Origin of the sequence: Limimaricola litoreus (genome assembly GCF_024159025.1) — a bacterium.
GTDB classification, from domain to species: domain Bacteria; phylum Pseudomonadota; class Alphaproteobacteria; order Rhodobacterales; family Rhodobacteraceae; genus Limimaricola; species Limimaricola litoreus.
Genome location: NZ_JAMYXC010000215.1, coordinates 1 through 47,316, shown reverse-complemented (window position 1 = coordinate 47,316; position 47,316 = coordinate 1). Strand labels below are relative to the sequence as shown.

Annotated in this window: 40 protein-coding genes and 1 pseudogene; 12 read left to right on the top strand and 29 right to left on the bottom strand. The window is 67.6% G+C overall.

From position 1 onward, the window contains the following. From NHG85_RS14330 to NHG85_RS14320, 3 genes are all read right to left on the bottom strand, one after another. Positions 1–737, bottom strand: a 737-nt coding sequence (locus NHG85_RS14330; protein WP_253333520.1) for an NAD(P)/FAD-dependent oxidoreductase, incomplete at its 3' end; no start/stop codon positions are given. Next, on the bottom strand, positions 727–1,416 hold the full coding sequence (locus NHG85_RS14325) for a methyltransferase domain-containing protein (RefSeq protein ID WP_253333518.1): 690 nt from the start codon (positions 1,414–1,416) through the stop codon (positions 727–729). The genes NHG85_RS14325 and NHG85_RS14330, both read right to left, overlap by 11 nt. Positions 1,417–1,427: 11 nt before the next feature. Next, positions 1,428–2,498, bottom strand: coding sequence for a type III polyketide synthase (locus NHG85_RS14320; protein WP_253333516.1), 1,071 nt, complete (start codon positions 2,496–2,498; stop codon positions 1,428–1,430). Between the two features lie 302 nt (positions 2,499–2,800). Between NHG85_RS14320 and NHG85_RS14315 the strand changes: the two genes are divergently transcribed. After that, positions 2,801–5,593: an AMP-binding protein gene (locus NHG85_RS14315; RefSeq protein ID WP_253333514.1), complete on the top strand. Its 2,793-nt coding sequence runs from the start codon at positions 2,801–2,803 to the stop codon at positions 5,591–5,593. Here the strand turns inward: NHG85_RS14315 and NHG85_RS14310 are convergent. Continuing rightward, positions 5,566–6,339, bottom strand: coding sequence for an SDR family NAD(P)-dependent oxidoreductase (locus tag NHG85_RS14310; protein ID WP_253333512.1), 774 nt, complete (start codon positions 6,337–6,339; stop codon positions 5,566–5,568). The two genes, NHG85_RS14315 and NHG85_RS14310, sit on opposite strands and share 28 nt — an antisense overlap. A 200-nt stretch (positions 6,340–6,539) precedes the next feature. Between NHG85_RS14310 and NHG85_RS14305 the strand changes: the two are divergent. Then, positions 6,540–6,659 (top strand): annotated as a pseudogene (locus tag NHG85_RS14305) (glyoxalase); the annotation flags it as partial. 40 nt (positions 6,660–6,699) lie between these two features. Here the strand turns inward: NHG85_RS14305 and NHG85_RS14300 are convergent. Then, positions 6,700–7,530 (bottom strand): NAD-dependent epimerase/dehydratase family protein, encoded by an 831-nt coding sequence (locus NHG85_RS14300; RefSeq protein ID WP_253333510.1) that lies wholly within the window; start codon positions 7,528–7,530, stop codon positions 6,700–6,702. Positions 7,531–7,824: 294 nt separating this feature from the next. Between NHG85_RS14300 and NHG85_RS14295 the strand changes: the two genes are divergently transcribed. After that, on the top strand, positions 7,825–8,559 hold the full coding sequence (locus NHG85_RS14295) for a FadR/GntR family transcriptional regulator (RefSeq protein WP_253333508.1): 735 nt from the start codon (positions 7,825–7,827) through the stop codon (positions 8,557–8,559). Between the two features lie 4 nt (positions 8,560–8,563). Here the strand turns inward: NHG85_RS14295 and NHG85_RS14290 are convergent, their stop codons facing one another. The 10 genes from NHG85_RS14290 to NHG85_RS14245 form a co-directional block, all read right to left on the bottom strand. Continuing rightward, positions 8,564–9,697: a mandelate racemase/muconate lactonizing enzyme family protein gene (locus tag NHG85_RS14290; protein ID WP_253333507.1), complete on the bottom strand. Its 1,134-nt coding sequence runs from the start codon at positions 9,695–9,697 to the stop codon at positions 8,564–8,566. Between the two features lie 8 nt (positions 9,698–9,705). Then, positions 9,706–10,611, bottom strand: a complete 906-nt coding sequence (gene kdgD / locus NHG85_RS14285; RefSeq protein WP_253333505.1) for a 5-dehydro-4-deoxyglucarate dehydratase — start codon at positions 10,609–10,611, stop codon at positions 9,706–9,708. 157 nt (positions 10,612–10,768) lie between these two features. Further along, a complete protein-coding gene (locus tag NHG85_RS14280) occupies positions 10,769–12,151 on the bottom strand; it encodes an aspartate aminotransferase family protein (protein WP_253333503.1) in 1,383 nt (460 codons plus the stop codon). A gap of 91 nt (positions 12,152–12,242) precedes the next feature. Continuing rightward, entirely contained in the window at positions 12,243–13,208 is a 966-nt protein-coding gene (gene speB / locus NHG85_RS14275) for an agmatinase (protein WP_253333501.1), read from the bottom strand. Continuing rightward, complete coding sequence (locus tag NHG85_RS14270; protein ID WP_253333499.1) at positions 13,195–14,004, bottom strand: ABC transporter permease subunit; 810 nt, start codon at positions 14,002–14,004, stop codon at positions 13,195–13,197. Before NHG85_RS14270 ends, speB begins: the two co-directional genes overlap by 14 nt. Then, positions 14,004–14,903 (bottom strand): ABC transporter permease subunit, encoded by a 900-nt coding sequence (locus tag NHG85_RS14265; RefSeq protein ID WP_253333497.1) that lies wholly within the window; start codon positions 14,901–14,903, stop codon positions 14,004–14,006. The genes NHG85_RS14270 and NHG85_RS14265 overlap by 1 nt, the downstream gene beginning before the upstream one ends. Beyond that, complete coding sequence (locus NHG85_RS14260; RefSeq protein ID WP_253333495.1) at positions 14,900–16,045, bottom strand: ABC transporter ATP-binding protein; 1,146 nt, start codon at positions 16,043–16,045, stop codon at positions 14,900–14,902. Before NHG85_RS14260 ends, NHG85_RS14265 begins: the two co-directional genes overlap by 4 nt. 62 nt (positions 16,046–16,107) lie before the next feature. Beyond that, the gene (locus NHG85_RS14255) at positions 16,108–17,190 is read right to left on the bottom strand and encodes a polyamine ABC transporter substrate-binding protein (RefSeq protein WP_253333493.1); all 1,083 of its coding nucleotides are present in this window, start codon (positions 17,188–17,190) and stop codon (positions 16,108–16,110) included. 35 nt (positions 17,191–17,225) lie between these two features. Next, positions 17,226–18,527 (bottom strand): NAD(P)/FAD-dependent oxidoreductase, encoded by a 1,302-nt coding sequence (locus tag NHG85_RS14250; RefSeq protein WP_253333492.1) that lies wholly within the window; start codon positions 18,525–18,527, stop codon positions 17,226–17,228. Then, positions 18,527–19,873: a glutamine synthetase family protein gene (locus NHG85_RS14245; protein ID WP_253333490.1), complete on the bottom strand. Its 1,347-nt coding sequence runs from the start codon at positions 19,871–19,873 to the stop codon at positions 18,527–18,529. Before NHG85_RS14245 ends, NHG85_RS14250 begins: the two co-directional genes overlap by 1 nt. Positions 19,874–19,986: 113 nt before the next feature. On the opposite strand from NHG85_RS14245, the gene NHG85_RS14240 reads away from it, so the two are divergent. Next, positions 19,987–20,697, top strand: coding sequence for a GntR family transcriptional regulator (locus tag NHG85_RS14240; RefSeq protein ID WP_253333488.1), 711 nt, complete (start codon positions 19,987–19,989; stop codon positions 20,695–20,697). 39 nt (positions 20,698–20,736) lie between these two features. On the opposite strand, the gene NHG85_RS14235 is transcribed toward NHG85_RS14240, so the two are convergent. Beyond that, positions 20,737–21,408, bottom strand: a complete 672-nt coding sequence (locus NHG85_RS14235; RefSeq protein WP_253333486.1) for a Crp/Fnr family transcriptional regulator — start codon at positions 21,406–21,408, stop codon at positions 20,737–20,739. 171 nt (positions 21,409–21,579) lie between these two features. Here NHG85_RS14235 and NHG85_RS14230 point away from each other — a divergent pair, with 171 nt between their 5' ends. Further along, positions 21,580–21,879: a hypothetical protein gene (locus tag NHG85_RS14230; RefSeq protein WP_253333524.1), complete on the top strand. Its 300-nt coding sequence runs from the start codon at positions 21,580–21,582 to the stop codon at positions 21,877–21,879. Here the strand turns inward: NHG85_RS14230 and NHG85_RS14225 are convergent. The 6 genes from NHG85_RS14225 to NHG85_RS14200 form a co-directional block, all read right to left on the bottom strand. Then, the gene (locus NHG85_RS14225; protein WP_253333484.1) at positions 21,816–24,872 is read right to left on the bottom strand and encodes an efflux RND transporter permease subunit; all 3,057 of its coding nucleotides are present in this window, start codon (positions 24,870–24,872) and stop codon (positions 21,816–21,818) included. The two genes, NHG85_RS14230 and NHG85_RS14225, sit on opposite strands and share 64 nt — an antisense overlap. A 12-nt stretch (positions 24,873–24,884) precedes the next feature. Further along, positions 24,885–25,925, bottom strand: coding sequence for an efflux RND transporter periplasmic adaptor subunit (locus NHG85_RS14220; protein WP_256500426.1), 1,041 nt, complete (start codon positions 25,923–25,925; stop codon positions 24,885–24,887). Next, positions 25,922–26,377 (bottom strand): MarR family winged helix-turn-helix transcriptional regulator, encoded by a 456-nt coding sequence (locus NHG85_RS14215; RefSeq protein ID WP_253333482.1) that lies wholly within the window; start codon positions 26,375–26,377, stop codon positions 25,922–25,924. Before NHG85_RS14215 ends, NHG85_RS14220 begins: the two co-directional genes overlap by 4 nt. Before the next feature lie 245 nt (positions 26,378–26,622). Further along, complete coding sequence (locus tag NHG85_RS14210; protein ID WP_253333480.1) at positions 26,623–27,402, bottom strand: ATP-binding cassette domain-containing protein; 780 nt, start codon at positions 27,400–27,402, stop codon at positions 26,623–26,625. Between the two features lies 1 nt (position 27,403). Then, the gene (locus NHG85_RS14205) at positions 27,404–28,522 is read right to left on the bottom strand and encodes an ABC transporter permease (RefSeq protein WP_253333478.1); all 1,119 of its coding nucleotides are present in this window, start codon (positions 28,520–28,522) and stop codon (positions 27,404–27,406) included. A gap of 70 nt (positions 28,523–28,592) precedes the next feature. Continuing rightward, the gene (locus tag NHG85_RS14200; protein WP_253333475.1) at positions 28,593–29,540 is read right to left on the bottom strand and encodes a sugar ABC transporter substrate-binding protein; all 948 of its coding nucleotides are present in this window, start codon (positions 29,538–29,540) and stop codon (positions 28,593–28,595) included. Positions 29,541–29,730: 190 nt separating this feature from the next. Between NHG85_RS14200 and NHG85_RS14195 the strand changes: the two genes are divergently transcribed. After that, complete coding sequence (locus NHG85_RS14195) at positions 29,731–30,738, top strand: LacI family DNA-binding transcriptional regulator (protein WP_253333473.1); 1,008 nt, start codon at positions 29,731–29,733, stop codon at positions 30,736–30,738. A 15-nt stretch (positions 30,739–30,753) separates the two neighbouring features. Here NHG85_RS14195 and NHG85_RS14190 read toward each other — a convergent pair whose 3' ends face one another. From NHG85_RS14190 to NHG85_RS14175, 4 genes are all read right to left on the bottom strand, one after another. Further along, entirely contained in the window at positions 30,754–31,938 is a 1,185-nt protein-coding gene (locus NHG85_RS14190) for a phytanoyl-CoA dioxygenase family protein (protein ID WP_253333471.1), read from the bottom strand. A gap of 160 nt (positions 31,939–32,098) precedes the next feature. Beyond that, positions 32,099–33,232 carry a Gfo/Idh/MocA family protein gene (locus NHG85_RS14185; RefSeq protein ID WP_253333469.1) on the bottom strand — a complete coding sequence of 378 codons (1,134 nt, stop codon included), beginning with the start codon at positions 33,230–33,232 and terminating at the stop codon, positions 32,099–32,101. Positions 33,233–33,243: 11 nt separating this feature from the next. Then, entirely contained in the window at positions 33,244–34,137 is an 894-nt protein-coding gene (locus NHG85_RS14180; RefSeq protein WP_253333467.1) for a TIM barrel protein, read from the bottom strand. Between the two features lie 19 nt (positions 34,138–34,156). Beyond that, on the bottom strand, positions 34,157–35,260 hold the full coding sequence (locus NHG85_RS14175; RefSeq protein ID WP_253333465.1) for a Gfo/Idh/MocA family protein: 1,104 nt from the start codon (positions 35,258–35,260) through the stop codon (positions 34,157–34,159). Positions 35,261–35,396: 136 nt separating this feature from the next. On the opposite strand from NHG85_RS14175, the gene iolD reads away from it, so the two are divergent. The 5 genes from iolD to iolG are packed head-to-tail and all read left to right on the top strand — an operon-like array spanning position 35,397 to position 40,923. Then, positions 35,397–37,265 carry a 3D-(3,5/4)-trihydroxycyclohexane-1,2-dione acylhydrolase (decyclizing) gene (iolD, locus tag NHG85_RS14170; RefSeq protein WP_253333463.1) on the top strand — a complete coding sequence of 623 codons (1,869 nt, stop codon included), beginning with the start codon at positions 35,397–35,399 and terminating at the stop codon, positions 37,263–37,265. Continuing rightward, positions 37,265–38,236: a 5-dehydro-2-deoxygluconokinase gene (iolC, locus tag NHG85_RS14165; protein WP_253333461.1), complete on the top strand. Its 972-nt coding sequence runs from the start codon at positions 37,265–37,267 to the stop codon at positions 38,234–38,236. Before iolD ends, iolC begins: the two co-directional genes overlap by 1 nt. Before the next feature lie 11 nt (positions 38,237–38,247). Then, a complete protein-coding gene (locus NHG85_RS14160) occupies positions 38,248–39,105 on the top strand; it encodes a 5-deoxy-glucuronate isomerase (RefSeq protein ID WP_253333460.1) in 858 nt (285 codons plus the stop codon). After that, positions 39,102–39,932 (top strand): class II fructose-bisphosphate aldolase, encoded by an 831-nt coding sequence (locus NHG85_RS14155; protein ID WP_253333458.1) that lies wholly within the window; start codon positions 39,102–39,104, stop codon positions 39,930–39,932. Before NHG85_RS14160 ends, NHG85_RS14155 begins: the two co-directional genes overlap by 4 nt. A 1-nt stretch (position 39,933) precedes the next feature. Next, positions 39,934–40,923 carry an inositol 2-dehydrogenase gene (gene iolG, locus NHG85_RS14150; RefSeq protein ID WP_253333457.1) on the top strand — a complete coding sequence of 330 codons (990 nt, stop codon included), beginning with the start codon at positions 39,934–39,936 and terminating at the stop codon, positions 40,921–40,923. 32 nt (positions 40,924–40,955) lie between these two features. Here iolG and scpA read toward each other — a convergent pair whose 3' ends face one another. The 3 genes from scpA to NHG85_RS14135 are packed head-to-tail and all read right to left on the bottom strand — an operon-like array spanning position 40,956 to position 46,671. After that, positions 40,956–43,109, bottom strand: coding sequence for a methylmalonyl-CoA mutase (gene scpA / locus NHG85_RS14145; RefSeq protein WP_253333455.1), 2,154 nt, complete (start codon positions 43,107–43,109; stop codon positions 40,956–40,958). An 18-nt stretch (positions 43,110–43,127) separates the two neighbouring features. Continuing rightward, positions 43,128–45,158: an acetyl-CoA carboxylase biotin carboxylase subunit gene (locus NHG85_RS14140; RefSeq protein WP_253333453.1), complete on the bottom strand. Its 2,031-nt coding sequence runs from the start codon at positions 45,156–45,158 to the stop codon at positions 43,128–43,130. Beyond that, on the bottom strand, positions 45,139–46,671 hold the full coding sequence (locus NHG85_RS14135; RefSeq protein ID WP_253333451.1) for an acyl-CoA carboxylase subunit beta: 1,533 nt from the start codon (positions 46,669–46,671) through the stop codon (positions 45,139–45,141). The genes NHG85_RS14140 and NHG85_RS14135 overlap by 20 nt, the downstream gene beginning before the upstream one ends. 124 nt (positions 46,672–46,795) lie before the next feature. Here NHG85_RS14135 and NHG85_RS14130 point away from each other — a divergent pair. Beyond that, a partial coding sequence (locus NHG85_RS14130; RefSeq protein WP_253333449.1) for an XRE family transcriptional regulator occupies positions 46,796–47,316 on the top strand: 521 nt, incomplete at its 3' end.

The window sequence follows — 47,316 nt, the reverse complement described above, 5'->3', positions numbered from 1 at the left end:
CAGGAGCGCGCCAAATGCGTCTCGAGCGCATCGCCCGCAGCCTGGCCCGGTTGCCGCAGGCCCTGCAACGCGTCGCGCCGGATGCAGCAGGAGATCGAGACGCGCCCGCCGTCGACCCGCACCATGCCGCCATAACCGCCCGGAAAGGACAGAAGCGGCATCAGCTCCGCATCGAGACCGCTGTTCAGGAAATGCGCCTTGAAGCCGAGCAGGTCATGGGGGGCGTGGCTTTTGGTGGCCTGGGTGAGGAGGGGGCCACGATCCCACGAGCCATGCGCCGCGACCAGCACCGGGGCGGCGAGCGTCCTGTCCCCCTGCGGCGTGTCCAGCGCGACCGCGTGGCCCGCCCCAACCCGGTCGAAGCCCGTGGCGCGGCAGGGCTGAAAGACCTCGACGCCACAGCGTCGGGCCTGATCGAGCAGCAACCCGTCGAGCACGTCGCGCCCCAGGCCGCGGCCCGGCCCGCCGGAGGCGGGCATCGGTGCCGTCACCACACGTTCGCCCATGAACAGGGCCAGTCGCCGGATCTCGGGACCCGCGGCGGCGTCCCAGCTTTCGGCGACGCCGAGGGCGTCGAGAACGGGACGGCTGGCCGAGGAGATGAACTCGCCGCAGACCTTGCGCCGGGGAAACGCGGCGCGCTCGATCAGAGCCACGCGCCGCCCCGCGCGCGCCAGCCCGATCGCGGTCGAGGCACCGCCCGGACCGCCGCCGATGATGACGGCGTCATGCGTCATGCCGCACTCCCCGCGCCGCGAAACCATGGGTGAACGGCCCGCGCCGCCCCTCGAAGCCGACCTCGCCGGGCCAGAGCGGCGACAGTTCCATCCCGTGAAACCCCGCGCGCACGCTCGCCGGGGCATCGTGACGTGTCACCGCATTCGCGCCGATCGCGCCCACCGCCCGCGCGGCAAGGTAGGAGGCGGGCGTGCGCAGCGGCTCGGTCGCCACGACATGGCGGGCACGATCCGCGAGCGTATTGAGAAGCCCGCGCAGTTCGGCACCCTCGAAGTGATGGAGAAACAGGTTGGTCACGACGAGATCGACCCGGTCGGCCTGCGCTGCCCACCACCGCTGCGCATCGCTGGTCGCCAGTTCAACACGCCAGCCGAGCGCGCCGAGCGCTTGCCGCGTCGGCTCCGTCACCACGGGCTGCATGTCAAGCAGCACGAGGCGCGGCGCGCCCTCCACCGGGCCGAGCGCGCGGGCGAGGCGCAGCGCCCCGATGCCATCGCCGCAGCCCAGATCGACAAGATCGCGGGGCGGCCATGAGGCATGGGCGCGGATCAGGGATGCGGCGATGCGGGTGTTGAACATCAGCGCGTTGATGCGCCGCAGATCGGCGCGCGAGGCGCGCGCGCGCGGATCGTCGGCGGGCAGCGTATCGAGCATTTCGGGCACCAGCTGTCGCCGCATCGCCGAAAGCCTCACGCCGCCACGCCGAAGCTCATGGTCTCGGCAGTGAGACCAGGGCCGAAGGCCATGCCGATGCCCTGTTGGCCAGGCTGGCCGTGGGCCAGCATCTTCTCGAGCACGAACATCACCGTGGCCGAGGACATGTTGCCGTTGTCGCGCAACACCTCGCGCGATGGGGCCAGCGCCTCGGGGGCGAGATCCAGCGTCTTCTGAATCGCATCGAGCACCGAGCGCCCGCCGGGATGCACCGCCCACAGGTCGATCTCCGCAACGTCGCGGTTGCCCAGGATCTCTGCCCGATGCGCGCCGAGCACCGATTGGATCGTCGCGGGCACCCGGCCCGACAGCACCATGTCGAAGCCGTCATCGCGCACGTTCCAGGTCATCAGCTCGTCCGCCTCGCCCGCGAGCAGCGCCTTGAACCCGTCGAGCCGAAGGCCCGTGGGCTCGGCGGTGACCAGTGCGGCCGAGGCACCGTCGCCCCAGATCGAGAAGGTCAGCAGCTGTTCGAGATCGGTCGTCTCCTTGAGATGCAGCGTGCACAGCTCGCAATTGACGACCAGCACCTTGGCATCCGGCTCGGATCGCACGATGTGGCGCGCGGATTTGAGCGCGCTGATCGCGGCGTAACAGCCCATGAAACCGATCAGTGTCCTCTCGATCGAAGGGGCAAGGCCGAGCCGCCGCAGGATCTGCAGGTCGAGCCCGGGCGCCGACATGCCGGTGCAGCTGGCGACCACGAGATGGGTGATCTCGCGCGGATCTTCCAGCTTCAGCCCCTCGATCGCCCGCATGGCGAGATCGGCGGCGTGGGTCTCGTAGAAACCCATCCGCTCGCCCGTCCCGGGAAAGGCGCCGCGCCGGAACATGCCGGCCCGGTCCACCACCGGACCCGTCGCGTCTTCGGCGGTCTCGATGCAGGAATGACGCCGCTCGATCCCCGACTTCTCGCTCATCTTGAGAAACAGCTTCTGCTCGCGCGGCTTGTCACGCAGGCTGGCGGCCGCGAACTGCCGAAAGTAGCCGTGGATCTCATTGCCGGGAACGGATGTCGCGATGCGATTTACATGGGCTTGGGACAAGGCGATCTCCGGCAGCGGCCGCCTCGACACGGGCAGCATCCAATCGACAACCCCCCGCCTTCCCGGTCTGTTCCGGTCACCATTTCGGCACCGGTGGTGAGGTCTGCGCCGAAAGCCGCCGGTCGCCCGGGCCTTCATGGGCCGCTTGGCGATCCGTGTGCAGGCATTGGTTGTAGTCGCGTCCGATCTTGGCCACATATCCGCCTGTCGCCCTCCGGCGCGCGGTCGCGCCGGCACGGGGCGCGATGCGACCCCCATAAGGCCGGCCCTGCGCCCGGCCCGCGCCCCGAGGAACCGATGCCATGTCCCTGACCCAGACCGTTGCCGCCGATCTGGTGCGCGCCATCGAGACGCATGCCGCGCGCCCCGCCATGGCGCAGGATGGCGCGCGCCTCACCTATGGCGAACTCGGAGGCTTCGTCCGCCTCGTTGCGCCGTTTCTGCAAGGCGCGGGCGCGGTCGCCCTGTTCGGGTCGCCGGGCCTCGCCATGGCCGCGAGCGCCGTGGCCTGCGTGATCGAAGGGCGGCCCTTCGTGCATCTCGACCCGGCCATGCCGCGCGCGGTGCTGCGCAATATCCTGTCGGAGCTTGAGGTGGGGCTGGTGATCCTGTCGCAGGACGCAGCCCCCGGGCAGCTCCCCGAGGACTGCCGAACGCTGGACGCGCGCGCCCTGCTGGAGCGGATTGACATTGCACCCGCCGCCGAGCTGCGCCCCGCGCCGGTCGCGGCAAAGGATCCGATCTACCTCGTGGCCACCTCGGGCACGACCGGAAAGCCCAAGTGCATCCCCGTCACGCAGGACGCGGCGCGCCTCTCCTATGAATGGCGCGATGCCTTCACCCCCTACGCCCCCGGCCAGCGGGTGGGCATCTATATCTTCGCGATCTGGGAGATGTTCCGCCCGCTGCGCCACGGCGCGGAGCTGTGGTTTCCCGATCCCAACGTGCTGATGGCGCCGCGCGGGCTGGCCGACTTCCTGATCCGCAACGACATCGACGAGATGCTGTTCACGCCGTCCTTCTACGACACCTTCCTCGGCGCGATCGACCGCGACACCGCCGCCGCCCTGCCGCTGCGCCGGGTGGTGCTCAACGGCGAGGTGGTGGGCGACGCGCTGATCGCCCGCTCGCTCGACCGGGTGCCGGATGCCGCGCTCTGGAACCTCTACAGCATCTGCGAAACCCACGACATCTGCATCTCCCGGCTCACCGCGCCCGCAGGCGACGGGCCGGTCTCGGTCGGGGTGCCGATGGAGCATCTGCGCGCGGTGATCCTCGACGAGAACGACAGGCCCTGCCCGCCGGGCACGCCCGGCCAGCTGCATTTCGAAGGACCGCGCATGCTGGGGCCGGGCTATGTGAACCGCCCTGAGGAAACGGCGCTGCGGTTTCGCGAGCTTACCCTCGGCGGGCGGTCTGCGCGGCTTTACGATACCGGTGATCAGGCCTGGGTCGACGAGGCGGGCGCGCTGCACATCATCGGGCGCGTGGCCCATATGCTCAAGCTGCGCGGCTTCTCGATCCAGACCCGCGAGCTGACCGAGAGCCTGCAGGACCGGCTGGAGTTTGCCCAGGGCGTGCCCTGGGTGGGCGAGGTCGGCACGCGCGGGCAGGCGCTGGTCTTCTACTTCTCGGCCGATGCGGAGCAGGCGCGCGCCAATGCGGCACGCTGGGGGATCGGGGCGGGCAGCAACCGGATGCCCGCCGCGCTTACCGCCAAGTTGCGCGCGGTGTTGCCCGCCTATTGCGTGCCCTCCTTTCTCGTGCAGCTCGACGCGATCCCGCTGCACCCGGTTTCGGGCAAGGCCGACCTGCGCGCCCTGCCGCCGGTGACGGAACCTGCCGGGGAGGAGGGCGGCGCCGAACGCCCACCCGAAAGCCCGGTGATCGCGGCCGCCGCTCGCGCGATGAACTGCCCGCCCGAGCGGATCGACCCCGAGCTGAGCTTTCACGACCAGGGCGGGGATTCCCTGATGGGCGTGGCCCTGATCCTTGAGCTGGAGCGGATCCATGACGGCCCGGTCGATTTCGATCTGGCGATGAGCGTGCCCTTGGCCCGGCTCGAGCGGCTTCTGGCAGGGGAAGGGCGCTCGGCGGCGCCCAGCGAGGGCTTCGAGCGGCCCGGCCTGCTTCTGACCGGGGCGACCGGCTTTCTGGGCGGGCACGTGCTGGCACGCGCCGCGCGCGATCTGCCGCCCGGACATGTCGTCTATTGCCTCGTGCGCGACAAGCGCCGCGATGCGCGCGAGCGGCTCGATGCCGCGGCTCGGGCGCATGGCGTCGCCGCCAACCGCTATGTCATGGTGCCCGGTGCGCTCGACGCGCCGCGCTTTGGGCTGGACGAGGCGGCGCATGACGCGCTGGCGGCATCGGTCGGCGCAGTGGTGCATTGCGCGGCCATGGTCAACATGGCGGTGGGCCGGGCCGAAATGCTGGAATGGTCGGCGCGCGGCATCGAGACAGTGCTCGCCTTTTGCCGCGCCGCCGGGGCCGATCTGCGCTTCACCTCGTCGAGCGCGGTGTTCCCCGACCGGGGCGGCCCATGGCCCGAGGCCCCGGCTCAGGCGTGGGAGGGCTGCACCGGTTACGGCGCGGCCAAGATCGCGGCCGAGGCGGCGATCACCGCTTCGGGCGTGCCCGCCGCGATCCTGCGGCTGCCCTCGCTCTACGATCTGGACGCGCCGAACCCGCGCGACATCTGCGAAACCATCCTCGCCGCCTCCTACCGCGCGGATGCTTTTCCGAAGGGGCTGTGCTTTCCCATGACGGATGTAAAAGCCGCCGCGGCTCTGCTGCTCGGCCCGGTCACCGGGCCGGGTGCGCCGGTCTACAACCTGATCGCGCAAGCGCGCATCGCGCCGGAAGGAACGATGCCGACCAAGGGTTGGCTGGAAACGGTCGAGCTGCCCAGCGGCATTGCCGCCGTGATCGCGCAGCATCCCGACACGCTGCGCGCCGACGCGGTCTTCGAGGCGGATGCGGCGCGCGCGGCCTGGGCGCGGGTTTCCGATGCCCCGTTCGAGACGATCAGCGATCCCGCCGCCCTACTCGCGCGCCGCCGTGCCGCCTACCAGAGCGAACCGGCGTTGACCTGAACGTCTTCCATAGTGATCGCCCGCCCGGCACCGCTGACGAGAAACGCGGCCAGCTCGGCAATCTCCTCGGGCTGGACCAGCTGGCTTTGCGGGTTCGAGGCCGCGTAATCGGCGCGGACCTCCTCGCGCGATTTGCCACTGGCCGCGATATCCGCGTCGATGAAGGATTTCAGCATCTCGGTCTCGACCCATGTCGGGCTGATCGAGACGCAGGTGATGCCATGCGCAGCCCCTTCGAGGCTGACGCAGCGGCCCAGACCCAGAAGCCCCGCTTTGGAGGCGCAATAGGCCGCGTTGTCGGCCAGCCCCTGATGCGCCGCGACCGAGGCCATGTTGACGATCCGCCCGAAACCGGCGGATTTCATATGCGGCATCACGGCGCGGATCATGCGAAAGGTGCCAGAGAGGTTGGTGTCGATCTGGTCGTCCCAGACATCGTCCGGATGGCCGATGACCGGAGCCTCTGAATAGACCCCGGCGGCGTTGACGAGGATGTCGACCCCGCCGCGCCGCGCGACGACGTCGGAGACGAAGCCGTCGACGCTCTGGTTGGAGCGCACGTCGAGCGCCGCGACATGCGCGCCGATCCCCTCGGGGCCGAGGATCTCGCGGACGGCCCCGGCATCGCCGCCCCGGCGCGCGCCGATGCTCACATCCACCCCGTCGCGGATCAGCCGCCGGGCGATCGCCAGCCCCATCCCCGAAAGCCCGCCCGTCACGATCGCCGTTCTGCTGCCCTTGGTCATGCCGTTCCTCACTCCTGTCTGCGTTGCGGCCCCTGCTACGCCGGATTCGGTGCGGCTGCACCGCGAAACATTCAATTCGCGTCGAGCCGGGCGGTCACGGCGCGGATGTCCTGGGCGATGCTTGCGACGCGGGCGGGCAGGTCGCGCCCCCGCCGCCCGACCAACCACAGCTCGTGGTGGCATCGCGGGGGCAGGGGGGCGAGTATTTCCCAGACGACAAGCCCTACCGCATGGTCTATGTCGAGGACCCCTTCGGCATCGTGTTCGAGATCTACAGCCACAGCTACGAACTGACCTACTCCGCGGGCGCCTACAGCTGAGGCCCGGCCCGCCGCGACGGGCCCCGAAGCGGCGGACGGATCAGTCCCGATCGCCCGCCCGCTTTGCGGCGCGCTGGTCCCATGCGCCATGGATCGGCTCATCGGTGAACACCCCGCCCTGGTAGCGGGCGACGGAGGCGTCTGCCTCGGGGCGGGGCACGGTGCGATGGACATGCGCGGCATGAGCGGCGGAATTGTCCTTCGGACGCCAGCCCAGATGGCCGGCCGTGTTCTCCCACCAGCCCGCATCGTTGTCGGAGGCGCCCCAGATCACCGGGCAGCCCAGATGCGGCGCGCGAAACACAGCCTCGATCAGCGCCACGAAATCATCCTCGCTGAGCCAAGTCGACAGCATCCGCCAATCCGCCGGCGCGGGCGTGCAGGAGCCGATCCGCACGATGGCCGTCTCCTGGCCGAACTTGTCGTGGTAGAGATGCGCCATCGCCTCGCCGTAGGCCTTGGAGACGCCATAGAGCGAGTCCGGGCGCAGCGGGCAGTCGGGGCCGAGCCGGGCGGTCTGGGGGTGATAGCCGACCACGTGGTTCGAGCTGGCAAAGAGGATGCGCGGGTGCCCATGCGCCCGCGCGGCCTCGTAGAGATTGTAGACGCCGCGCAGGTTGGCGGCTTCGATCAGGTCGAACTCGCGTTCGACCGAGATCCCGCCCAGATGCACGATCCCGTCGCAACCCGCGACCAGATCGCGTACCGCCGCGCCATCTGCCAGATCACAGGTGACCACCTCCTCGCCCAGGGCGGCAGGCGCCATCGGCGCGATGTCCGACAGGCGCAAGACCTCGGCCATGTGCCCGAGCCGCTGCCTGAGCATGCGGCCAAGGCCACCCCCGGCGCCGGTGATCAAAAGACGCTTCATCGTCGCATCCCTGCCATGCAGAACGGGCCCGCATCCGGGCCTGCGCAAGGCCCGCGGCAAAACGGCTGAATTCGGGCGATCATGCGGTCTTCCTTTCGTCGGGTTCTTGAACATATATGATGTTCTGACCTCATTTAGGTCAATATATATGATGTGTCGGTTGAGGTAGGCCGGGACAAATCGGTCTTCACCCTATCATTCGTGGCGGGGCGGGATCGCGCGTGAGATTGTCCCGTAGCGTGGAGCGGGTATTGTATGACAGGTCGGCGGGACCGCCGTGATCGGGAGTTTGCCGTGCAGGCCAAGAGAATGCCCGCCGAAGGGCACAGGAAGACATTGGTGCTCAGGCTGCGCGACGCTTTGTACACGCAGATCGAAGCGGGTCGTTACGGGCCGGGGGACCGGCTCCCGAGCGAGGCGCGGCTGACGGAGGAGTTCGAGGTTAGCCGCACCGTGGTGCGCGAGGCGGTCGCGGCGCTCAGGGCCGAAGGGCTGGTCGAGGCGCGCCAGGGCGCAGGCGTGTTCGTGCTGAAGCCCGAGACAGCGCCCGCCTTGCCCTTTCAGAAAATCGATTACGCCCGGATCTCCACCGTTCTGGAAATGCTCGAGCTGCGCACCGCCGTCGAGGTGGAGGCCGCGGGGCTCGCCGCCCGGCGGATCTCGCCGGCGCAGGAGGAGGAGATGGCCGCGCGGATGCAGGCGGTGGAAACCCGCGCGCGCGAAGGCGGGGACACCGCCGAGGCCGATTTTGCGCTGCATCTCGCCATCGCCCATGCCAGCAACAACCCCCGCTTTGCCGAGTTTCTGGCCATGATCGGCCCCGAGGTGATCCCGCGTCGTGCGCTCGATCCCGAGGCCGGGGGGCAGAGCGAGGGGGCCGCCTATCTCGCCGCCATTGCCGCCGAACATGCCCGCATCGTCCATGCGATCCTCAGACGCGACGCGACCGCGGCGCGGCAGGCGATGCGCCATCATCTCGAAGGCAGCCAGCAGCGCTACCGCGCGCTGCTGCGCGGCGCGACCGGCTGATCGTTCACGCGCCCGGCGCGAAGCGGGTCAGCGCGTCGCGGTCGATCTCGATCCCGAGGCCGGGGGCGTCGGGGATCGCAACCACGCCGTTCTCGTGCTCGATCGGCCGGGTCACCACGGCCTGCCGGAACGGATTGTGCGTGCGGTCGAACTCAAGGATCGGCTCGATGGGGTCGCGCCGCACCGGGCTCGGGACCATCGCCGCCATGAATTGCAGCGCCGCCGCGATCTGCACCGCCGTGCCCCAGACATGCGGCACCACGCGGATGCCGTGCAGCGCGCAGAGATCCGCCACGCGCCGTGCCTCGGTAAAGCCGCCCACCCCGCATAGGTCGGGCTGGGCGATGTCGATGGCGCGGGTCTCTATCGCTTCGCGAAAGCCCCAGCGCGTGTGCCATGTCTCCCCTCCCGCCACCGGGATCGGCTGGCGGGCGCGCAGCTCGCGATAGGCGGCGATCTGCTCGGGCACGACCGGCTCCTCGAACCAGTCGATGTCGAACTTCGCGGCGCGCTGGCCGAGCTGTACCGCCTCCACCGTGTCATAGCCGTGGTTGGCGTCGATCATCAGCCGCATTTCGGGGCCGATCGCCTCGCGCACCGCCGCGATGACGCGCAGGTCCTCCTCGACGCCGAAGCCGATCTTGATCTTGCCCGCGTGAAACCCCGCCTCGGCATGACCCGCCATCTCGGCGGCATTGTCAGCGGCGCGGTCGACGCCATCGCGGCGAAAGCTGCCCGTCGCATAGGCGCGCAGGCTCTCGCGAAACCGGCCGCCCAGCAGCGTCGAGACCGAGGCGCCGAAGCGCTTGCCCTTGATGTCCCACAGCGCGATGTCGATGCCGGACAACGCGGTGATCGCGATGCCGCGCTGCCCCTGATCGCGCAGCGCGTTGTAGAGCCTGGCCCAGATCACCTCGGTCTCGAGCGCATCCATGCCCCGGAGCCAGCCCGCATAGGCGGCGATCATCGCGGCGTTGGGCCCCGCGGGCCCGAGACATTCGCCCCAGCCGGTGGTGCCATCCTCACAGATCACCTCGACCAGCATGTGCTGGCGGCGGTCGAACCGCATCGAGGCGCTCTCGAACGGCGTGTCGAGCCGATGCTCCAACATGTAGGTGCGAATCTCGGCGATCTTCATCGCGGCACTCATGACGCGTGGGCCTCGATCAGCGCCCGGAGGATGTCTTCCTCCTCGCGCGTCAGTTCGTCGAGCGGCGGGCGTACGCGCCCCGCCTCGAAGCCCGCGATCCGGACGCCCGCCTTGATCGCCGAGACGGCGTAGCCCTTGCGCCGGGCGCGCAGCGCCATGAAGGGATAGAAGAATTCCTTCAGGATCGTCTCGCAACCGGCGCGGTCGCCCGCGCGCAGTGCCGCGTAGAAGCGGTTGGCCAATCCGGGCACGAAGTTGAACACCGCCGAGGAGTAGGTGGTGAAACCGGCGCCGAGATAGGCCTCGGCGTAAAGCTCCGCCGTGGGCATACCACCCAGATAGGTCAGCCGGTCGCCCATCGTCGCGGTGATCTGGCGCACCATGCCGATGTCGCCCGTGCCGTCCTTGAAGCCTATGAGATTGGGACAGGCGTCGCACAGCCGCGCCAGCGTGTCGGGCTGCAGCACCGCATTGTCGCGGTTGTAGACCATGACGCCGATGCCCACCACATCACAGACAGCCCGGACATGCGCGAACAGCCCCTCCTGCGGCGCATCGATCAGGTAATGCGGCAGGAGCAGGATGCCGTCGGCCCCGGCCTTTTCGGCATCGCGGGCAATGCCCTTGGCGATTTCGGTGCCATAGCCGCAGCCCGAGACGATGGCGGTTTCGCCCGCGCTGTGCTTGGCGGCGCGGATGATCTCGGGAATCTCGCCGGGGGCGAGGGAAAAGAACTCACCCGTCCCGCCAGCCGCGAAGAGCACCGGCGCCCGGTAGCCCGCCAGCCAGCCGACATGACGCTCGTAGCTGTCACGCGCAAAGCGGCTCTCGCCGTCGAAATGGGTCACGGGGAAGGACAACAGACCCGCCCCGAGGGTCGATTTCAGAATCTGCGGGTCCATGATGCGCACCTTCTTATGATGGTCATGACTTTGCTAAGACAGATTGCACGAGGGCGTCAATATTCATCATACAAGTTGACGGGCACAGGAACTTCTCTAGGGAGGGCAGAATGGCGGGGCGGTACGGGGCAATGCCCGCCCGCCTCGCGTCGTGCCGTCAGGCCAGCCCTTCCTTCGCAACCCAATCGGCGGTCCGGTCGAGAATGCGACCCATCTTGCCAACGATCTCGTCGATATTCCCTTCGGTGACGATCATCGGCGGGCAGAGCGCCAGCGTGTCGCCCACATTGCGGATGATCAGCCCTTCCTCATGGCCGATCTCGAAAGCTGCGAGTCCTGCCTTGCCGATGGGATCGAAGGGGCGCTTCGTCGCCTTGTCGGCAACCAGTTCCAGCCCCGCGATCAGCCCCGCGCCGCGCACCTCGCCCACCAGCGGGTGATCGGCAAAGGCCCGAAGCCCCTCATGCATCCGCGCGCCCATCCGGGCGGCGTTGCCCATCAGGTCGCGCTCCTCGATGATCTTCAGGTTCTCGAGCCCCACGGCGGTCGCCACCGGGTGCCCGGAGGCGGTGAAGCCATGGCCGAAGGTGCCGATCCGGGCGGTGTTGTCAGCAATGGCGTCGTAGACCTTTTCGGAAAATACGATTGCGGCCAGCGGCATGTAGGAAGAGGTGAGCTGCTTGGAGGTCACCATGATGTCGGGGGTGAAGCCGTAATGCACGCAGCCGAAGGAGGAACCGAGCCGCCCGAAGCCGCAGATCACCTCGTCGGAGACCAGCAGGATGTCGTGCTTGCGGCACAGCGCCTCGATCCCGGGCCAGTAGCCCTCGGGCGGCGGCATGACCCCGCCCGCCGCCATCAGCGGCTCGCCGATGAAGGCAGCGATGGTCTCGGGGCCTTCGCGCAGGATCACTTCCTCGGCCTCGACCAAGAGCCGCTGCGTGAACGCCGCCTCGCTCTCGCCCTCCTGGCCGAAGCGGTAGTGATGCGGGCAGGTCAGATGCGTCACCGGGATCGCGGGCAGGTCGAAATCCATGTGGTTGTAGGGCAGTCCGGTGAGTGAGCCGGAGGCCACGGTGATGCCGTGATAGCCCTTGGTCCGAGCAAGAAACTTCTTCTTTTCAGGGCGTCCCAGCGCATTGTTCATGTACCACACCATCTTTACGACGGTGTCGTTGGCCTCAGAGCCCGAGGAGGTGAAGAACACCCGGTCAAGTCCTTGAGGTGTCATCTCGATCAGCTTTTCGGCCAGGCGGATCGACGGCTCATGCGCCTTGTGCGCGAAGCTGTGGTAATAGGGCAGCGCCTGCATCTGCCTGTGCGCCGCCTCGACCAGCCGTGGCTCGGAAAAGCCGACGCCGACCGACCACAGCCCGGCGAGCCCCTCGATATAGCGCTTGCCGGTGTTGTCGATGACATGCACGCCCTCGCCCCGCTCGATCACCAGCGGACCCTTTTCCTCGTGGCGGCGGGCGTTGGTATAGGGATGCAGCGCCGTGGAAATATCGGCCTGCGCGAGCGAGTTCGAAAGCTTGGTCATCGCGGACTCCGTATGGGGGGTGGTGGAAAGGGCGGTATCGGGGCCGAGCCTCGCGCAGGCGCGACCCCCTGTCGAGAGGGGACGCGCGGGGCTAGAGACGGCCCACGGCGTGGGGCTGCGCGCCCTTGCCCTGCGCCAGAAGGCATAGCCAGTCGTGCGCCACCGTGGCCGCGGCGATGGCGGTGATCTCGGCGTGATCATAGGGGGGCGAAACCTCGACCAGATCCATGCCGACGAGGTTCATCCCCTTCAGCCCGCGCACGAATTCGAGCGCCTGCCACGAGGCGAGCCCGCCCGCCACCGGCGTGCCGGTGCCCGGGGCAAAGGCCGGGTCGAGCCCGTCGATGTCAAAGCTGAGATAGACCGGCGCATCGCCCGCGCGCTCGCGCACCACCTCGAGGGCGGCGTCGATGCCGTTGCGGTGCAGCCAGGGCGCCGTGAGGATCTCGAAGCCGTGGTCGTGGTCGTTGAAGGTCCGCAGCCCGACTTGAGTGGAGCGGGCCACGTCGATCACGCCCTCGGCGGCGGCGCGGGCGAACATGGTACCGTGATCCATGCGCACCCCGTCGTCTTCCCACGTGTCGCAATGCGCGTCGAACTGCACCAGCGCGATGGGGCCGTGCCGTTTCGCATGCGCCTTCAAGAGCGGGTAGGAGATCGAATGATCGCCGCCCAGCGTGAGCATCCTTGCGCCCGAGGCGAGGATCGCATCGGCATGGGCTTCGATCGTGGGCGCGACGGTCTGGGGATGGTGCGGGTCGATCATGCAGTCGCCCCAGTCGGTGACGGCCAACGTCTCGAAAGGATCGAAGCCGAAGGGAAAGGCCTTGAGCTCGGCCAGCTGGGTCGAGGCGGCGCGGATCGCCGCCGGGCCAAAGCGGCAGCCGGGGCGGTTGGTCACGCTCGCATCGAAAGGCACGCCAGAGACGACGACATCGACCCCGGCCAGATCGCGGCTGTAGCGGCGGCGCAAAAAGCTCAGCGCGCCGCCATAGGTCATCTCGGGCCAGCGGCCCCGCAGGTCGTCGCGCAAAAAGGCCTGGTCACCTTGCTGCATGTTTGTTGCTCCTCGTGATGTGCAGCGCCGCGATGGTCACGGCGATCGAGACGATGACGATGATCAGCGTGGCCAGCGCGTTGACGTCCGGGCTGACGCCGAGCCGGACCTTGGAGAAGATCACCATCGGCAAGGTCGAGGCGCCGGGGCCGGAGACGAAGCTCGCGATCACCAGATCGTCGAGGCTCAGCGTGAAGGCCAGAAGCCAGCCCGAGACCAATGCTGGCGCGATCACCGGCAGCGTCACGTCGAAAAAGACCCGCAGGGGCCGCGCGCCCAGATCGAGCGCCGCCTCCTCCAGGTCCATTTCCATGGTCACCAGCCGCGACTGGATCACCACCGCGACGAAGGCCGCGCCGAAGGTGGCGTGCGCGATGGTGATGGTCAAAAGCCCGCGTCCGCCGGGCCAGCCGATCAGCCCCTCCATCGAGACGAAGAGCAAGAGAAGCGACAGCCCGACGATCACCTCGGGCATCACCAAGGGGGCCGAGACCATGACGCCGAGCGCCATGCGCCCGCGAAACCGCCCGAAGCGGACCAGTGCAAAGGCCGCGAGCGTGCCGATGACCAAGGCCAGAGAGGCGCTCAGCCCGGCGATCTTCAGGCTGAGCCATGCCGCCTCGAGGATCTGGGTGTCGCGGAACAGCTCGCCATACCATTTCAGCGAAAAGCCGCTCCAGACGGTGACGAGGCGGCTTTCGTTGAAACTGAACACGATGAGCGACAGGATCGGCGCGTAGAGAAAGACGAAGCCCAGCACCGCGATGGCGGTCATGACGGGGAATTTCTGTCGCATCAGCCCTCCTCGCGCGCCTGCGCGCGCCTCAACAGCAGGATCGGCCCGATCAGCACCAGAAGCATCACCACCGCCACCGCCGAGGCGACGGGCCAGTCGCGGTTCGAGAAGAACTCGTCCCAGAGCACCCGGCCGATCATCAGCGTGTCCGGCCCGCCCAAGAGCGCCGGGATCACGAATTCGCCCACCGCCGGGATGAAGACCAGCATGCATCCCGCGACGATGCCCCCCGCCGATTGCGGCAAGGTGACGGTGAGGAATGTGGTGAGCGGGCGCGCGCCCAGATCGGCGGCGGCTTCGAGGTGACTGCGATCAAGCCGAGACAGGTTGGCGTAAAGCGGCAGGATCATGAAGGGCAGGTAGGTGTAGGTGATGCCGATATAGACCGCGAAATCGGTCTGGATCAGCTGCAGCGGCGCATCGGTGATCCCCAGCGCCATCAGCATGTTGTTTATGATGCCGTTCGATTTGAGAAAGCCGATCCACGCGTAGACGCGCAGGAGAAACGAAGTCCAGAAGGGCAGCACCACCAGCATCAGCAGGAGATTGCGCCGATCCGGGCGGGCCATGGCGATGACATAGGCCATCGGATAGCCGATCAGCAGGGTGAAGAGCGTCGAGATCGCGGCGATCTTGAGCGATTCCAAGTAGGCCGCGATGTAGAGCCCATCACTGAGCAAGAACAGGTAGTTGCCGAAGTTCAGCACGATATTGAGCGCGCCGTCGGCCCATTCGGCCAAGGGCAGGTAGGGTGGCATGGCGATCGCCAGCTCCGACAGCGAGATCTTGGCCACGACGAGAAAGGGCAGGGCGAAGAAGAGCCCGAGCCACAGGATCGGCACCGCGACGACCAGCGCCCGGCCCGACCACGCGCGGCTCAGATTCAACAGCGCGCTCATGCGGCCAGCACGAAGCCCGCGGCCCCGCTCCATTGCAGCTGCACGGTTTCGCCGATGCGCGGCACCTCCGCATCGGTGCGGGTGGTGTTCGATTGCGTGACGCGCAGCCGCGCGCCGCTGTCGAGCCCGACCTGGAAGATCGTGAGATTGCCCATGTAGGCGACCTCCTCGATCCGCCCCGTCACCGTGTTCTCGAAGCCGGGCCGGGCCGCGCGCCCCATGGCGATCTTCTCGGGCCTGAGCGCCAGCGCGACCCTTTCGCCCGCGCCCGCCTCGAAGCCGCTCTCGACCGTGACCTCGGCGCCGAGATCCGGGCAGGCGAGGCGCAGAAGCGCGCCCTCGCGCCCGGTCACCCGGCCTTCGATGCAGTTCACCGAGCCGATGAAATTGGCGACGAAGCGGCTGTGCGGATGCTCGTAGATCTCATGCGGCGTGCCGACCTGCACGATCTCGCCCGCGTTCATCACCCCGATCCGGCTCGACAGGGTCATTGCCTCTTCCTGGTCATGGGTGACGACGACGAAGGTGATGCCGACTTCGGCCTGGATCTTCTTCAGCTCGAACTGCGTCTCCTCGCGCAGCTTGCGGTCGAGCGCGCCCAAGGGCTCGTCGAGCAGCAGCAGCTTGGGCCGCTTGACCAGCGCACGGGCCAGCGCCACGCGTTGCCGCTGCCCACCCGAAAGCTGGTCGGGCTTGCGCTTGGCGAAGGGTGTCATCTGCACCAGGGAAAGAATATCGGCCACGCGGGTCGCGATTTCGGCGCGCGGCAGCCCATCCCGCTTGAGCCCGTAGGCGATGTTCTTCTCGACGCTCATATGCGGAAACAGCGCGTAGGACTGGAACATCATGTTGGTGGGGCGCGCATGGGGCGCGCGCCCGGCCTGATCCTCGCCGTCGATCAGCACGCGGCCCGCGCTCGGCCTCTCGAAGCCCGCGAGCATGCGCAACAGCGTGGACTTGCCACAGCCCGAGCCGCCGAGCAGGCAGAACAGCTCGCCGCGATATATGTCGAGCGAGACGCCCCGCACCGCCTCGAAGCCGCCGAAGCTCTTGCTTACCCCGTCGAGACGCAGAAACGGCTGCGCTTCGGGGTCGGCCCATGGCGGGACGGCGGGGATGGTGGCGGTCGAAAGCTCGGTCATCGGCGGAACTCCACGTCGGATCGGCGGGGCCCCGGCGATGCGGGGCCCCGCCGCGCAAGCGCTCAGCGCCCGGTCTTGATCTCGGTCCAGGCCCGGGTCAGCGACCGGTCGAACCGTGCGCCATGCGGCTTGAGGGAGAACAGCTTGGCGCGGGTCTCGTCGGGCGGGTAGATGCCCGGATCCTCGCGCACCTCCGCATCGACATGCTCGGTCGCCGCGGTGTTGGGATTGGCAAAATAGACGTAGTTGGTGATCGCCGCCGAAACCTCCGGCTCGAGGATGTGGTCGATGAACTGCAGCGCCGCCTCGGGGTTGGGTGCATCCGCCGGGATCGCCAGCATGTCGAAGCCGACCTGCGCGCCCTCGCGCGGGATGGCATAGGCGATCTCGATGCCCTGATCTGCCTCGGCCGCGCGGTCGCGCGCCTGCAGCAGATCGCCCGAATAACCGACGCTGACGCAGACCTCGCCATTGGCCAGATCATTGATGTATTGCGAGGAGTGGAAATAGCGCACATGCGGGCGAATGGAGAGCAGCAGTTCCTTGGCCTGCTCCAGATCGTCTGCGTCCTCGCTGTTGGGGTCGAGCCCGAGGTAGTTCAGCGCGGGCGCCACCATCTCCGAGGGGCTGTCGAGCATGGTGATGCCGCAATCGGCGAGCTTGGCGGCGGTCTCGGAGTCGAACACCATGTCCCACGAGCCGATCTTGTCGGCCTCGATCCGCTCGGAAACCTTGTTCACATCGTAGCCGATGCCGGTGGTGAACATCATGTAGGGCACGCCGTAGGTGTTGCCGGGATCGTTCACCGCCACGACCTCGAGGATCTCGGGGTCGAGATTGCCGTAGTTCGACAGGGCTTCCTTGTCGATTTCGGCAAAGACGCCCGCCTGCGCCTGCCGCGCCATGAACTCGATCGAGGGCACGACCACGTCGTAGCCGGTCGAGCCGGTGAGCATCTTGGCTTCGAGCACCTCGTTGCTGTCGAAGACGTCGTAATTGACCTCGATGCCGGTCTTCTCCTCGAAGCCCGAGATCGTGTCCTCGGCCACGTAGTCCGACCAGTTGTAGACGTTGAGCTCGCCTTGCGCAGCGAGCGGCGTGGCAAGGGCGGCAAACGCCCCCGCGGTCCAGATCAGTTTCGTCATGGCGTTCCTCCCTGAAGCCTCGATGATACCTGTCGTCAGATCCCCAGCCTGTCGCGCAGGCCGTAATACCAGCTGCCCATCACCGAATAGGGCACGCGCAGCGCCCGCCCGCCGGGGAAGGGAATCCAGGGCAGCCCGGCAAAGACGTCGAAGCGCGAGGCGTCGCCGTGGATCGCCTCGGCGAGGATGCGCCCGAAGGTGTGCGAGCCAGTGACGCCGTGGCCCGAGTATCCATGCGCGAAATAGGTGTTGGCGCCGATCCGGCCCATCTGCGGCACCCGGCTGAACGAAAGCGCGAAATTGCCCGACCAGGCATAGTCGATCCGCGCGTTCTTCAACTGCGGAAAGACCTTGTCCATGTTGCGCTTGAGCTTGGCCTTGATGTCGCGGGGGTCGGAGCCGCCATAGACCGTGCCGCCGCCGAACAGCATCCGCTTGTCGGCCGAGAGCCGGTAGTAATCAAGGATGTAGCGCACGTCCTCGACGCACTCGTCGCGGGGCAGAAGCTCGGCGGCGAGCGCGTCGGAGAGCGGCTCGGTCGCCATCACCTGCGTCGAGACCGGCATGACGCGCGGCGCCAGCTCGGGCACGACATGGCCCAGATAGGCATTGCCGCACAGCACCAGCCGGTCGCAGGTGACCGAGCCATTTTCGGTCTTCACCACCGGTCGCGCGGCCTGCGTGTCGACCGAGACCACGGGCGACATCTCGTGGATCACACCGCCATTCGCCTCCACTGCCGCTGCCTCGCCGAGCGCGAGGTTGAGCGGGTGGATGTGCCCGCCGGTGGTGTCGAGAAGCCCGCCCGCGTAGAAGTCGGAGCCGATGTGATCGCGCAAGGCGGCCTTGTCGAGCATCACCTGATTGTCGATGCCGAAAGAGCGCCAGTGCTTTTGCCTCGCCTCCAGCTCACGCATATGAGCGGGCGTGATGGCGGTGAAGATGTTGCCCTGCTTCAGGTCGCAATGGATGTCATAGCGCGCCACCCGCTCGCGGATGATCTCGCCGCCCTCCTGCACCAGCGAGGCCACGAAACTCGCGGTGTCGCGGCCATAGCGCTTCTCGATAGTCGAGAGCGAGGCGTTGAGCCCGTTGACGATCTGCCCGCCATTGCGGCCCGAGGCGCCCCAGCCGACGCGCGCGCCTTCGAGGATCGTGACGCGGTGGCCCTTCTCGGCGAGGTGCAGCGCGGTCGACAACCCGCTGTAGCCCGCGCCGACGACGCAGATCTCGGTGTCATGATCGCCCGAGAGCGCGGGGCGTTCGGGCGCGGGGTTGGCGGAGGCGGCGTAGTAGGAGCCGGTGTGGGTTCCGTCTCCGGCGTAGGATGCGGCCATCAGACGACCTCCAGATAGCTGTGGAACTCAAGCTCGGTGACATGGCGGTTGAAGCGGGCCTGCTCCTGCTTCTTGGCTTCGACGAACATGCGCTGCAACCGCCGGGAGTAGATCTCCGGCACCAGCTTGCCATGCTGGAAGGCGCGGATCGCGGTGGCCCAGTCGAGCGGCAGATGCGGCAGGTCGAGGCTGTAGGCGTCGCCTGTGATCGAGGGCGGCGGGGTCAGCTCGCGCTCGATCCCCAGGAGCGCACCGCCAAGCACGCTCGCCAGCACGAGGTAGGGGTTGGCATCGGCGCCCGCGACGCGGTGCTCGATCCGGCGGGCGCGGTGATCGCCGCCGGGGATGCGGATCGCCACGGTGCGGTTTTCGTAGCCCCATGCCACGTTCGAGGGCGCATGCGCGCCGGGCAGCAGCCGGCGGAAGCTGTTCTCATGCGGCGCGAAGGTGAGCGCGTTCTCCTGGATCGTCTCCAGAAGCCCCGCCACGGCATTGAGCATCATCGGCGTGCCGTCATCGCCGCCATCGTCGAAGAGGTTGCGCCCCTCGGCATCGGCCAGCGACATGTGCACGTGAAAGCCCGAACCGGCACGGTCGCCGTAGGGCTTGGCCATGAAGGTCGCGCCGAAACCGTGTTGGCGCGCGATGCCGCGCACCACCCGCTTGAACAGCAGCGCGTCGTCAGCCGCGCGCATCGGATCGGCGAGATGGCGCATGTTGATCTCGAACTGCCCCGCGCCGTTTTCCGAGATGGCGCTGTCGGCCGGGATGCCCTGGCTCAGGCAGGCGGCATAGACGTCGTTGAGAAAGGCGTCGAAATGCTCCAGCTCGTCGAGGCACAGCGCCCCGTCCGACATCAGCCGCTTGCCGGTGATGGGCGAGCAGGGCGGCGCGGGCAGGTCGCCCGACGGATCAAAGAGGTAGAACTCCAGCTCGGTCGCCACCACCGGCGTCAGCCCAAGCGCCGTGAAACGGTCGACCACGCTGGCAAGCGCCCTGCGCGGATCGCCCAGAAACGGCGCGCCGCCCTCTTCGGTCATCCACAAGGGGATCAGAGCGGTCGGCTTGCGGGTCCAGCTCATCGGCATGGCGCCGCGCCCGGTGGGCACGCAGATGCCGTCGGCATCACCGGTCTCGAACACCATGGCGCCGCCTTCGATGTCCTCGCCCCAGATGTCGAGCCCGACGATCGACAGCGGCATCCGCACCGATCCCGCCATCACCTTGTCGAGCTGGTCCGCCGGCATCCGCTTGCCGCGCAGCACACCGTTCAGGTCGCAAACGCACCCGAAGATGTTCTCCAGTTCGACCGGCGTGTCGGATGAAAGGGCGGAGGTCAGACTCATGGGCATCCTGCGGTATACTATTCTGCTTTATGTGATATCATTTTTGAGAAAGGCATCATTTTCTTCATGTGTCAATCACACCGTATTCCGCTTTAGGACCGATCGAGACGCCAATGTTCGACCTGCCCGAAATTTATCGTCATCCGGCCATGACCACGCAGGAATACGTCCATGCGCGTCTGAGAAACGCGATCATGGTCGGTGCCGTGCAGCCCGAGAGCACCCTGACGATCCGGGGGCTGGCAGAGTATCTGGAGCTTTCGCCCACCCCGGTGCGCGAGGCGTTGCGCCGCCTGAGTTCGGAGCGCGCGATCGAGCTTTTGGGCAATCGCCGGATCTCGATCCCGGTGATGACCGCGCCCCGGCTCGAGGAGATCCTGCGCCTGCGCATGACGCTCGAATGCCACGCCGCGCGGCGCGCCTTGCCTTTCGTCTCGGAAGTTCTGATCGACCGGATGCGCGCGATCGACGACCGGATGGACGACTATATCCAAAGCCGCGATCTGGACGCGCTCACCATTTCGAACCACGAGTTTCACCGGGTGCTCTACACGGCGAACCCGCACCAGACGGTCCTGCCGGTGATCGAGAGCGTCTGGCTGCAGCTCGGGCCGTTCCAGCGGCAGATGATCCGGGCGCTCGAGCAGTTCTACCTGATCGACCGCCACAAGGAGATCCTGACCGCGCTGCGCGAGCGCGATGCCGCGGCGCTCGCGCTGGCGATCGAGGCGGATATCGAGGACGGCATCGGCCGCGCCGGGCGGGAGGTGTTGCAGGCGGGTCAGCCCGAGAGCGAAACGCATCCCGCGGCGGGCTGGATGTAGGCCCCCTCCGTCATCTCGGGCGGCTCGCGCCGTCCTTTCTCAGGCCGGCTGATCTTGCGACATCAATCGGCGGTAATGCGCCTCCGGCCCGCCATAAAGGCCGCCGGTGACAGCCATGAGCCCCTCGCGGTCGCGGATCAGCACCCGGCCACGGAGCGACCGGATCAGCCCGCGACCTTCCAGATCGTGCAGGGCCACCGTCACGCCCGAGCGGCGCACCCCCAGCATCAAGGCCATGAATTCATGGGTCAGCGGCAGCTCGTCGCCCTGCACCCGGTCGTGGCACATCAGCAGCCAGCGTGCGAGGCAGCTCGTCAGCGTGCCCCGCCCATAGGCCAGCGCCGTGCCCTGAATCTGGATCATCACCGCGTGTACGTACCGCGAGAGCCGGTCGCGGCAGTTGCGGTCTTCCATAAGTTGCCCGAGCGCCCGCGCCTCCAGCCGCCATCCCGCACCGGGAACCTGCATGATCACCTCGGCGGCGCTCCGGTCGTCGCCGAGCACCAGCGGCAGCCCGGTCATGCCTTCGCGTCCCACGAGCGCCGCCTCGATGTTGAGCCCGCCCTTTTCGCTCGACACGATCGAGACGATGCCGCTGGTCGGGAAATACACATGCTCCAGCGGCATGTTGCGGCGTTCGAGCGTCATCTTTACCGGCAGTTCGACGAAGCTGAACGCATCGCGCAGCCTGGCAAGCGCGGAAGCGGGCAAGCTTGCAAGCAGTAGGTTTGCGTCAAAGGGGTCGGGGGTCATGCGGCGTCCTCTCGAGTGGGGGCGAGAAAAATCCAAGGCTCCCGGCGGCCACGCCCGAAAAGTTCGGCGACCGATCGTTGCAACCTATCGGAATCTCCGGCCCGGATCCAATCCTCTCTTTCGCCGATGGTGATCCACGATCCCCCCGGCTTCGGGCGTGCAGGCTTCGCACCAGGGAAAGCGCATCTAGAACACTACCCTTTTCCCGCCGAGCGCGGCATGGAATGCACCGCGACCCGCGAGGGCGGCTATTGGGTGATCAACGGCACAAAGCACTTCGTCTCCGGCGCCGATCCGGCGCAGGCCTTCCGCCACCAGGAGCGGCGCGCATCTCGGCCTGGTCTGCGTGGCGATCTGGCCCCGCATCAGGCGGGCAGGGCCTGCGCCTGTCGCTTCGCCCGCGCCTCCGAGCGGGCGAAGAAGACATAGTAGAACACCGGTGCCGCGATCAGCGTCAACACGCTGGCAAAGGCCAGACCGCCCATGATCGTCACCGCCATCGAGACGAAGAAGGCATCCGACAAGAGCGGCAGCATGCCGAGGATCGTCGTCGCCGCCGCCAGCACCACGGGCCGCAGGCGCGAGACGCAGGCCGTGACGATCGCCTCGCGCAGCTCGACCCCTTCGGCGCGCACGAGGTCGATCTCCTCGACCAGCACGATGCCGTTCTTGATCAGCATCCCCGAGAGCGACAGCAGGCCTAGAAGTGCGGTGAAGGTGAAGGGCAGCCCGGTGCCCAGAAGCCCGATCACCACGCCGTTGACCGACATCGGCACCAGAAGCCAGATGATGATCGGCTGCTTGATCGCGTTGAACAGCAGCACCGAGATCAGCACCATCACCAGAAGGCTCAGCGGCAGCTGGCGGCCGAGGCTTTCCTGCGCATCGCCCGAGGCCTCGAACTCGCCGCCCCAGTCGAGCGCATAGCCCGGTGGCACCTCGATCGCCTCCACCGCCGCGCGGACCTGCGCGAAGACCTCCGCCGCGGTGCGCTCGGGCGGGATGTCCGCGCCGACGGTGAGCGTCGGCACCCGGTCGCGGCGATGCACCAAAGTGTTCTGCACCTCGTAGCCCAGGCCGTCGATCACCTGCTCGATGGGCAGGAAATGCTGCCCTGTTTCGGACCAGACCGGCTGGTCGCGCAGGTCGCTGGTGGCGTCGCGCGGCAGGCGCACGGTGATCGGGATGAGCCGGTCGCCCTCGCGGTAGACGCCGCCCGCCACGCCGTCAGTGGCAAAGCGCAGCGCAGCGGCCACATCGTCACGGCTGATGCCCGCGCTTTGCGCGCGGTCGGTCGCATAATCGGGGCGCAGCACCAGTTCGGGCTCGCGCCAGTCGGTGCGCGGATTGAGAATGTCGGGCGAGGCCTCTTGCAGGGCCGCGATGATCTCGTCGCCGATCTCGCGCAGGACCGCCGGATCGGGGCCGGAGATGCGCGCCTCGATCGGATCGCCGCCGCCGGGGCCGAAGACCAGCCGCCGCGTGCGGAACTCGCCCGCGGGAAGTGCTGCGCGGCCAAACGCTTCGAGGTCCTCCTGCAGCGCCGGGATTTCCTCGATGTTATCGGTGCGGATGATCATGTGGCCATAGCTCGGATTGGCCTTCTCGGCGGCATAGGTGAGCATGAAACGTGTCGCACCCTGACCGGCGTAGCTGGTGTATGAGACCACCTCCTCGCGCTCCGAGAGCCAGTCCTCGACCAGCGCGAGATCCTGCGCTGTCTGGTGGATCGTGCTGCCTTGGGGCAGCTTGTAATGCACGAAGAACAGCGGCGTGTTGGAGTTCGGAAAGAACTGCTGCCGGATCTGGCCGAAGCCCGCGAAGCACACGACGGTGATCGCCACCAGCGCCGGGATCACCAGCCAGCGGGCGGTGATGGCACCGCGCAGCACCGCCGCATAGCCGCGAAACAGCGCGCCGTCATAGGCGCCCGCACCGCCCGCCGTGCCCCGCTTGAACAGGTAATGCCCCAGAAGCGGCGTCACCGTGATCGCCAGCACCCAGCTCAGCAGCAACGAAATGCCGATGACCGCGAAGAGCGAGAACATGAATTCGCCCGTCGCATCCGGCGAGAGGCCAATGCCCGCGAAGGCCATGATGCCGATCACCGTGGCGCCCAGGAGCGGGATCTGCGTCTTGCCGGCCGTCTCGGCCGCCGCCTCGCGCGAGGATTTGCCCCCCTGCATGGAGATCTGCATCCCTTCGGCCACGACGATGGCGTTGTCGACCAGCATGCCCATGGCGATGATCAGCGCGCCGAGCGAAATGCGCTCCATCTCGATCGCGAAAACGGCCATGAAGAACAGCGTGCCGACCACGGTGAGCAGCAAGGTCGCGCCGACCACCACCGCAGCGCGCCAGCCCATGAACAGCGCCAGCACCGCCACCACGATGGCGACCGACATGGCGAGGTTCACCAGAAAGGCGTTCGACGCCTCCTCGACTACGAGATGCTGCTGATAGATCGGCTCCAGAGAAACGCCCGCCGGAATCTCGGCGAAAAGCTCGGCGAGGCGGTCGTCGACGCGGTGGCCGACGGCGACGATGTTCTCGGTGGAGAGCCCCGCCACGCCGAAGGTGAAGGCCTCCGTCCCGTCGTGGCGCAGGATCAGCGAGGGCTGTTCGACCCGGCCGCGATGCACCTGAGCCACGTCGTAGAGGTTGAGCACCTCGCCGCCGACGCCGACCGAGAGGCCGGAGATCTCCGAGACGCTGTCGGAGCCCTCGGGCGCTTCGATCAGCACCCTCTGACCGTTGGACTCGGTCGAGCCCGCGGGCACGACCGAATCCGCCGAGGCCAGCGCGCCGACCACCGCCTGCGCGGGCAGGTTCTGCGCCACCGAAAGCGCAAGCTCCGGCTCGACGAAGATCGCCTCCTGCGGCAGACCGGCGAGATCGACATCCGCCACCCCTTCGACCGCCAGAAGCTCGCGCCGCAGCCAATTGGCGAGGCGGTGGATCTCGGCATCCGAATAGCCCGGCGCGGTGACGGCGTAGTAAAGCCCGAACACGTCGCCGAAGCTGTCGTTGACCACCGGGTCACCGACGCCCGAGGGCAGGCTGCGGGCGGCATCGTTCACCCGTGCGCGCAACTTGGTCCAGATGTCGGGCAGGGCCTCGCCGCCATAGGTCGATTTCACCTCGACCTCGATCAGAGAGTGATTGGGCCGGTTCACCGAGGTGATCCGGTCGATCTCGCCCATCTGCTGGATCGCGGATTCGAGCGGCTCGGAGACCTCTCGCGCGACCTGTTCGGCCGAGGCGCCGGGATAGCTGGTGGAAATCACCGCCTGCTTGATGGTGAAGGCCGGGTCTTCGAGCCGGCCCAGCGTGGCAAAGCCCCACAGGCCGCCGAACAGGCAGCCGAGGATCAGCAGCCATGTCAGGATCGGTTTTTCGATGGAGGCGCGCGCGATGGTCATCTGTCCTGCCCCTTACTGCGGAAAGCCGGTGAAGCGACGCACCGCCGCGCCGTCATCGAGCGTGGCCGCCCCGGCGGCGACGATCTCGGCCCCTGGCGCGAGACCGCCCGTGATCACGAAGCCGCCGTCATCGGCCACCTCGACCTCGACCGGTGTCCGCGTGACATGGCCCAGGTCGTCGGTCCCTTCGTCGGGCGCAAAGCGCATGACCGAGACGCTGCCGTCCGGTGCAGGCACCAACGCCGCGGTCGGCACCGGCAGGCCGGTTGCGGCTTCTGCCAGCCGCGCGGTGACCGTGACCGAGGAGCCGGGCAGCACGTCTGGCGCGGTTTCGGGGTCGAAGGCGAGGGTCAGGCCGAAGCTCTGGCCGACAGCGGTGGCGTCGGAGGTGTATTCGCGGATTTCGAGCGGATAGGTTTCGGCGCGGCCGGGCAGGCGCGCGGTGATCTCGACATCGGTCTCGCGCCCGGCGCGCTGGAACAGGATCTCGGGCACCTCGACCTCGACCCTGAGTTCGGACATGTCGTGCAGCCGCACGATCGGCGTGCCGACCGCAAGGGTGGTGAAATTCGCGACCAGCCGCTCGGCCACCAGCGCCTCGAACGGCGCATGCAGCGTCGCCTTGGAGAGCGCGCGTTCGGCATCGCGCAGCGCCACCTCGGCCAGCTCGGCATTGGTGCGCGCGTCTTCCTGCGCCGCCTCGCTCACGGTGGAGCGGCTGAGCTGCGTCAAGCGGTCGAGATCGCGCCGGGCCTGCGCCTGCCTGAGCTTTGCCTGTTCCAGCGCCAGCTCGAAGGGCTCGGGGTCGAGCCGGGCGACGAGATCGCCCTCGGGCAGGGTCTGGCCCTCGATCACCGGGAACTCGACCAGCTGCCCGCCGACCTGAAAGGCGATGTCGACAGTCTGCCGCGCCGCGACCTGGCCATAGAATTCGCGGGTCAGCGCGGTGTCGGCCGTGCCGAGCACCATCAGCTTGACCGGGCGGGGCGGGGCCTCCTGCGCCGTGAGCGACAGGGGCAGCAGGATGAGCAACAGGGCAATGAAACGGGTCAAAACGGCAATCCCTTTGGCAGGCCATCGGCCCGGATGTGGTGGCGGATACGGGTGAGCAGCGCGGCGAAGCGGTCGAGATCGGCCTCGGGCAGGCCGGTGGCCTCGCGTATGGCGCGATCGGCATGGGCGAGCATGTCCTCGCGCCGCGCGCGGCCCGCCTCGGTCAGATCCAAAAGCCAGACGCGGCGGTCCTCGGGGTCGCGGCGGCGCGCGATCAGCCCGCGCGCCTCCAGCCCGTCGGCCAGCGCGGTGACGGTCGAGGGCAACGCCTGCATCAGCCGCGCCAGATCGCCCATCCGGCGCGGGGCCGACAGCCGCACGAGAAACAGGTGCTCCTGCTTGGACAGCTCCGGCTCAAGGCGTTCGAGCCGCTCGTGCAGCGCCCAGTAGAGCAGCGCCACCCCGAGCAGCATGTCGCCGCCCCCGCCGTCGATCTCGTCGCCTTCGCTCATCCGCCTGCCTCGTCTCCGACTCATGCGCGAAGAGTTACTTCATCGGATGAAAGATTTGAATATTGAAAATACCGCAGGCCGATCTTTCGAAATGCATTAGGGTGCGACGGTGCATGTGGCTGCGGCGGAAGGGCTGCCGTGACCCGATCCGGCTTCGCAAAGCCGATGCGTGGAACGCAGCAGGGGCGACGGGTCCGGCACCCGTCGCCCCTGCTCGCGAGAAAACCGTTCCGCCGTCGCGCCGGTCAGACGGTGGTGCCGAGGCTCCCTTCCAGCGTCGCCAGCTCCTGGCCGCCCGCCATCATGTCCTGCAGCTCCTCGGGCGTGATCTCGCCGCGCTTGGCGGTGCCATAGGTGCGGCCCCGGTTGAGCACGGTGAAGCGGTCGCCCACCGCCATGGCATGGCGCACGTTGTGGGTGATGAAGACCACAGCCACGCCCTGCTTGCGGACCTTGTCGATGGTGGCGAGCACGTTGGCGGTCTGGCGCACGCCCAAGGCCGAGGTCGGCTCGTCGAGGATCAGCACGCGGGCGCCGAAATGCACCGCGCGGGCGATGGCGACGGTCTGGCGCTCTCCGCCCGAGAGCGTGCCGACCGCCTGATCGGGGCCGCGCAGCACGATGCCCATCTTCTCCATCTCGGTCATGGTCGTGCGGTTGGCGAGATCATGGTCGAAGAAGGAGAAGGGCCCGACCTTGCGCACCGGCTCGTTGCCCATGAAGAAGTTGCGGCTCACCGACATCAGCGGGATCATGGCGAGATGCTGGTGCACGGTGGCGATCCCGGCGGCGATGGCGTCGCGCGGATCGGCGAAGTGCATGTCGCGCCCTTCGAACAGGATCTCGCCCTTGGTCGGCTTGTGCACGCCCGAGAGCGTCTTGATGAAGGTCGACTTGCCCGCGCCGTTGTCGCCCAGAAGGCAGTGGCATTCCCCGGCATGGATATCGACCGAGACGCCGGCGAGCGCGATGACCGAGCCGAAATGCTTTTCGATGTTCTTCATCTGGATCAGGGGATCGGACATCTCAGCGCTCTCCGGTAATGATGCGGCGGATATAGGTGTTGAGGATAACGGCGAAGAGCAGGATCACCCCGAGGAACACCCGGAACAGCGAGCTTTCGACGCCCGCGAAGAACAGCCCCTGCTGGACCACGCCGAAGATCAGCGCGCCCAGGGCGGCCCCGATGACCGAACCGTAGCCGCCCGTCAGCAGCGCGCCGCCGATGACCACCGCAATGATCGCCTCGAATTCCTTGAGAAGGCCGCGGTCGGCACCGGCCGAGCCGAACTCCATCACCTGGCAGGCGGCGAAGACGGTGGCGCAGAAGGCGGTGAACATGAACATGGTGATCTTGACCCGGTTGACCGGCACGCCCGAGTTGCGCGCGGCCTCCGCGTCGCCGCCCGCGGCGAAGATCCAGTTGCCGAAGCGGGTGCGCGTCAGCAGCACGTGGCCCACCAAGACGAGGCCGAGCGCCCAGACGATCAGCATCGGGATGCCGTCGACCACGGGCTGGCCCTCACGCGTGCCGCGCTCGAAGGTGGCGATCATTCCGGCCTCGCCCATCCAGGTGAAAAAGCCCTTGCCGATGGTGCCGCCGAAGAGATTGGCGAGCCAGTCGCCCTCGGCCGCCTCGCGGATGCCGCCGATGATGGTCTTGCGCTCGATCGTCTGCGGCAGAAAGATCGTGAAGCCGCGCAGGATGAACAGGAAGGCCAGCGTCACGATGAAGCTCGGCAGCCCGGTGCGCACCACGATGAAACCGTTGAGCGCGCCGATCGAGACGCACAGCGCGAAGGTCACGAGGATCGCGATCCACATCGGCCAGCCCAGCGTCACGCCGAAGATGGCGATCATCATGCCGGCAAAACCGATCATCGAGCCGACGCTGAGGTCGAATTCCCCCGCGATCATCAGCAGGCAGGCACCAACGGCGATGATCATGAACTGCGCCGAGACGACGGACCAGTTCATGATGCCCTGGCTGTTGAACATGCCGCTGTCGAAGGCGAAGAGGCCGAAGAAGATGAACACCGCCACGGTGCCGACGATGCCGCCCAGCTCGGGCCGGATCAGCGCGCGGCGCATCGGTGAAATCTGTTTGACTCGCTCGTCCATCACGAGCTGCGGTGTATCTGCCATGGCCCAGTGACTCCGGGATTGATTGAAGGGCGGGGGCGGCGCGGGGGGAGGGGGCCGCCCCCGGGGAGGCTCAGCGGTATTCGCCGGCGAACTCTTCGACCATCTCCAGCGCGTCGGCGGTCACGAAGCCGGGGCCGGAGTTGATGTTGTTGCCCGGCAGCACGCCGTAGCGGTGGTAGTTGGTCATCACCACGACCGGCAGGTAGGCCTGCAGGAAGGGCTGCTGGTCGATGCCCCACTCGATGACGCCGTCCTTGATGCCCTGAACGATCTCGGCGCCCAGATCGAAGGTGCCGAAGTAGATGTCACCGGCAAGCCCCGTCTCGTCGAGCGCCTGCAGCGTCGGGTTGGCCGAGGTCGGCCCGAGCGCCAGCACCGCGTCGGTGTCGGGGTTGGAGGAGAGATAGGCCTGCACCCGGTTCTTGATCTCCGAGGGGTCCTGGCCGCTGTCGATCATCTGCTCGCCGAGATCGACGCCCAGGCCGTCGGCGAAACCCTGGCAGCGCTCGCTCGAGGCGGGCGAGCTGATGTAGTGGTTCACGCAAAGAAAGCTCGCGACGCCGTCATCCTTGGCGCGCTGGCCTGCGGCAAGGCCTGCGTCGTATTCGGGCTGGCCGACATACATCAGCGCGCCCAGTTCGCGCGCCTGGTCGGGCGAGCCCGAGTTCATGATGATGACGTCGACGCCGCTGTCGACGGCCGAGCGGATCGGGCCCGAGAGCACGTCGTAATCGGCCAGGGTGGTGATGATGCCGTCCGGGCCGCTGGCGGCGGCCTGCTCGATGATCCGCGCCATGTCGGCGAGATCGCCGGTCGGCGGGTTGCGGTATTCGACCTCGACATCCATCTGCTCGCCCGCCAGCGCGATGGCGTTCTTGACCGTGTTCCACCAGCTGTCGCTGTCGGGGGCATGGCTGACGAGGATGTATTTCTCGCCCTCGGCCTGGGCGGCGCTGGCGGCGATCAGCGGCGTGGCGGCGACGGTCGCGGCCAGCACCAGCTTGTGCATCGGTATCATCGGATTCTCTCTCCCTGTTGCACTCGGTATCGTCTTGGAAGAGCGGTCCTCCACCGGCCCTTCGAGTCAAAGTTAGAGCATATTCGCGCGAATAATGCAACCGGTTGCAATATGCCGTGCTGGAACTCATTCTGGTCCCGGTCGTATCATGGGGCAGGACATGAAATCGCAAGGCGGGAGGCGGGGTGGAATGGCGGTGACACTCAAGGACGTGGCCGAGCTGGCGGGGGTGTCGCGCTCGGCGGTGTCACGCAGCTTCACCGAGGGCGCCTCGGTTTCGGCGCGCACGCGCGCCAAGGTCGAGAAGGCGGCGCGCGAGCTGGGCTACAGCCCCAACGCGCTGGCCTCCTCGCTCACCACCGGGCGGACCAAGCTGATCGGGCTGGTCTCGAACAACTTCCACAACCCCGTTTTCCTGGAGGTTTTCGATCTCTTCACCCGCGGCCTGCAGGAGCGGGGGCTGCGCCCGCTTCTGGTCAATCTCTCCGACGAGATCGCACCCGAACATTCGGTGCGGATGCTGCGGCAATATTCGGTCGACGGCGCGATCGTCGCCTCATCGACCCTGCCCCCCGACTTCGCCCCCTCCTTTCACGATGCGGGCATTCCGGTGGTCAACGTCTTCGGGCGCTATGCCTCCGATCCGCGCGTGCACACGGTCGGCATCGACAACGTCGCCTGCGGGCGGCTCGCGGTGCGAAGCTTCGCCGCGCGCGGCTACCGGCGCATCGCCTTCATGGGCGGGCCGGAGAGCGCGACCTCGACCCAGGATCGCCACGCGGGTTTCATGGCCGAGCTCGCGGTGCATCCGGGCCTCGAGGCCAGCACCTCCTTCGCCAAAGCCTATTCCTTCGATGCCGGGCGGCGCGAGATGCAACGGCTGCTTCAGCAGACCCCGGCGGAGGCCTATTTCTGCGGCGATGACGTGCTGTCGATCGGCGCGCTCTCCGCGCTGCGCGATCACGGGGTGTCTGTGCCCGAAGAGGTCGGCCTTCTGGGCCTCAACGACATGGAGATGGCGGGCTGGGCGGGGATCGACCTGACGACGATTCACCAGCCGATCCGGCAGATCGTCACCTCGTCGATCGATCTGATGATGGCGATGCTGGGCGAGCCGGACCGCTATCCCGAGGCGCGGGTGTTTCCCTGCCGGATCATCGAGCGCGGCACGCTGCGCCCCCTGCCCGAGGCGGGCTGAGGGACGCAGACCCTTTCAGTGCGACCGCTTGCGCCCGGCTTGCTCGGCCAGTGCCCGCCTCAGCCGCGGCAGGTCCCAGTCCTCGGCCAGCGCCTGGCGCAGCACGTCCTGCTGGCTCGGCGGCGCCATGCCCGACAGCGGGGAGTCGATGTCGAGGTTGGCCGGGAAGGGATAGCCCTCGGCCGTGGCCGCCACCACGTTGTCGACCTCGCGCGCGCTCAGCCGTCCCGCCGCGCGCAATGCCTTCAGATCCTCGTAGACCGCGCATGAGATGCGGCCCCGGTCGACGATCTCGATCGAACGCCCATAGGCCGAGCCCACCTGCATGAGATTGGCGAAACGCTGGATGTTGCTGGTCCTGTTGTCGCCCGCGGCGTGGAAGGTCGCGGGGTTGAAGAACAGCATGTCGCCCTTCTCCAGCGGCAGCTGCACGTGTTGCTCCTCGAAGATCGCGCGAAACTGCGGCTGCAGCACCGCGATATAGCCGGGCAGATAGCTTTGCGAATAGGGCAGCAGCTTGGTCGGCCCGCTCTCGATCGGCATGTCGCTATGCGCCACCGCGCCTTGCAGCGTCAACGCGGCCGAGAGCGCGTGTTGCGACGCCGGATAGCCCCTTAGCGTTTCGACGTCCTGAAACCCCATGTGGTAATCGCGGTGCACGGTCTGCGCCTTGCCGCCGGGGCGGACGACATTGGCCTGAAAGGTGATCTGGTAACCCGAGCCCAGCCAGCTTTCGCTGACCGCGCGGGTCAGCTCGTTGGCATTGTAGCGCGCGTAGAGCGCAGGCGCCTGCAGGCACAGCTTTTCATGGGCGTTCCAGACCCGGCTGTTGGCACCCGCGGTCGCGAAATGGTCGCCCTTGCCGGTGGGGTTGGCCGCCTCGGCGCGGATGATCTCCTCCAGCTGTTCGGTGACCGCATCCAGCAGGGCGGGATCCTCATAGCCCCTGCGGATGGCGATGATGCCGGGGCCCGACAGGAAGGCGCGGTTCCATTCCGCCATTACCGGCCGCGCCGTGGCGGGATCGGTCATGGCCCGACGCAGAACGTCGCCGTCATAGATGGGAATGTTCTTCGCGATCTCCGCCGCATGCGGATACGCCGCGGCCTGCGTCTGCCGGGCAATGTGGCGTTTGAAGTCCTCGGGATCGCAGTCCCTCTCGTCCAGCCATACCCTGGCCTCGCCTTGCCGATCGAGCATCGTGTCTCCTCCCATGGTCGCGTGTTGCACTGCCGGCTCCGGAGGCCGGACCCGAACCGGGCGGCCAGCGCGACGCTTCATCCGCGTCGGGGCTCCGGCGGACCCAGACGCATCGCGTCGCATCGGGCGGGGCGGTGTGGTGCCCGCCCCGCCCGGCCGCTCAGCGGAACATCGGCGGGCGCGCGTCGACCCAGGCGCCGTTGTCGCGCGCCGAGGCCACGGCCTGATGCACCGCCGCCATCGAGCGGACACCGGCCTCGGCATCGGGCAGCCCGTCGCGCGCCTCGCCCGAGATCGCATCCGCGAGATCGCAATAGATGTTGGCCACGGCCAGCGGAAAGCCCTCGGGATGGGCGATCGACACCCGGCTCAGGCGCTGTGCCTCGGCATGCAGCCCCGCCTCGCCCTTTTCAATGATCTGCGTGCGCCCGCCCACGGGCGTGTAGAGCAGCTGGTTGGGCTGTTCGGACATCCAGCGCAGACCGCCGGTCTCCCCGAAGATCTGGATATCGAAGCCGTGCTGCCGCCCGATCGCCACCGACGAGGTCCACAGCCGCCCGACCGTCCCGCCCGCGAGGCGGAAGTTGACCATCGCGTCATCCTCGAGCTCGCGGCTGGGAATGGTCGAGGCGAAATCGGCAGAAAGCCTTTCGACCTCGTCGTCGCAGACGAAGCTCGCCATGTGCAGCGCATGGATGCCGCAATCGGCGAACTGCCCCGAGACTCCCGCCATCTTCGGATCATAACGCCAGCGCACGCGCGGATTGTCGGCATCGCCCGCATCGCCGTGGTGGCCATGGCTGAAGTTGGTGACGACGAGCCGCACCCGGCCCAGCTCGCCCGCGCGCACCATGGCGCGCGCCTGCCGGACCATCGGATAGGCCGAGTAGCAGTAGTTGACGGCGCAGATCCGGCCTGCCTTACGGGCCACGCGCACGATCTCCTCGCCCTCTTCCACGGTGAGCGTCATCGGCTTTTCGCACAGGACATTGAAGCCCGCTTCGAGAAAGGCCTTGGTGATCTCGAAATGCGTGGCGTTGGGCGTGGCCACGGTGACAAGGTCGATCCGGTCGTCACGACCCTTTTCGCCCGCCAGCATCTCGGTCCAGTCACCGTAGGCGCGGTCCTCGGCGATGCCGAGCCGCTGCGCATAGGCGCGGCCCTCCTCGGGCCGGTGATCCAGCGCGCCGGCGGCAAGGGCAAAGCGCCCGTCGGCCAAGGCGCCCAGCCGGTGCGCGGGCCCGATCTGGCTGCCTTCGCCGCCGCCGATCATGCCCCAGTTCAGTTTCGTCATCTCCGTGCCCCTCAGTTGAAGCCGATGGATTCGAGGTATTCGCGGTTCTTGCGCGCATCCCCCAGCGTGTCGGGGTCGAGTGTCGGGTCGCAATCCTGCTCGACCGTGCACCAGCCTTGGAAGTCATTGTCCAGAAGCACCTGCCGCACGGCTTCGAAATCGACGTCGCCCTCGCCCAGATTGCAAAAGATCCCCTGTCCGCAGGCATCGTAGAAGCCGGTCCGGCTCTCGATCACCCGCGCTTTGACCGATGGGTCTATGTCCTTGAAGTGCATGTAGGAAATTCGGTCGATATGCTTTTTCATGAAGGCCACCGGATCGAAACCCGCATAGGAGTGATGCCCGGTGTCGAAGCAGATCTTGAGGATCTTCTCGTCCACCTCCTCCAGCAGCCGCTCCAGCTCAGGCTCGAAATCCATGAAGCCCGCGGCATGGGCGTGAATGCCCACGGTCAGCCCGTATTCCTCGGCGCCGATGCGCGCGGATTCGGCGATCCGGTCGCGATAGGCGGCCCATTCGGCGCGGTCCATCTGCTCGGCCTCATCTGCGCGCCCGGCAGTCGGCGCGCGGCGCGGCGAGATCGAATCGATCAGCACCAGGTGCTGCGCGCCATGCGCCTTCAGCGCCTTCGCCGTGCGGTGGGTGGCGTCGAGCACGTCCTCCCAGGCGTCGGGGTCGTGATAGGGGCGAAACACCACCCCGCCGATAAGCTCCAACCCGTGCCGCTCCAGCCCGTCGCGCAGGAGTGCCGGATCCTCGGGCATGAAGCCCACCGGGCCAAGCTCGATCCCCTTGTAGCCCGCCGCCGCGCATTCCTCGAGCACGTGCTGCCACGTCGGATTGCGCGGATCGGCGGCGAACTCCACGCCCCATGAGCACGGGGCGTTGCCAATTCTGATGGTCATGTCTCGATGTCTCCCGTTCTCAGTAATCTGCGAGGTCTTTCCAGGCCTCGTCTCGTGCCGAGGCCAGCGTTGCGGCGATCACCCGGTTGACCTCGTGCCCGTCGCGGAACGTCGGCCAGAGCGGCGCGCCGCTCGCGATCGCGGTCAGGAAATCCTTGGCCTCGATGATGATCTGGTCCTGATAGCCGGTGCCATGCCCGGGCCCCTGGCAGAAGGGGGCATAATCAGGATGCGCCGGGCCAGTCAGGATCTTGGTGAAACCGCGCGTCGCCTCCGGCCCCTCCATCCGGTAGAGCCAGAGCGCGTTCTGATCCTCCTGATCGAAGCGGATCGCGCCCTTGGTGCCGGTGATCTCGTAGGCGTAGCCCATCTTGCGCCCCGTCGCGACGCGGCTGAAATACATCTGCCCCATGGCGCCATTGCCAAAGCGGCACATGAGCTGCGCGTGGTCGTCATTGCTGACCTCGCCGCCGGGGCGGCTGCGATGCACCGTCTCATGGGTGCCCATGACGCGCGAGATCGGCCCCATCAGCGCCAGAGCGGCATTGATCATGTGCGGCGCGAGATCGCCCATCGTGCCATTGGCCATGCCGGTGGTGCGCCACGTAGCCGGGGCGGCGGGATCGGCATAGAAATCTTCCGTATGCTCGCCGCGAAACCAGGTGATCTTGCCGATCGCGCCTTCGGCGATCAGCTGGCGGGCGAACTGGCTCGCAGGCGTGCGGATGTAGTTGAAGCCGACCATGTTGACCACGCCCGCGGCCTCTGCGGCGGCCACCATCGCGGCGCTGTCCTTAATCGAGGCGCCCAAGGGTTTTTCGCAGAACACCGGCTTGCCGAGCGCGAAAGCGGCCTCGGCGATCTCGCGGTGGGTTTCCTGTGGCGTGGCGATCACCACGGCTTCGACCTTCGGATCCTCGACGAGGGCGCGCCAGTCATCGGTGCCGCGCTCGAATCCGTAGGCGGCGCGGTAGCGCTCGGCGCTCTCGGCGCTCGTCGCGCAGACCATCTCGAGCCGGGGCTTGAGCGCGGTGTCGAAGATCGCGCCGACTGACGACATGGCCACCGCATGCGCCTTGCCCATGTAGCCGCCGCCCAGAATGCCGATCCCGATCCGTGCCATCATCACCCTCCCCATGTCTTTTTGGTTTTGCAACCGGTTGCAAAAGATGTATCGTAGGTCTAGATATCCCGCAAGCATGATTTCGGCAGGGATCGGAAATACAGGGGCCGGAATTTCCCAGGGAGGGTTCGCAGAAATGACTTCGATACAAGGCACTATCCGCCTGACCACGGCACAGGCCATCATCCGCTGGCTGGCCAGCCAGTATATCGAGATCGATGGGGAGGAGCTGCGCGTCTGCGGTGGTGGATTCGGCATTTTCGGCCATGGCAACGTCACCTGCCTCGGCGAGGCGCTGCACGGCATGCAGGACGAGCTGCCGCTTTATCGCGGGCAGAACGAGCAGGGCATGGGCTTTGCCGCCGCCGGTTACGCCAAGCAGTGGCTGCGTCAGCGCTTCATGTTCTGCACCGCCAGCGCCGGCCCCGGCACGATGAACCTGCTCACCGCCGCGGGCCTCGCCCATGCCAACCGGCTGCCGATGCTGATGCTGTGCGGCGACGGCTTTCTCACCCGGCTGCCCGACCCGGTGCTGCAGCAGATGGAGAATTACGGCGATCCGACCTTCGGCGTGAACGACGCCTTCAAGCCGGTGGTGCGCTACTGGGACCGGATCACCCATCCCGCGCAGGTGATCCAGTCGCTGCCCGCCGCCCTCGCCACGCTGCTCGATCCGGCCGATTGCGGCCCGGCCTTCATCGGCTTGCCGCAGGATGTGCAGGGCTGGGCCTGGGACTTCCCCGAGGAGCTGTTCGCGAAGAAGGTCCACCGCATCCGCCGCATCGCCCCGGACGAGGCCGAGGTCGTGGATGCGCGCGAGGCCCTGCGCGCCGCGAAACGCCCGATGATCATCGCGGGTGGCGGCGTGCAGTATTCCCGTGCCGCCCAAGACCTCGCCGCCTTCGCCGAGGCGCATCGCATCCCGGTGGTCGAAACCATCGCGGGCCGGGCGAACCTTCTGGCGGACCACCCGCTCAACATCGGGCCCATCGGCGTCACCGGCTCGGACAGCGCCAATGCCATCGCGGCTGAAGCTGACCTGATCCTTGCCGTCGGCACGCGGCTTCAGGATTTCACCACCGGCTCCTGGACCGCCTTCGACGAGCGCGCGCAGATCGTGGCGATCAATGCCGCGCGGCACGACGCGGGCAAGCACCGCGCGCTGCCGATCGTGGGCGATGCCAAGCGGTCGCTGCAGGCGCTGGGGCAGGGGCTCGACTACGCCGCCCCCGCCGAATGGGTGGAAAAGGCGCAGGCCGAGCGGCGCGGCTGGGACGAGTACGTCGCCCAGAACGTCAAGCCGGGCAACCGCCCCAACTCCTACGCGCAGGCGATCGGCGTGGTGAACGATCTGTGTCACAAGCGCGACCGGATCGTCGCCGCGGCGGGCGGGCTTCCGGCGGAGGTCACGGCCAACTGGCGCACGCTGGGGATCGGCACGGTCGACGTCGAGTTCGGCTTTTCCTGCATGGGCTACGAGATCTCGGGCGCCTGGGGCGCGCGGATCGCCCAAGAACAGCGCGAGCCCGAGCGTGATACCATCGTCTTCATCGGCGACGGCTCCTACATGATGATGAACAGCGATCTCTACTCCTCTGTTCTCAGTCGTAAAAAGCTGATCGTGCTGGTGCTCGACAACGGTGGCTTCGCCGTCATCAACAAGCTGCAGAACAACACCGGCAACGAGAGCTTCAACAACCTGCTCGCCGATTGCCCGACCATTCCCGAGCCTTTCGCCGTCGATTTCGAAGCGCATGCAAGGTCGCAGGGCGCCGAGGCGGTGACGGTCGAGACCCCGGCCGAGCTGGGCGAAGCGTTCCGCCGCGCGCAAGAGAGCGATCGCAGCCAAGTCATCGTCATGAAGGTCGACCCCTACGAGGGCTGGACCACCGAAGGCCACGCCTGGTGGGAGGTCGGCACGCCGGAAGTCACGACGAGCGATAGGGTCCGCGAAGGCCACGAGAACCAGGAACGCGGCCGCGCGCGCCAAAGGCGGGGGGTGTGATGCTTGAGAGATTGAAGGGACGCCGCTTTCTGGTGATCGGCCGGGTCGGCATGGATCTTACGCCGACGCCGCCCGGCACCCGCACCCGCGCGGCGCGCGAGATGATGGTCTCGATGGGCGGCAGCTCGGCCAATATCGCCGCCGGTCTCGTGAAGCTCGGCTGCAGCGCCTCTCTGGTGACCTGCGTGTCGGACGACGCGGTGGGCTGGTATTGCGAGGACCAGCTCGACGCCTACGGTATCGACCGCCGCCATGTGCGCCGGGTGCAGGGCGAGGAGCGCACCTCGCTCGCCCTCGTCGAGGCGCGCGTCGAAGAGCACCAGAGCGTCATCTACCGCAACAACGCCGCCGATTTCCGCATGGACGTCGCGGATGTCGAGGCGGTGGATTACGCCGGTTTCGACGCGGTGATCACCGCCGGCACGGTGTTCGCCGCCGAGCCCTCGCGCGCGGCGGCCTTCCGCGCCTTCGAACTGGCGCGCGAGGCCGGGCTGCCGGTGATCTTCGACGTGGATTACCGCCCCTACAGCTGGCCCTCGCCGCAGGTCGCCTCTGAGGTGCTGAGCCGCGCAGGCGACATGTCGGACGTGATCGTCGGCAATGACGAGGAGTTCGGCTTCATGGCGGGCGGGATCGACAATGGCTTTGCCCATGCCCGCGTGCTCTCAAAGGCCGCCGAGCTCGTGGTCTACAAGATGGGCCACAAGGGCGCGGTGACCTTCGCGGGCGGCGAGGAGCTGCGCACCGGCATCTACGAAGTGGACGCGCTCAAACCCACCGGTGCGGGCGACAGCTTCATGGCCGGTCTGATCGCGGGCTTCGCCGAGGGGCGCCCCTTGCGCGAGGCGGTGCTGCGCGGCTCGGCCTGCGCCTCCATCGTCGTGGCCAAGCCCGGCTGCGCCCCCGCCATGCCCGATCCGGCCGAACTCAAGGCCTTTCTCGACACCCATTCCGGCCCAACGCAAGGCTGAAAGGATATTCCATGCACATCGCACCCCATGACAACCGCAACCAGCCCATCGTCGATGCCGAGCACGACCTGGTGCCGCTCAACTACTTCAACATCGTCAAGCTGAAGCAGGGCGAAAGCTTCGACTATGCCGTGCCGGGATACGAGACCTGCATCGTGCCCGCGACCGGCACCGTCGATGTCGATGTCGACGGCATGGGCTTCGAGAAGCTCGGTCGCCGCGGCGTCGATGTCTGGGACGGCGAGCCCGAGGGGGTCTATGTCCCCGTCGGCGCGCAGGCCCGCATCACCTGCCGCAGCGAAGCCACGGAGGTCTTCATCGCGGGCGCGAAATACGACCGCGTGCTCGAGCCCTTCGACGTGCGCGAGGCCGAGCTCGACATGGTGCAATACGGCTCGGACGACACCAAGACGCATCGCAAGATCAAGCACATCCTCGGTGCCAAGCAGCATGACAAGGTGGGCCGCCTGCTGGTGAGCGAGCTTTACACCGTGGGGCAGGGCGGATGGTCCGGCTTTCCCAGCCACAAGCACGACACCGACCGGCGCGGCGACGACGGTGAGATGATCGAGACCCGCCACGACGAGACCTACAACTTCCGCTTCCGCCCGGATTACGGCTCGGGGCTGCAGATGCTCCAGCGCGAGGACAACGAGCCGGGCGACGCCTATCACATCGTGAACGGCTCCACGATCCTGATCGACAAGGGCTATCACCCCTGCGCCGTGCTGCCGGGCTACGAGATGTACTATTTCACCATCCTCGGCGGTCTGAGCCAGCGCAGCCTCAAGCAATATTTCCAGCCGACCCATGCCGAGCAGCTGCACACGATCCCGGGGATCATGGACATGGTGGCGAAGTTCAAATGACGCTCGCCACGCTTTCCGACGTCCTGCAGCCTGCGCTGAGGGAGGGTCACGCCGTGGCCGGCCTCGTCACGCTGGGCTGGGAGGACATGCGCGCCTATGTCGCCGCCGCAGAGGCCGAGGGTGTGCCGGTGATCCTTCAGGCCGGGCCGTCCTGCCGCAAGCACACGCCGCTGCCCGTGCTGGGCGCGATGTTCCGGCATTTGGCCGAGGCGGCGTCCGTCCCGGTGGTGGCGCATCTCGACCATGGCTACACCGAGGCCGAATGCCGCGAGGCGATCGAAGCGGGCTTCACCTCGGTGATGTTCGACGGCTCGCGCCTGCCGCTCGAGGACAACATCGCGCAGACCGCCGCCATCGCGCGCATGGCGCATGAGGCGGGCGTCTCCTGCGAAGGCGAGATCGGCTTCGTCGGCTATGCGGGCGGCGAGGGCTCGGCCGGGACGGACCCCGAGGAGGCCGCGCGTTTCGCGCGCGAAACATCCGTCGATGCCATGGCGATCTCGGTCGGCAACACGCATCTGCAGCAGGGGCGCGAGGGCGGGCTCGACGAGGCCCGCATCCGCGAGATCGAGGCGCTGTGCGAGGTGCCCTTGGTGATCCACGGCGGCTCGGGCGTGCCATCCGCGCAGCGCCGGGCGCTGGCGCGCGGTTCGCGCATCGCCAAGTTCAACATCGGCACCGAGCTGCGCATGGTGTTCGGGCGCGAGCTGCGCGAGGCTCTTGCGCGCGATACCGAGAGATTCGACAGGGTGGCGATCCTGTCGCAGTTGCACGACCCGCTCGTCGCCGCCACGCGCGGCGTGCTGCGTGATTTCAAGGGAGCATGAGATGCTGAACATCGGGATTTTGGGCTGCGGCCGCATCGGCCGGGTCCATGCCGCCTCGCTGGCCGCGATGGAGGACGCGCGCGTCGCCGCCGTGGCCGATGCCGTGCCCGAGGCGGCGCAGGCCTTGGCCGAAGCCTGCGGCGCGCGGGCGATGAGCGCCGAGGCGCTGATTGAGGATGCGGGCGTCGATGCGGTGGTGATCGGCACGCCGACCCATACGCATTACGACCTGATCCACGCGGCCGCCCGCGCCGGAAAGGCGATCCTGTGCGAAAAGCCGGTCGATCTTTCGGCCGAGCGCATCCGCGCCTGCATGGCGGCGGTCGAAGCGGCGGGCGTGCCCTTCATGACCGCCTTCAACCGCCGCTTCGATCCGAACTTCGCCGCCATCGGCGCGCGCATCGCGGCGGATGAGATCGGTGCGGTGGAGATGGTGACGATCCTGTCGCGCGATCCCAGCCTGCCGCCGCCTTCCTATATCGAAGGGTCGGGCGGCATCTTTCGGGACATGATGATCCACGATCTCGACATGGCGCGGTTCCTTTTGGGCGAAGAGCCGGTGACGGTCTATGCCGTCGGCGCGGCGCTGGTCGATCCCGAGATCGGCGCGATGGGCGATGCCGACACGGCGGCGGTGACGCTGACCACCGTCTCGGGCCGGATCTGCCAGATCTCCAACTCGCGTCGCGCGAGCTATGGCTACGACCAGCGGATCGAGGTGCACGGCGCAAAGGCGATGCTGCGCGCCGACAACATGCTGCGCGACACGGTCGAGATGGCCGGGCCGCAGGGCTTCACCCGCGCGCCCGCGCAGGACTTTTTCCTCGAACGCTACGCCGCCGCCTATGCTGCCGAGATGCGGCACTTCGTGGACTGTGTGGCGCAGGGGCGCAAGATCGCCCCGAGCCTCGCCGATGGCCTGCGCGCGCAGCTTCTGGCCGATGCGGCCGATCTGTCCTGGCGCGAGGGGCGCGTCGTGCGGCTCGACTGACCGGGCCGCACCCGCTCGCCTTCTTCGGGCGTCTAGGCGCCCGAAGCCCGGCTTGCATCCTTGCGCACCATCGACAGGATCTTCGAGGCCGCCTCGGGGATGTTCGTCCCCGGCCCGAAGATCGCCGCGACCCCGGCCTCCTTGAGCATCGCGTGGTCCTGATCGGGGATGACCCCGCCGCAGACCACGAGGATTTCGCCCGCGCCTTGTTCGCGCAACGCGGCCACCAGCTTGGGCGCCAGCGTGCGGTGCCCCGCCGCCTGGCTGGAGATGCCGACCACGTGCACGTCGTTGTCGAGCGCGTCCTGCGCCGCCTCCTCGGGCGTCTGGAACAGCGGCCCCATGTCGACGTCGAAGCCCAGATCGGCGAATGCGGTGGCGATGACCTTGGCACCGCGGTCGTGCCCGTCCTGCCCCATCTTGACCACCAGCATGCGCGGGCGGCGGCCCTCGGCCTCGGCAAAGGCGTCGATCTCGGCGCGGATCTTCTCGAAGCCCGCGTCGCCCTCATAGGCCTTGCCGTAGACGCCCGCGAGCGTCTTGACCTCGGCCCGGTGCCGCCCGAAGACCTTTTCCATCGCCATGCTGATCTCTCCCACAGTGGCACGGGCGCGGGCGGCGGCGACCGCCGCTTCGAGCAGGTTGCCGTCTTCGCGCGCCGCCGCTTCCAGCGCGGCCAGCGCCGCGTCGCAGGCCGGCTGATCCCGCTCGGCCCGGATCCTCTCCAGCCGCGCCACCTGACCTTCGCGCACCTTGACGTTGTCGATGTCGAGGATGTCGATCGGGTCCTCGCGCTCCTTGCGGTATTTGTTGACCCCGACGATCACCTGCTCGCCCCGGTCGATCAGCGCCTGCCGCTTGGCCGCCGTCTCCTCGATCCGAAGTTTGGGCATGCCGGACGCCACCGCCTTGGTCATGCCGCCCAGACCCTCGACCTCCTCGATCAGCGCCCAGGCCTTCTCCGCCAGCTCATTGGTCAGGCTTTCGACATAGTAGGAGCCCGCCAGCGGATCGACGACATCGGTGATGCCGGTCTCTTCTTGCAGGATCAGCTGGGTGTTGCGGGCGATGCGGGCCGAGAAATCGGTGGGGAGGGCGATCGCCTCGTCGAGCGCGTTGGTATGCAGCGACTGGGTGCCGCCGAGGACCGCCGACAGCGCCTCATAGGCGGTGCGCACCACGTTGTTGTAGGGGTCCTGCGCCTGCAGGCTGACGCCCGAGGTCTGGCAATGGGTGCGCAGCATCAGGGACTTGGGGTCCTTGGGTTCGAACTCCTCCATGATCCGGTGCCACAGGAGGCGCGCAGCGCGCAGCTTCGCCGCCTCCATGAAGAAGTTCATGCCGATCGCGAAGAAGAAGCTCAGCCGCCCGGCGAAGCGGTCCACATCCATGCCGCGGGCGATGGCGGCGCGCACGTATTCGCGCCCGTCGGCCAGGGTGAAGGCCAACTCCTGCACGAGATCGGCCCCCGCCTCCTGCATGTGATAGCCCGAGATCGAGACCGAGTTGAACTTCGGCATGTGGTCGGCGGTGTATTCGATGATGTCGGCCACGATCCGCATCGAGGGCTCGGGCGGATAGACGTAAGTATTGCGGACCATGAACTCCTTGAGGATGTCGTTCTGGATCGTGCCCGAGAGCTTCTCCACCGGGACGCCCTGCTCCTCGCCCGCGACGATGAAGCTGGCGAGGATCGGGATCACCGCGCCGTTCATCGTCATGGAGACCGACACCTCGCCGAGCGGGATGCCGTCGAACAGGATCTTCATGTCCTCGACGCTGTCGATCGCCACGCCCGCCTTGCCGACATCGCCCTCGACGCGGGGATGGTCGCTGTCATAGCCGCGATGGGTGGCCAGATCGAAGGCCACCGAGACGCCCTGCTGCCCGCCCGCGAGCGCCCGGCGGTAGAAGGCGTTCGATTCCTCGGCCGTGGAGAAGCCCGCGTATTGCCGGATCGTCCAGGGGCGGCCCGCATACATGGTCGAGCGGACGCCGCGCGCATAGGGCGCCTCGCCGGGCATGGCGTCCAGGTGCGAAAGCCCTTCGAGATCGCCCGGGTCGTAGACCGGCTTCAGCTCGATGCCCTCCAGCGTGTCGCGCCTCAGCCCCTCGGGGTCGCGCCCCTTGAGCTCCTTTTGCGCGCGCGCGGCCCATGCGGCGCGGCGGTCGCTGGTCTCGGTCATGTCATGGCCCTCCCAGGCTCATTCGAATTCCATGATGGTCTGATCGACCGATAGGCTGTCGCCCGCCGCCGCGTGCAGCTTGGCCACCTTGAGCTTGCGCTCGGCCCGCAGCACGTTCTCCATCTTCATCGCCTCGACGGTGCAGAGCGGCTGGCCCTCCTCGACCTCCTGCCCCTCGGTGACATCCACATGCACCACCACCCCCGGCATCGGACACAAGAGCAGCTTCGACGTATCGGCGGCCTGTTTTTCCGGCATCAGCGCCGCCAGCTCGGCCTGTCGCGGCGTGTGCACGGCGACGTCGAGCTCGGCACCGCGATGGCGGATGCGGAAGCCCGCGATGCGCGGCTCGACCTTGAGTACCATCGCGCTGCCATCGACCGTGAGCCGCGCCAGCCGCATGCCGGGCGTCCAGTCGCCCCCGATGCGCATCACGGTGCCGTCTTCGAAGCGCACATCGGTCGCGCCCGTCCCGGCCTCCAGCGTCACCGCGTGGCTCTCACCCGCGATCCGCACGACGAAGGCTTCGCCCACGCGGCGCTCATGATTGTCGATCCGGCCCGAGATGCGGGCGCGGCGGATCTCCTCGATCCGCTGCAGCGTGGCGCAGGCGGCGGCGATCCGGCGCAGCGTGTCGCCCGGCAGTGCCACCCCGCCAAAGCCCTCGGGCCATTCCTCGGCGATGAAGCCGGTGTGGATCTCGCCCGAGCGGAATTTCGGATGCGCCATGACCGCCGAGAGGAACGGCAGGTTGTGGCCGATCCCGTCGAGCTCGAAGCCGTCGAGCGCGCGCTCCATCGCGTCGATGGCCCGGGCACGGTCGGGCGCCCATGTGCAGAGCTTGGCGATCATCGGGTCGTAATGCATCGAGATCTCGCCGCCCTCGGCGACGCCGGTATCGTTGCGCACGACCTCCGTTTGAGAGGCGAACTCCTGCGGCGGGCGGTAGCGGGTCAGACGCCCGATCGAGGGCAGGAAACCGCGATAGGGGTCCTCGGCATAGAGCCGGCTCTCGATCGCCCAGCCATTGAGCTCAATGTCGTCCTGCACGAAGGGCAGCGGGTCGCCCGCGGCCACGCGGATCATCTGCTCGACGAGGTCGATGCCGGTGATCAGCTCGGTCACCGGATGCTCGACCTGCAGCCGGGTGTTCATCTCCAGAAAGTAGAAATTGCGATCGGCATCGACGATGAACTCGACCGTGCCCGCGCTCTCGTAACCCACCGCCTTGGCGAGCGCGCAGGCCTGCGCGCCCATGGCGGCGCGGGTCTGCGCGTCGAGGAAGGGCGAGGGCGCCTCTTCGACGACCTTCTGGTTGCGGCGCTGGATCGAGCATTCGCGCTCGCCCAGATGGATGCAGTTGCCGTGCTTGTCGGCCAGCACCTGGATCTCGATATGGCGCGGGCCCACGACGAACTTCTCGATGAAGATGCGGTCGTCGCCGAAGGACGACGCCGCCTCGCGCTTGGAGGCCTCGAAGCCCTCTCGCGCCTGATCGTCGTCATGGGCGATGCGCATGCCCTTGCCGCCACCGCCGGCGCTGGCCTTGATCATCACCGGATAGCCGATCTGGCGCGCAATCTTCACCGCGTCCTCGGCATCTTCGATCAGCCCCATATGGCCCGGCACGGTGGAGACGCCCGCCTCCGCGGCGATCTTCTTTGAGGCGATCTTGTCGCCCATCTTGTCGATCGCCCCTGCCGGGGGACCGACGAAGACCACGCCTCGCTCGGCCAGCGCGCGGGCGAACTTCGGGTTCTCGGAGAGAAAGCCATAGCCGGGATGCACCGCCTCGGCGCCGGTCTCCTCTATCGCGCGCAGCACGCGCTCCATGTCGATATAGGACTGCGCCGCCGGCGCGGGCCCGATCTCCACGGCGCGGTCGGCCATGGCGACATGCACCGCGTCGCGGTCGGCCTCGGAATGCACCGCGATCGTCTCGATCCCCATCGCGCGGGCTGAGCGGATCACCCGGCAGGCGATCTCGCCGCGGTTGGCGACGAGCAGGCTGCGGAACGGGGGGCGCGCCTCAGAGCGGGATGTTGTCATGCTTCCTCCACGGGTTCTCGAGGCGCTTGTTGCGCAGGGCGGCAAAGGCGCGAGCGGCGCGGCGGCGGGTGGCGCGCGGCATGATGACTTCGTCGATGAAGCCGCGCTCGGCCGCGACGAAGGGGTTGGCGAAGCGGTCCTCGTAATCCTTGGTGCGCGCCGCGATCTTGTCCGGGTCGCCGAGCTCGGAGCGATAGAGGATCTCCGCTGCACCCTTGGCCCCCATCACCGCGATCTGCGCGGTGGGCCAGGCATAGTTCACATCGCCGCGCAGATGCTTGGAGGCCATGACGTCATAGGCGCCGCCGTAAGCCTTGCGGGTGATGACGGTGACCTTGGGCACTGTGGCCTCGCCGTAGGCGAAGAGGAGCTTCGCGCCGTGCTTGATGACACCGCCCAGCTCCTGCCCCGTTCCGGGCAGGAAGCCCGGCACGTCGACCAAGGTCAGGATCGGGATCTCGAAGGCGTCGCAGAAGCGCACGAAGCGCGCGGCCTTGCGGCTGCTGTCGATATCGAGACAGCCCGCCAGCACCATCGGCTGGTTGGCGACCACGCCGACGGTCTGGCCTTCGAGCCGGATGAAGCCGGTCAGGATGTTCTTGGCGAACTCGGCCTGCATCTCGAGGAAATCGCCCTCATCGGCGATCTTGGTGACCAGCTCGTGCATGTCGTAGGGCTGGTTGGGATTGGCGGGGATCAGGCTGTCGAGGCTCGGCTCTTCGCGCGCGGGGTCGTCGAAGAAGGGGCGCTTGGGTGCCTTCTCGCGGTTGTTGAGCGGCAGGAAATCGATGAGCCGCCGCGCCTCCAGAAGCGCCTCGACGTCGTTCTCGAAGGCCGCGTCGGCGACGCTCGACTTGCGCGCATGGGTGAGCGCGCCGCCCAGCTCCTCAGCGGTGACCACCTCACCGGTCACCGTCTTCACCACGTCGGGGCCGGTGACGAACATATAAGAGCTGTCCTTCACCATGTAGATGAAGTCGGTCATGGCGGGGGAATAGACGGCGCCGCCCGCGCAGGGGCCCATGATCAGCGAGATCTGCGGCACCACGCCCGAGGCCAGCACGTTGCGCTGGAACACCTCGGCGTAGCCGCCAAGCGAGGCCACACCCTCCTGGATGCGGGCACCGCCCGAGTCGTTGATCCCCACCACCGGCGCGCCGTTGCGCATGGCCATGTCCATGATCTTGCAGATCTTCTGGGCATGGGTCTCGGAGAGCGATCCGCCGAAGACGGTGAAATCTTGGCTGAAGACATAGATCATCCGGCCATTGACCGTGCCCCAGCCGGTGACGACGCCGTCGCCCGCGGGGCGGCTGTCCTCCATCCCGAAATCGGTGCAGCGGTGGGCGACGAACATGTCGTATTCCTCGAAGCTGCCCTCGTCGAGCAGCAGCTCGATCCGCTCGCGCGCGGTCAGCTTGCCCTTGGCATGCTGCGCCGCGATGCGCTTTTCGCCCCCGCCCTGTCGGGCCGAAGCGCGGCGCTCTTCGAGCTCGCGCAAAATCTCTTGCATCGGCGTCCTCCTTCACGCGCCAGCCTAATGAAACTGCGGTGGGTCTTCCCAGAGCGATTGCGCGAATTTGCAAACTCGGCATTATGCAGAGCAGATTTTTTGCAAATCAGCAAAGTGGGGCAAGATGGCGGTTCAGAAGCATTACGCGGGCACGCAGCTGCGCGAGCTGCGCGGGCGGCTGGGGCTGACTCAGAAGCTCTTTGCCGAGCGGCTTGGAGTCTCGCTGCCCTATCTGAACCAGATGGAGAACAACAACCGCCCCGTCTCGGCCGGGGTGGTGCTGGCGCTGGCGCGCGAGTTCGGCTTCGACGTGACCGAGCTGACCTCGGGCGAGGAGATCCGGCTCGCCTCCGACATGCGCGAGGCGCTGGCCGACCCGGTGCTCAGCGGCAGCCAGCCCGGCGTGGCCGATCTGCGCATGGTGGCGGCCAACGCGCCCTCGGTCGCGCGCGCGCTACTCGATCTGCACGCCGCCTATCGCCGCGCGCAGGACCGGCTCGCCTCCTTCGACGAGGCATTGGGCCGCGCGGGCAGCACCGCCTCACCATGGGAGGAGGTGCGCGATTTCTTCCATTACTGCGACAACTACATCGACGCGATCGACCGCGCCGCCGAAGGCTTTGCCCGCCGGGCCGGGGCCGGGGG

Bases quoted from the DNA above. Each gene is read 5' to 3' on its own strand.
- NHG85_RS14325 (WP_253333518.1), bottom strand. From the start codon at position 1,416: ATGCGGCGACAGCTGGTGCCCGAAATGCTCGATACGCTGCCCGCCGAC.
- NHG85_RS14315 (WP_253333514.1), top strand. From the start codon at position 2,801: ATGTCCCTGACCCAGACCGTTGCCGCCGATCTGGTGCGCGCCATCGAG.
- NHG85_RS14310 (WP_253333512.1), bottom strand. From the start codon at position 6,339: ATGACCAAGGGCAGCAGAACGGCGATCGTGACGGGCGGGCTTTCGGGG.
- NHG85_RS14300 (WP_253333510.1), bottom strand. From the start codon at position 7,530: ATGAAGCGTCTTTTGATCACCGGCGCCGGGGGTGGCCTTGGCCGCATG.
- NHG85_RS14290 (WP_253333507.1), bottom strand. From the start codon at position 9,697: ATGAAGATCGCCGAGATTCGCACCTACATGTTGGAGCATCGGCTCGAC.
- kdgD (WP_253333505.1), bottom strand. From the start codon at position 10,611: ATGGACCCGCAGATTCTGAAATCGACCCTCGGGGCGGGTCTGTTGTCC.
- NHG85_RS14280 (WP_253333503.1), bottom strand. From the start codon at position 12,151: ATGACCAAGCTTTCGAACTCGCTCGCGCAGGCCGATATTTCCACGGCG.
- speB (WP_253333501.1), bottom strand. From the start codon at position 13,208: ATGCAGCAAGGTGACCAGGCCTTTTTGCGCGACGACCTGCGGGGCCGC.
- NHG85_RS14270 (WP_253333499.1), bottom strand. From the start codon at position 14,004: ATGCGACAGAAATTCCCCGTCATGACCGCCATCGCGGTGCTGGGCTTC.
- NHG85_RS14265 (WP_253333497.1), bottom strand. From the start codon at position 14,903: ATGAGCGCGCTGTTGAATCTGAGCCGCGCGTGGTCGGGCCGGGCGCTG.
- NHG85_RS14260 (WP_253333495.1), bottom strand. From the start codon at position 16,045: ATGACCGAGCTTTCGACCGCCACCATCCCCGCCGTCCCGCCATGGGCC.
- NHG85_RS14255 (WP_253333493.1), bottom strand. From the start codon at position 17,190: ATGACGAAACTGATCTGGACCGCGGGGGCGTTTGCCGCCCTTGCCACG.
- NHG85_RS14250 (WP_253333492.1), bottom strand. From the start codon at position 18,527: ATGGCCGCATCCTACGCCGGAGACGGAACCCACACCGGCTCCTACTAC.
- NHG85_RS14245 (WP_253333490.1), bottom strand. From the start codon at position 19,873: ATGAGTCTGACCTCCGCCCTTTCATCCGACACGCCGGTCGAACTGGAG.
- NHG85_RS14240 (WP_253333488.1), top strand. From the start codon at position 19,987: ATGTTCGACCTGCCCGAAATTTATCGTCATCCGGCCATGACCACGCAG.
- NHG85_RS14225 (WP_253333484.1), bottom strand. From the start codon at position 24,872: ATGACCATCGCGCGCGCCTCCATCGAAAAACCGATCCTGACATGGCTG.
- NHG85_RS14215 (WP_253333482.1), bottom strand. From the start codon at position 26,377: ATGAGCGAAGGCGACGAGATCGACGGCGGGGGCGGCGACATGCTGCTC.
- NHG85_RS14210 (WP_253333480.1), bottom strand. From the start codon at position 27,402: ATGTCCGATCCCCTGATCCAGATGAAGAACATCGAAAAGCATTTCGGC.
- NHG85_RS14205 (WP_253333478.1), bottom strand. From the start codon at position 28,522: ATGGCAGATACACCGCAGCTCGTGATGGACGAGCGAGTCAAACAGATT.
- NHG85_RS14200 (WP_253333475.1), bottom strand. From the start codon at position 29,540: ATGATACCGATGCACAAGCTGGTGCTGGCCGCGACCGTCGCCGCCACG.
- NHG85_RS14195 (WP_253333473.1), top strand. From the start codon at position 29,731: ATGGCGGTGACACTCAAGGACGTGGCCGAGCTGGCGGGGGTGTCGCGC.
- NHG85_RS14190 (WP_253333471.1), bottom strand. From the start codon at position 31,938: ATGCTCGATCGGCAAGGCGAGGCCAGGGTATGGCTGGACGAGAGGGAC.
- NHG85_RS14185 (WP_253333469.1), bottom strand. From the start codon at position 33,232: ATGACGAAACTGAACTGGGGCATGATCGGCGGCGGCGAAGGCAGCCAG.
- NHG85_RS14180 (WP_253333467.1), bottom strand. From the start codon at position 34,137: ATGACCATCAGAATTGGCAACGCCCCGTGCTCATGGGGCGTGGAGTTC.
- NHG85_RS14175 (WP_253333465.1), bottom strand. From the start codon at position 35,260: ATGGCACGGATCGGGATCGGCATTCTGGGCGGCGGCTACATGGGCAAG.
- iolD (WP_253333463.1), top strand. From the start codon at position 35,397: ATGACTTCGATACAAGGCACTATCCGCCTGACCACGGCACAGGCCATC.
- iolC (WP_253333461.1), top strand. From the start codon at position 37,265: ATGCTTGAGAGATTGAAGGGACGCCGCTTTCTGGTGATCGGCCGGGTC.
- NHG85_RS14160 (WP_253333460.1), top strand. From the start codon at position 38,248: ATGCACATCGCACCCCATGACAACCGCAACCAGCCCATCGTCGATGCC.
- NHG85_RS14155 (WP_253333458.1), top strand. From the start codon at position 39,102: ATGACGCTCGCCACGCTTTCCGACGTCCTGCAGCCTGCGCTGAGGGAG.
- iolG (WP_253333457.1), top strand. From the start codon at position 39,934: ATGCTGAACATCGGGATTTTGGGCTGCGGCCGCATCGGCCGGGTCCAT.
- scpA (WP_253333455.1), bottom strand. From the start codon at position 43,109: ATGACCGAGACCAGCGACCGCCGCGCCGCATGGGCCGCGCGCGCGCAA.
- NHG85_RS14140 (WP_253333453.1), bottom strand. From the start codon at position 45,158: ATGACAACATCCCGCTCTGAGGCGCGCCCCCCGTTCCGCAGCCTGCTC.
- NHG85_RS14135 (WP_253333451.1), bottom strand. From the start codon at position 46,671: ATGCAAGAGATTTTGCGCGAGCTCGAAGAGCGCCGCGCTTCGGCCCGA.